This window comes from Sphingomonas flavida, from assembly GCF_036663655.1.
Classification (GTDB): Bacteria; Pseudomonadota; Alphaproteobacteria; order Sphingomonadales; family Sphingomonadaceae; genus Sphingomonas.
Genome location: NZ_JAXOJH010000021.1, coordinates 1 through 52,775, shown reverse-complemented (window position 1 = coordinate 52,775; position 52,775 = coordinate 1). Strand labels below are relative to the sequence as shown.

General features: G+C 67.2%; 50 protein-coding genes and 1 tRNA gene. 31 read left to right on the top strand and 20 right to left on the bottom strand.

Going from position 1 to position 52,775, the window contains the following annotated elements:
- Nucleotides 1–151: 151 nt before the first annotated feature.
- The 3 genes from U1703_RS17050 to U1703_RS17040 all read right to left on the bottom strand — a co-directional run bounded on the left by U1703_RS17050 (nucleotide 152) and on the right by U1703_RS17040 (nucleotide 3,458).
- A complete protein-coding gene (locus tag U1703_RS17050) occupies nucleotides 152–520 on the bottom strand; it encodes a reverse transcriptase-like protein (protein WP_332786665.1) in 369 nt (122 codons plus the stop codon).
- The gene (locus tag U1703_RS17045; RefSeq protein ID WP_332786664.1) at nucleotides 517–2,133 is read right to left on the bottom strand and encodes an NAD(P)/FAD-dependent oxidoreductase; all 1,617 of its coding nucleotides are present in this window, start codon (nucleotides 2,131–2,133) and stop codon (nucleotides 517–519) included. Before U1703_RS17045 ends, U1703_RS17050 begins: the two co-directional genes overlap by 4 nt.
- Nucleotides 2,134–2,195: 62 nt before the next feature.
- A complete protein-coding gene (locus U1703_RS17040; RefSeq protein ID WP_332786663.1) occupies nucleotides 2,196–3,458 on the bottom strand; it encodes a cyclic di-GMP phosphodiesterase in 1,263 nt (420 codons plus the stop codon).
- 275 nt (nucleotides 3,459–3,733) lie between these two features.
- Here U1703_RS17040 and U1703_RS17035 point away from each other — a divergent pair, with 275 nt between their 5' ends.
- Genes U1703_RS17035 through U1703_RS17010 form a run of 6 tightly spaced genes read left to right on the top strand, consistent with a single transcriptional unit; the run spans nucleotide 3,734 to nucleotide 9,799 of the window.
- A complete protein-coding gene (locus U1703_RS17035) occupies nucleotides 3,734–6,121 on the top strand; it encodes a TonB-dependent receptor (RefSeq protein ID WP_332786662.1) in 2,388 nt (795 codons plus the stop codon).
- 18 nt (nucleotides 6,122–6,139) lie between these two features.
- Entirely contained in the window at nucleotides 6,140–6,823 is a 684-nt protein-coding gene (locus U1703_RS17030; protein ID WP_332786661.1) for a Fe2+-dependent dioxygenase, read from the top strand.
- Nucleotides 6,820–7,458 (top strand): PepSY-associated TM helix domain-containing protein, encoded by a 639-nt coding sequence (locus U1703_RS17025; protein WP_332786660.1) that lies wholly within the window; start codon nucleotides 6,820–6,822, stop codon nucleotides 7,456–7,458. The genes U1703_RS17030 and U1703_RS17025 overlap by 4 nt, the downstream gene beginning before the upstream one ends.
- 14 nt (nucleotides 7,459–7,472) lie before the next feature.
- On the top strand, nucleotides 7,473–7,955 hold the full coding sequence (locus tag U1703_RS17020) for a DUF2271 domain-containing protein (protein WP_332786659.1): 483 nt from the start codon (nucleotides 7,473–7,475) through the stop codon (nucleotides 7,953–7,955).
- 18 nt (nucleotides 7,956–7,973) lie between these two features.
- The gene (locus U1703_RS17015; protein ID WP_332786658.1) at nucleotides 7,974–8,819 is read left to right on the top strand and encodes a DUF4198 domain-containing protein; all 846 of its coding nucleotides are present in this window, start codon (nucleotides 7,974–7,976) and stop codon (nucleotides 8,817–8,819) included.
- A 17-nt stretch (nucleotides 8,820–8,836) separates the two neighbouring features.
- Nucleotides 8,837–9,799: an FAD:protein FMN transferase gene (locus U1703_RS17010; protein WP_332786657.1), complete on the top strand. Its 963-nt coding sequence runs from the start codon at nucleotides 8,837–8,839 to the stop codon at nucleotides 9,797–9,799.
- A gap of 41 nt (nucleotides 9,800–9,840) precedes the next feature.
- On the opposite strand, the gene U1703_RS17005 is transcribed toward U1703_RS17010, so the two are convergent.
- Nucleotides 9,841–11,940: a TonB-dependent siderophore receptor gene (locus tag U1703_RS17005; protein WP_332786656.1), complete on the bottom strand. Its 2,100-nt coding sequence runs from the start codon at nucleotides 11,938–11,940 to the stop codon at nucleotides 9,841–9,843.
- A 152-nt stretch (nucleotides 11,941–12,092) separates the two neighbouring features.
- Between U1703_RS17005 and U1703_RS17000 the strand changes: the two genes are divergently transcribed.
- The 7 genes from U1703_RS17000 (at nucleotide 12,093) to rarD (ending at nucleotide 20,394) form a co-directional block, all read left to right on the top strand.
- The gene (locus tag U1703_RS17000; protein ID WP_332786655.1) at nucleotides 12,093–12,947 is read left to right on the top strand and encodes an endonuclease/exonuclease/phosphatase family protein; all 855 of its coding nucleotides are present in this window, start codon (nucleotides 12,093–12,095) and stop codon (nucleotides 12,945–12,947) included.
- Nucleotides 12,948–13,070: 123 nt separating this feature from the next.
- On the top strand, nucleotides 13,071–15,044 hold the full coding sequence (locus tag U1703_RS16995; RefSeq protein WP_332786654.1) for a sialate O-acetylesterase: 1,974 nt from the start codon (nucleotides 13,071–13,073) through the stop codon (nucleotides 15,042–15,044).
- A gap of 241 nt (nucleotides 15,045–15,285) precedes the next feature.
- A complete protein-coding gene (locus tag U1703_RS16990; RefSeq protein ID WP_332786653.1) occupies nucleotides 15,286–16,581 on the top strand; it encodes a 3-methyl-2-oxobutanoate dehydrogenase (2-methylpropanoyl-transferring) subunit alpha in 1,296 nt (431 codons plus the stop codon).
- 178 nt (nucleotides 16,582–16,759) lie between these two features.
- Complete coding sequence (locus U1703_RS16985; protein WP_332786667.1) at nucleotides 16,760–17,767, top strand: alpha-ketoacid dehydrogenase subunit beta; 1,008 nt, start codon at nucleotides 16,760–16,762, stop codon at nucleotides 17,765–17,767.
- Between the two features lies 1 nt (nucleotide 17,768).
- Complete coding sequence (locus tag U1703_RS16980; RefSeq protein ID WP_332786652.1) at nucleotides 17,769–19,070, top strand: dihydrolipoamide acetyltransferase family protein; 1,302 nt, start codon at nucleotides 17,769–17,771, stop codon at nucleotides 19,068–19,070.
- A gap of 144 nt (nucleotides 19,071–19,214) precedes the next feature.
- On the top strand, nucleotides 19,215–19,445 hold the full coding sequence (locus U1703_RS16975; protein ID WP_332786651.1) for a hypothetical protein: 231 nt from the start codon (nucleotides 19,215–19,217) through the stop codon (nucleotides 19,443–19,445).
- 43 nt (nucleotides 19,446–19,488) lie between these two features.
- Nucleotides 19,489–20,394 carry an EamA family transporter RarD gene (rarD, locus tag U1703_RS16970; RefSeq protein WP_332786650.1) on the top strand — a complete coding sequence of 302 codons (906 nt, stop codon included), beginning with the start codon at nucleotides 19,489–19,491 and terminating at the stop codon, nucleotides 20,392–20,394.
- Here the strand turns inward: rarD and U1703_RS16965 are convergent.
- Both U1703_RS16965 and U1703_RS16960 read right to left on the bottom strand, forming a co-directional pair.
- Nucleotides 20,391–21,170 (bottom strand): SDR family NAD(P)-dependent oxidoreductase, encoded by a 780-nt coding sequence (locus U1703_RS16965; protein WP_332786649.1) that lies wholly within the window; start codon nucleotides 21,168–21,170, stop codon nucleotides 20,391–20,393. The genes rarD and U1703_RS16965 overlap by 4 nt on opposite strands.
- Before the next feature lie 26 nt (nucleotides 21,171–21,196).
- Complete coding sequence (locus U1703_RS16960; RefSeq protein WP_332786648.1) at nucleotides 21,197–22,627, bottom strand: glucoamylase family protein; 1,431 nt, start codon at nucleotides 22,625–22,627, stop codon at nucleotides 21,197–21,199.
- A gap of 557 nt (nucleotides 22,628–23,184) precedes the next feature.
- Between U1703_RS16960 and U1703_RS16955 the strand changes: the two genes are divergently transcribed.
- Nucleotides 23,185–23,952 carry an enoyl-CoA hydratase/isomerase family protein gene (locus U1703_RS16955; protein ID WP_332786647.1) on the top strand — a complete coding sequence of 256 codons (768 nt, stop codon included), beginning with the start codon at nucleotides 23,185–23,187 and terminating at the stop codon, nucleotides 23,950–23,952.
- Nucleotides 23,953–24,257: 305 nt separating this feature from the next.
- Here the strand turns inward: U1703_RS16955 and U1703_RS16950 are convergent, their stop codons facing one another.
- From U1703_RS16950 to U1703_RS16940, 3 genes are all read right to left on the bottom strand, one after another.
- Nucleotides 24,258–24,479 (bottom strand): DUF1289 domain-containing protein, encoded by a 222-nt coding sequence (locus U1703_RS16950; protein ID WP_332786646.1) that lies wholly within the window; start codon nucleotides 24,477–24,479, stop codon nucleotides 24,258–24,260.
- 8 nt (nucleotides 24,480–24,487) lie between these two features.
- The gene (locus tag U1703_RS16945; RefSeq protein ID WP_332786645.1) at nucleotides 24,488–25,978 is read right to left on the bottom strand and encodes a DEAD/DEAH box helicase; all 1,491 of its coding nucleotides are present in this window, start codon (nucleotides 25,976–25,978) and stop codon (nucleotides 24,488–24,490) included.
- 291 nt (nucleotides 25,979–26,269) lie between these two features.
- A complete protein-coding gene (locus U1703_RS16940) occupies nucleotides 26,270–26,713 on the bottom strand; it encodes a hypothetical protein (RefSeq protein WP_332786644.1) in 444 nt (147 codons plus the stop codon).
- A gap of 67 nt (nucleotides 26,714–26,780) precedes the next feature.
- Here U1703_RS16940 and U1703_RS16935 point away from each other — a divergent pair, with 67 nt between their 5' ends.
- From U1703_RS16935 to U1703_RS16925, 3 genes are all read left to right on the top strand, one after another.
- Nucleotides 26,781–28,205: an FAD-binding oxidoreductase gene (locus U1703_RS16935; RefSeq protein WP_332786643.1), complete on the top strand. Its 1,425-nt coding sequence runs from the start codon at nucleotides 26,781–26,783 to the stop codon at nucleotides 28,203–28,205.
- Between the two features lie 76 nt (nucleotides 28,206–28,281).
- Complete coding sequence (locus U1703_RS16930; RefSeq protein WP_320453874.1) at nucleotides 28,282–29,055, top strand: SapC family protein; 774 nt, start codon at nucleotides 28,282–28,284, stop codon at nucleotides 29,053–29,055.
- Nucleotides 29,056–29,059: 4 nt separating this feature from the next.
- Nucleotides 29,060–29,599 (top strand): cytochrome b, encoded by a 540-nt coding sequence (locus tag U1703_RS16925; protein ID WP_332786642.1) that lies wholly within the window; start codon nucleotides 29,060–29,062, stop codon nucleotides 29,597–29,599.
- Between the two features lie 655 nt (nucleotides 29,600–30,254).
- Here the strand turns inward: U1703_RS16925 and U1703_RS16920 are convergent.
- Nucleotides 30,255–31,103, bottom strand: coding sequence for an N-formylglutamate amidohydrolase (locus tag U1703_RS16920; RefSeq protein ID WP_332786641.1), 849 nt, complete (start codon nucleotides 31,101–31,103; stop codon nucleotides 30,255–30,257).
- 109 nt (nucleotides 31,104–31,212) lie between these two features.
- Here U1703_RS16920 and cpdR point away from each other — a divergent pair, with 109 nt between their 5' ends.
- Nucleotides 31,213–31,590, top strand: a complete 378-nt coding sequence (gene cpdR, locus U1703_RS16915; protein WP_332786640.1) for a cell cycle two-component system response regulator CpdR — start codon at nucleotides 31,213–31,215, stop codon at nucleotides 31,588–31,590.
- Between the two features lie 44 nt (nucleotides 31,591–31,634).
- Nucleotides 31,635–31,709, top strand: a tRNA-Val gene (locus tag U1703_RS16910).
- A 193-nt stretch (nucleotides 31,710–31,902) separates the two neighbouring features.
- On the opposite strand, the gene U1703_RS16905 is transcribed toward U1703_RS16910, so the two are convergent.
- From U1703_RS16905 to U1703_RS16880, 6 genes are all read right to left on the bottom strand, one after another.
- Nucleotides 31,903–32,388: a site-specific integrase gene (locus tag U1703_RS16905; protein WP_332786639.1), complete on the bottom strand. Its 486-nt coding sequence runs from the start codon at nucleotides 32,386–32,388 to the stop codon at nucleotides 31,903–31,905.
- A gap of 110 nt (nucleotides 32,389–32,498) precedes the next feature.
- Nucleotides 32,499–32,963 carry a hypothetical protein gene (locus tag U1703_RS16900; RefSeq protein ID WP_332786638.1) on the bottom strand — a complete coding sequence of 155 codons (465 nt, stop codon included), beginning with the start codon at nucleotides 32,961–32,963 and terminating at the stop codon, nucleotides 32,499–32,501.
- An 83-nt stretch (nucleotides 32,964–33,046) separates the two neighbouring features.
- Nucleotides 33,047–33,460 carry a hypothetical protein gene (locus U1703_RS16895; protein WP_332786637.1) on the bottom strand — a complete coding sequence of 138 codons (414 nt, stop codon included), beginning with the start codon at nucleotides 33,458–33,460 and terminating at the stop codon, nucleotides 33,047–33,049.
- Between the two features lie 48 nt (nucleotides 33,461–33,508).
- Entirely contained in the window at nucleotides 33,509–34,753 is a 1,245-nt protein-coding gene (locus U1703_RS16890; protein ID WP_332786636.1) for a type II toxin-antitoxin system HipA family toxin, read from the bottom strand.
- Nucleotides 34,750–35,073, bottom strand: coding sequence for a helix-turn-helix domain-containing protein (locus tag U1703_RS16885; RefSeq protein WP_332786635.1), 324 nt, complete (start codon nucleotides 35,071–35,073; stop codon nucleotides 34,750–34,752). Before U1703_RS16885 ends, U1703_RS16890 begins: the two co-directional genes overlap by 4 nt.
- A 60-nt stretch (nucleotides 35,074–35,133) precedes the next feature.
- Complete coding sequence (locus U1703_RS16880) at nucleotides 35,134–35,541, bottom strand: DUF6508 domain-containing protein (protein ID WP_332786634.1); 408 nt, start codon at nucleotides 35,539–35,541, stop codon at nucleotides 35,134–35,136.
- Between the two features lie 58 nt (nucleotides 35,542–35,599).
- On the opposite strand from U1703_RS16880, the gene U1703_RS16875 reads away from it, so the two are divergent.
- From U1703_RS16875 to U1703_RS16855, 5 genes are read left to right on the top strand one after another with little or no spacing between them, the layout of a single operon-like run.
- The gene (locus tag U1703_RS16875) at nucleotides 35,600–35,896 is read left to right on the top strand and encodes a hypothetical protein (protein ID WP_320453883.1); all 297 of its coding nucleotides are present in this window, start codon (nucleotides 35,600–35,602) and stop codon (nucleotides 35,894–35,896) included.
- Between the two features lie 5 nt (nucleotides 35,897–35,901).
- On the top strand, nucleotides 35,902–36,336 hold the full coding sequence (locus U1703_RS16870; protein WP_332786633.1) for a periplasmic heavy metal sensor: 435 nt from the start codon (nucleotides 35,902–35,904) through the stop codon (nucleotides 36,334–36,336).
- A gap of 8 nt (nucleotides 36,337–36,344) precedes the next feature.
- Entirely contained in the window at nucleotides 36,345–36,908 is a 564-nt protein-coding gene (locus U1703_RS16865) for an RNA polymerase sigma factor (protein WP_332786632.1), read from the top strand.
- A 32-nt stretch (nucleotides 36,909–36,940) separates the two neighbouring features.
- Entirely contained in the window at nucleotides 36,941–38,737 is a 1,797-nt protein-coding gene (locus U1703_RS16860; protein ID WP_443025830.1) for a copper resistance system multicopper oxidase, read from the top strand.
- Entirely contained in the window at nucleotides 38,734–40,077 is a 1,344-nt protein-coding gene (locus tag U1703_RS16855) for a copper resistance protein B (protein ID WP_332786631.1), read from the top strand. The genes U1703_RS16860 and U1703_RS16855 overlap by 4 nt, the downstream gene beginning before the upstream one ends.
- A gap of 126 nt (nucleotides 40,078–40,203) precedes the next feature.
- On the opposite strand, the gene U1703_RS16850 is transcribed toward U1703_RS16855, so the two are convergent.
- Nucleotides 40,204–40,818 (bottom strand): DUF1826 domain-containing protein, encoded by a 615-nt coding sequence (locus U1703_RS16850; RefSeq protein ID WP_332786630.1) that lies wholly within the window; start codon nucleotides 40,816–40,818, stop codon nucleotides 40,204–40,206.
- A 142-nt stretch (nucleotides 40,819–40,960) separates the two neighbouring features.
- The gene (locus U1703_RS16845) at nucleotides 40,961–42,271 is read right to left on the bottom strand and encodes a sugar MFS transporter (protein ID WP_332786629.1); all 1,311 of its coding nucleotides are present in this window, start codon (nucleotides 42,269–42,271) and stop codon (nucleotides 40,961–40,963) included.
- A 184-nt stretch (nucleotides 42,272–42,455) separates the two neighbouring features.
- On the opposite strand from U1703_RS16845, the gene U1703_RS16840 reads away from it, so the two are divergent.
- Together U1703_RS16840 and U1703_RS16835 are read left to right on the top strand one after the other, a co-directional pair.
- Complete coding sequence (locus U1703_RS16840; protein WP_332786628.1) at nucleotides 42,456–43,550, top strand: aldose epimerase family protein; 1,095 nt, start codon at nucleotides 42,456–42,458, stop codon at nucleotides 43,548–43,550.
- Nucleotides 43,551–43,563: 13 nt separating this feature from the next.
- Nucleotides 43,564–45,369, top strand: coding sequence for an IlvD/Edd family dehydratase (locus U1703_RS16835; protein ID WP_332786627.1), 1,806 nt, complete (start codon nucleotides 43,564–43,566; stop codon nucleotides 45,367–45,369).
- Nucleotides 45,370–45,433: 64 nt separating this feature from the next.
- On the opposite strand, the gene U1703_RS16830 is transcribed toward U1703_RS16835, so the two are convergent.
- The gene (locus U1703_RS16830) at nucleotides 45,434–45,811 is read right to left on the bottom strand and encodes a hypothetical protein (RefSeq protein ID WP_332786626.1); all 378 of its coding nucleotides are present in this window, start codon (nucleotides 45,809–45,811) and stop codon (nucleotides 45,434–45,436) included.
- 200 nt (nucleotides 45,812–46,011) lie between these two features.
- Between U1703_RS16830 and U1703_RS16825 the strand changes: the two genes are divergently transcribed.
- From U1703_RS16825 to U1703_RS16815, 3 genes are read left to right on the top strand one after another with little or no spacing between them, the layout of a single operon-like run.
- On the top strand, nucleotides 46,012–47,157 hold the full coding sequence (locus U1703_RS16825; RefSeq protein WP_332786625.1) for a fumarylacetoacetate hydrolase family protein: 1,146 nt from the start codon (nucleotides 46,012–46,014) through the stop codon (nucleotides 47,155–47,157).
- Nucleotides 47,158–47,171: 14 nt separating this feature from the next.
- A complete protein-coding gene (xylB, locus tag U1703_RS16820; RefSeq protein WP_332786624.1) occupies nucleotides 47,172–47,957 on the top strand; it encodes a D-xylose 1-dehydrogenase in 786 nt (261 codons plus the stop codon).
- Nucleotides 47,958–47,986: 29 nt separating this feature from the next.
- Nucleotides 47,987–48,850, top strand: coding sequence for an SMP-30/gluconolactonase/LRE family protein (locus tag U1703_RS16815; RefSeq protein ID WP_332786623.1), 864 nt, complete (start codon nucleotides 47,987–47,989; stop codon nucleotides 48,848–48,850).
- A gap of 108 nt (nucleotides 48,851–48,958) precedes the next feature.
- On the opposite strand, the gene U1703_RS16810 is transcribed toward U1703_RS16815, so the two are convergent.
- Nucleotides 48,959–49,729 carry a FadR/GntR family transcriptional regulator gene (locus U1703_RS16810; protein ID WP_332786622.1) on the bottom strand — a complete coding sequence of 257 codons (771 nt, stop codon included), beginning with the start codon at nucleotides 49,727–49,729 and terminating at the stop codon, nucleotides 48,959–48,961.
- A 110-nt stretch (nucleotides 49,730–49,839) separates the two neighbouring features.
- Here U1703_RS16810 and U1703_RS16805 point away from each other — a divergent pair, with 110 nt between their 5' ends.
- Both U1703_RS16805 and araD1 read left to right on the top strand, forming a co-directional pair.
- The gene (locus U1703_RS16805) at nucleotides 49,840–51,363 is read left to right on the top strand and encodes an aldehyde dehydrogenase (NADP(+)) (RefSeq protein ID WP_332786621.1); all 1,524 of its coding nucleotides are present in this window, start codon (nucleotides 49,840–49,842) and stop codon (nucleotides 51,361–51,363) included.
- Nucleotides 51,364–51,431: 68 nt separating this feature from the next.
- Entirely contained in the window at nucleotides 51,432–52,424 is a 993-nt protein-coding gene (araD1, locus tag U1703_RS16800) for an AraD1 family protein (protein WP_332786620.1), read from the top strand.
- Nucleotides 52,425–52,775: the final 351 nt, after the last annotated feature.

Here is a 52,775-nt window from a genome sequence, read left to right as displayed (position 1 = left end):
ACCAAAGATGGGCTTCGAGCCGATACCGAGCGATGTGATCGTTCTACCCGCTGGAGACCTTGTCGGCGCGGTGAGCGAGCTCAAAGCGCTGCTCGACGGTAACGGCAGGTAACCACCATAATCAGACATGCTGCGATCAGGGCACGGCCTATCAATTCCCTATTGTTTGTCGCAATCGCTCCAACGCGATCCCCGCTAGGTTCTGCGTCCGTTTGACATAACGCAGACGCAACCGCGCGGGACGGGGCAGGGCGGACCAGTGTTCGAAATAGGGGCGGCAGAGCGGTGGCACGCGCACCTTGCCGTTCGCTTGGGAAATGACGGCCAAGGCATCGCCTAGCAGGATCGCATCGCTGACGCCGCACTCGACCGCCAGGCGGGTCGCAGCAATCAGGGCCAGCCATTCGGCCTCCATCGCTGATCCCGGCCCCAGGTCGCGTTCGACATGCGCCTGTCCGCCAACCACCACCGCATATTCCATCCCGCCGGGGCGACAGCCGCCGTCGAAGAAGACCTTCACACCGCCCCGATGCTGCGCGCGACCGCCTCGGCGGTCTTGATGCCGTCGACCGCCGCCGACAGGATGCCGCCCGCATAGCCCGCGCCTTCGCCCGCCGGGTACAGGCCGTAGGTGTTCAGGCTGTGCCCGTCCTCGCCGCGCGTGAAGCGGACCGGGGACGAGGTGCGCGTCTCGACGCCGGTCATCACCACGTCGGGGTGGTCATATCCGGCGATCTGGCGACCGAAGACCGGGATCGCCTCGCGCATCGCCTCGATCGCGAAGTCGGGCAGGCATTCGGACAGGTCGGTCGGCGTCACGCCGGGGCGATAGGACGGCGTGACCGAGCCCAGGCTGGTCGAGGGCCGCTTGGCCAGGAAGTCGCCGACCCGCTGCGCCGGTGCCTTGTAGTTGGAGCCGCCCGCGACATAGGCGCGCTCCTCCCAATGGCGTTGCAGCGCCAGGCCCGCCAGCGGATCGCCGGGAAAGTCGCGCTCCGGGTCGATCGCCACCACGAAGCCCGAATTGGCGTTGCGTTCGTTGCGCGAATATTGGCTCATGCCGTTGGTCGCGACACGACCCTCTTCCGAGGTGGCGGCGACCACCGTGCCGCCCGGGCACATGCAGAAGCTGTAGACCGTCCGCCCATTCTGGCAGTGGTGCGAGATGTGATATTCGGCCGCGCCCAGGATCGGATGGCCCGCCTGATGCCCAAAGCGCGCCCGGTCGATCCAGCCCTGCGGATGCTCGATACGCACGCCGATCGAAAAGGGTTTGGCCTCGACATACACGCCCGCCGCCTGCAGCATCGCGAAGCTGTCGCGTGCGCTATGGCCGATGGCGAGGACGACATGGTCGGCCTCCAGATAGCCGCCGCCGTTCAGGTGCAGTCCGCGCACCCGGCGCTGGCCCGATCCGTCGGTTTCGACGTCCAGCCCGTCGACGCGGGTGGAGAAGCGGTACTCGCCGCCCAGTTCCTCGATGGTCGCGCGCATGCTCTCGACCATGGTGACCAGGCGGAAGGTGCCGATATGCGGATGCGCCTCGGTCAGGATCTCGGGCGGGGCCCCGGCCTTGACGAACTCGGTCAGCACCTTGCGGTTCAGGTGGCGCGGGTCCTTGATCCGGCTATAGAGCTTGCCGTCCGAAAAGGTGCCCGCCCCGCCTTCGCCATATTGGACGTTGGATTCGGGGTTGAGCACGCTGCGCCGCCACAGGCCCCAGGTGTCCTGCGTGCGCTCGCGCACCACCTTGCCGCGCTCCAGGACGATCGGGCGGTATCCCGCCTGCGCCAGCACCAAGGCGGCGAACAGGCCGCAAGGGCCCGCACCGATGACGACGGGGCGCTTGGCTCCGGCGGGTGGTGCGCTGGGCAGGTGATAGCGGGTGTCTGGCGTCTTCTGGATGTCGCGGTCGCGGCGGAACCGCTCCAGCACGGCGGCCTCGTTCTTCAGGTTCACATCGACCGAATAGACGAGTTGGATGTTGTTCTTGTCGCGCGCGTCATGCCCACGCCGGGCGACGACGAAGCGCACCAGTTCGCGCGGCGTCACCCGCAACCGGCGACAGATGGCGGCGGGCAGGGCCTCGTCCGCATGATGGAGAGGCAGTTTCAATTCACTGAGGCGGATCATCCCGTGCGCCATATAGAATTGCGCGCGCCCCCGCCATCACCCGCTTGGTCCACTTCGAAGCGTTACATCCCCATGGCGCGGGGCAACGGCGGCGCCGGCATTGCGGCCTCCGCCATGATTTCGGTCTGGAGCGTCGGCCAGCGGTCGGCGAACCAGTATTCGCCGCGTTCGGAGCGCAGGATCGGGTCGTCGCGGGTGGCGACATCCTGGGGCGGAATAAGCTGCTGGTCGGGCACGCTGAAAAAGGTGCGCACGATCGGCGTCGTCGGGCAATCGCCTTCGCGGACCACAAGGCCCAGCCGGTTGGAGTGGAGCCGGACCAGCGCACCGAAGGGCTGGATTTCCAGGCTGGCGATGAAGGCGCGCAGGATCTCGGGCGCGAAATGCCCTTCCCATCGCAGCATCTGGGCCAGTGCCTCGTGCGGCGACCAGGCGGGCTTGTACGAGCGGATCGAGGTGACCGCGTCATAGACGTCGCAGACCGCCGAGATGCGGACGAACAGGCTGAGCTCCTCGTCCTTCAGCCCATCGGGATAACCCGCACCGTCCATCCTTTCATGATGGTGGCGGCAGACGTCCAGGATGCGGGGGTCGAGATCGTCATTGTCGAGCAGGATGCCGTGGCCCAGGCCGGGGTGCATGCGAATGCGGACAAGCTCGTCGGAGGTCAGGCGGCCCGGCTTGTCGAGGATGGCCGGCTCGATCTGCATCTTGCCGATGTCGTGGAGCAGCCCCGCCATGCCCGCCACGCGAATATCGGCCTCGCTCATCCCGAGATGGCGCGCCAACCCCATCATCAGCGCACCGACCGCGACCGAGTGGATATAGGTATAGTGGTCCTGGTCCTTCATCCGGGTGACCGCCAGCATCGCGGCGGGGCCGGGGGTGATCGCCAGCGCGATCTCATCGACTGTCGGGGCCAGGTCGTCGAGACGGATCGCGCGACCCAACCGGGCCTGGCCGAACAGGGCCGAGATCGCCTCGGCTGCGCGGCTGGCGGTGTCGGCGGCCCGCTCGGTCTCGGTCTGGGGCTTGCGGCACCGGGGACGGATCATGGTGGCGACAGGCGCAGCCGGAACGGGTGCTTCGTCGGGGAGATCGCGGCTGGCGACCAGCGTCAGGCCACGCCCCTTCGTCAAGTCGATGGTGACATGCGGGACGGTCGCACGGATCTTGTCGCGATCGACGTCACGCACCAGCAGGAAGGATTTTCTCCAAAATGGGTTCTGCAGCCACCCGCAATGCAGCGTGTGGATGTACATGCCCCGCTCCACCTGGGTTCCGGCAATACGGAGAAACCGACCTGGATTAGACCTCTCTATCATAGACTTGGGATAGGACAGGACCCGTAAAATATTGATTGCACGGCGGAAGCCCACCACGGCCCGGCGGCTGCCATAACGCGCTGTAAAACGGCGTTATTGGCCATTTCGGACATAATGGGCGGCGTATTTTATTTTTTGCGGCCGAGCCGTGGCCCGCATTCGTGTCGCGGAACAGCGACCCATCCTTCTTTGACGCCAAGCTGTGAGAGTCATTATCACTTGCATTGACAATGCGATTGTCTCGCAATAGCGGCCGTGGGCGAAGGGGAAGCTTTATGTCACATTCGTTTATCGCCCTGTCGTGCGTCGGGTTCCTGGCCACGGCCCCCGGCACCGCGCTGGCCGAGACCGCGCCGCGCGCCGACAGCACCGCCGCGCGCGGACAGGACGCCACCGGCCAGCGCGACACCGTCGTCGTGACCGGGCAGCGCGCCACCGCCGCGACTCTGGAAAGCCCCAAGGCCACCGCGCCTTTGCTCGACACGCCGCAGACGATCACCGTGGTCAGCGAACAGACCATCCGGAAACAGAATCTCCAGACGCTGCGCGACGTGCTCCAGACGATACCGGGCATCACCTTCGGGGCGGGCGAAGGCGGCGGCGGTTACGGCGATTCGATCAACCTGCGCGGCTATTCGGCGAACAACGACGTCACCATCGACGGCATCCGCGACAGCGCGCAATACAGCCGCACCGACCCGTTCAACCTGCAACAGGTCGAGGTCTATAACGGCGCGAACAGCGTCTTCAACGGATCGGGATCGGTCGGCGGCACGATCAACCTGGTCTCCAAGGTGCCGACGCCCGAGACGCTGACCATCGTGCAGGGCTCGGTGGGCACCGACAATTATTATCGGGGCGCGATCGACAGCAATGTCCGCGTATCGGACCTGGTCGCGGTGCGCCTGAACGGCGCGTACCACCATAACGACGTGCCCGGCCGCGATGTCGAGAAGATGGAGCGCTGGGGCATCGCGCCCTCGGTCACGATCGGCATCGACGGGCCGACCAGCCTGACGCTGGCCTATGTCCATCAGGAAGACCGCAACACACCGGTCTATGGCATTCCGTGGTTCGACAATGGCGTGGTCGACGGCTTCGTACCGGGGGCGAAGCGCGACGCCTATTTCGGCATCGCCAATCTCGACCGGCAGGACAGCACGGTGGATCGCCTGACCGCGACCTTCCGCCATCAGATCGACGAGCATTGGAGCGTGCGCAACCTGACCCGCTGGCAGCAGGTGACGCAGTACAGTGTGACGAGCGCGCCGCAGGGCACTTTCTGCCTCGGCTCGACCGGGTTGCAGCCGATCACCGCGACGCCGGGCGCCAGCGTAGGCGCGGCGTGCCCGGCCAATGTGCCCGCCGGTTTCTACCTTCCCTCGGGGCCGCGCGGGCTGGTGCGCGATCAGCAGAACCAGATGCTGACCAACCAGATCGACCTGCGCCACGAAGCGGGCGCGAAGGGCGGGCTGCACAATGTGCTGAATGTCGGCATGTCGGGGATGATCGAGAATTACCGGCTGACCCAGGGTTCGCTGCTGCGCAACGCCAATGGCAGCGCGGTGTCGCCTTTGCCGCTGATCGCCATCGCCAGCCCGAACACCAACTATACCGGCCCGATCAACAGCACGATCACCGCCCAGTCGCGCAGCGAGACGCACAATCTGGCCGTCTATGCCTTCGACACGCTCGAACTGAACCGCTTCTTCGAGCTGAACGGCGGTGTCCGCTGGGAGTATCAGGAGGCGAATTTCCGCGCCCTGCCGCTCAACATCGTGCCGCCCGGCTCGACCCAGCTGACCGCGCTCCAGACCACGCCGCAGGTCAGCCGCGAAAAGCTGTTCTCGTGGCGCGCGGGCGGTGTCTTCCACCCGGTCGAGGCGGTCAGCCTCTATGCCAGCTATGGCAATGCCAAGACGCCGTCGTCCTCGACCGTTCGGCTTGGCTGTGGCGTGCCGTCGACCGCGACCGCCGCGAACCCGTGCGCCGTGGCCCCGGAAACCGCGAAGAATTACGAGGCGGGGGTCAAGGCCGGGCTGCTCGGTCGCAGGCTGGAGCTGACGGCGGCGGTCTTCCGCAACGAGCGGACCAATTACCGCGTCCCCTCCAACGACCCCGCACTGCCCGCCGGGCTCCAGGTGCTGGACGGACGCAGCCGGGTGGACGGCGTCGCGCTGGGCCTGTCGGGGGCGATCACCCCGGCCTGGACGATCTTCGCCAACTACACCTATCTCGACGGCAAGGTGCTGCAGAGCATCTCCAACCGCGACAAGGCGGCGGGCGTGGTCGATCCGCAGGCGGGCAGCCAGCTGATCCAGACGCCGAAGCATTCGGGCAGCCTGTTCACCACCTACAAGCTGCCCTTCGGCCTGGAGGTCGGATACGGCCTGACCTATCAGGGATCGTTCGCGACCAATGCGCCGGTGTTGCTCAACCGCACCCAGTACCGGGTCGACGATTACCTGATCCACCGGGCGTATCTGGCCTATACCATCGCGCAGCGTTGGACGTTGCAGCTGAACGTCCAGAACTTCACCGACGAGAAATACGCGACGGGCGTGCGCAACAACGTCAATGCGACGACGGGCGTAGTCACCGGCGGCTGGGCGATCCCGGGCGACCGGCGGCAGGCCACGCTGAGCCTGTTCACCAATTTCTGATCGGGTTAGCCTTCGTCGATGCTGATCGTCCTTCCCGATATCCTCGATCCCGCCGGGGTCGCCCAGGTCCGCCGCGTCATCGACGGCGCGCCCTGGGCCGACGGCAATGCCACATCCGGCCCGCAGGCGGCGCTCGCCAAGCGCAACGAGCAAATTCCCGAGGATTCGGGCGCGGCGGTCGAGGCGGGGCGGATGGTGCTGGATGCGCTGGGCCGGTCGCCGCTGTTCGTGGCCGCCGCCCTGCCGCTGAAGGTCTATCCGCCGCTGTTCAACCGCTATGCGGGCGGGCAGGCGTTCGACGTCCATGTCGACAATGCCGTACGGCTGAAGCGGGGCAGCGACTTCCGGATGCGCTCCGACCTGTCGCTGACCCTCTTCCTGGAGGACCCGGACGCCTATGACGGCGGCGAGCTGGTGGTCGAGGATTTGTACGGCGAACAGCGTGTGAAGCTGTCCGCCGGAAGCGCGGTCCTCTATCCCGCCTCCAGCCTGCACCGGGTCGAGCCCGTCACGCGGGGCACCCGAGTCGCCTCCTTCCTGTGGATCCAGTCGATGGTGCGCGACGATGGCGAGCGGCGCATCCTGTTCGACCTGGACCGCGCGGTGCAGCGGGTGGGCGCGGACAAGGGGCAGGGGGATCGCTCGGTGGTCGAGCTGACCGGCGTGTATCATAACCTGCTGCGCCGCTGGGCCGACGCATGACCGTCACGATCATGGCGAAACCGAAGAAGCGCAAATGGCGCAGCTGGTGGTTGAAGCAGTTCCACACCTGGCACTGGATCAGCGCGGCGGTGTCGCTGGTCGGCATGATGCTGTTCGCGATCACCGGGCTGACGCTGAACCATGCCGCCAGCATTTCCGCGAACCCCAGGACGGTGCAGAAGAGCGGCCTGCTCGCGCCCGGCCTGCGTCCCTTGCTGGCCAATCCCAAGGCGAATGATGCGCCCCTGCCGACGCGAGTCGCCGAGGCGGTGGAACGTGCCGTCGATCTCGACCCCGCCGGGCGTCCCGGCGAATGGTCGGACGGCGAGGTCTATGTCGCCATGCCGCGTCCCGGCGGCGATGCCTGGGTCAGCATCGACCGGACGAGCGGCGCGATCACGGCGGAGCGGACCGATCGCGGCTGGGTCTCGTACCTCAACGACCTGCACAAGGGGCGCAATGCGGGTGCCGCCTGGTTCTGGTTCATCGACGCCTTTGCGGTGGCGTGCATCATCTTCACCCTGACCGGGCTGCTGCTGCTTCAGATGCATGCGCGGCACCGTCCCTCGACCTGGCCGCTGGTGGCGGCGGGGTTGCTGATTCCGGCGGCGATCGCCGTCTTCTTCCTGCACTGATGGAGAATATCACGATGCGATCGACCGCTGTTTTCGCGCTGGGCGTGGTGGCGTTGCCGGGGGTGGCGAGCGCCGCGACGGTCAATGTCACCATCCCGAGGCTGAATGTCGCCGAGTATCACAAGCCTTATGTCGCGGTCTGGCTGGAGCCCGCGACCGGCGGTCCGGCGCGCACGCTGGCGGTGTGGTACGACGTCAAGAAGACGGGCGGCGAGCCGGGCACCAAATGGCTGGCCGACCTGCGCGCCTGGTGGCGGAAAGGTGGGCGGAGCATGGCGATGCCCGCCAACGGCGTCAGCGGCGCGACCCGTGCGCCCGGCACCCACGCCATTCCGCTGCCCGCCGACCTGAAGCCCGGCCAGTACGTCCTGAACGTCGAGGCCGCGCGCGAGACAGGCGGTCGCGAGCTGGTGCAGGTGCCGCTGACCGTGCCGAACCCGAACGGGCGCGGGGTGGGCAGCCATGAACTCGGCGCCGTGACCGTTTCGGCACGCTGACAAAAGGGGAGGACCGACATGAAGACCCATCGCCTCAAACTGCTGGCCGCCGCCGCGCTGCTGGCCATTCCCGGCCTCGCCTCGGCGCATCGCATGTGGCTGCTTCCCTCAGGCACGATCTTTTCGGGCACCGATAGCTGGGTGACGGTCGACAGCGCCGTGTCCAACGACCTGTTCTATGCCGACCACCAGCCCGGCCGGATCGAGATGGTGAAGGTCTGGCAGCCCGACGGCACGCCAGGCCGTATCCAGAACGGCGCGACGGGCCGCTATCGCTCGGTGTTCGACGTGCAGCTCGACAAGCCCGGCACCTGGAAGATCGGCAGCGAGATGTCGGGCATCATGGGCAGCTTCAAGGTCGACGGCGTCGAGAAGCGCGTCGGCGGACGCGGCGGCCCGCCGGGCCCCAACGGCGTGCGCCAGCCGCCGCTGACCGTCGCCGATATTCCCGCCAACGCCACCGACGTGACGCTGACCGAGACGAGCGCGCGCAACGAGATCTTCGTGACGGCGGGCGAGCCGACCCGCACCGTCCTGAAACCCACGGGCAAGGGGCTGGAGATCGATCCCGTCACCCACCCGGACGAGCTGGTCGCGGGCGAGGCCGCAAAGTTCCGCTTCCTGGTCGATGGCAAGCCCGCAGCCAATCTGAAGGTCACCATCGTCCCCGGCGGCAAGCGCTACCGCGATGCCGAGGGCGCGAAGGAGGTGACGACCGACGCACAAGGCGTGCTGAGCTATGCCTGGCCGACAGCGGGCATGTACTGGCTGAACGCGACCGCGACGGACGACAAGGCCACCGCGCCGCGCGCGACGCAGCGGCGGATGAGCTACACCACCACGCTGGAAGTGATGACGCCCTGAGCGCGACAGGAGTGCCCATGCGGATCATCCTGCCGCCCCGAATCGACCCAGATGCCGTGGCGTGCGGCGACCCGGCGGCGGTCGTCACGCTGGGTGGCGAGACGATGGGGACCATGTGGCGGGTGCTCTATGCCACCCGCGATGTACCTGCGGCGCAAGGCGTGGGTGCGGCTATTCAGGCGCGGCTGGACGATCTGGTCGCGCAGATGAGCCATTGGGCCCCCTTGTCCGTGCTGTCGCGCTTCAACCGCGCGGCACCGGATAGCTGGACCGCCCTGCCGCCCGATTTCGCGGCGGTGATCGACGCGGGCCTGCGTATCGCGGCGCTGAGCGACGGGGCATTCGACCCGGCGATCGGACAGCTGGTCGACCTGTGGGGACATGGCCCGAAGGGGCCGCAGCCGGTGCCCGACGCGGCGGCGGTCGACCGGGCCCGTCTGGCGAGCGGCTGGCGACGGCTGCGCTGGGATGCGGGGGCGGCGCGGCTGTGGCAGGCGGGGGGCGTCGCGCTCGACCTGTCGGGCATCGCCAAGGGCCATGCCGCCGATGCGGTCGCCGACCAGTTGGCGGCGCTGGGCCATCGCCATTGCCTGGTCGAGGTCGGCGGTGAGCTGGTCGGGCGGGGCATGCGGCCCGATGGCGATCCCTGGTGGGTCGATCTCGAAACCCCGCCGGGTGCCGACCTGGCCCCGATGCGCGTGGCGCTGCACCAGATGGCGGTGGCGGGCAGCGGCACCTATCGCAAGGGTGAGCATGGCCTCGACCCCCGCACCGGCTATCCGCCGACGAACGGGGTGATCGGCGTGCACGTCATCGCGTCGACCGCGATGCTCGCCGATGCGCTGGCGACGGCGGTGGCGGTTTCGTATCCCGACCTGTCGCCGCTGGCGCCGATGCAGGTCGCGGCGCGTATCCTGGTGCGCCGGGGCGATATGGTGGAAGAGGTAATGACGGAGCCGCTCAAGGCGATGCTCGGCTAAAAGACCATTCCTCCCCTGTAGGGGGGAGGAATGGAATCAGATCAGAACCGTCCGCGCAGCGTCACGCGGACATTGCGCGGCGCGCCGGGCATCGTCCACACATCGGCATAGCTGCTGGCGATGTAATAGGTGTCGAACAGGTTATCGAGGTCGAGCCGCACGTCGAAGCGCGGATTGACCGCCCAGGTCGCATCCACCCGCGCCACCGTATAGCCGGGCAGGCGATAGCCGCTGGCGAAGGGATCGCCGTTGCGTGCGCCCACATGCGTCACCCCGCCGCCGATCGTCACCGTGCTCAGCCGCTGATGCAGGTCGAGCGCCGCCAGATGCTTGGGCACGTTGGACAGCATCGTACCGATCAGCGCGGCGTTCTTGTCGTTGCGCACCGTCGCGTCGGTGAAGGTATAGGTGGCGGTGCCGGTCAGGCCGCTGGTCAGGCGCAGGTCGGCCACCGTCTCGACGCCCCGCGAGCGCTGGCGTCCGATCTGCGTCTTTACGAAGACGTCCGTGGCATTGGGGTTCAGCACGTTGCGCTTCGTCATGGTGAACAGCGCCGTCTGACCGGTCAGCGCGCCGCCGAACAGGCTGTACTTCGCACCCAGTTCGGTCGAGCTGCTGCGCTCGGCATCGAAGCTGCTGGTCCCGTCCGAGGGGTTGAGGCGCAGCGACTGGCCCCAGCTGGTGAAGAGCGAAAATTGCGGGCTGGCCGCCCAGGTCAGCGCGGCGCGCGGCGTGATGCCGCGATCGACCGTCTCCAGCACTAGATTGCCGCGCAGATAGTTGGTCATCGTCTCGCGGAAGCTGTTCCAGCGCGCGCCGATCAGCGCGGTGAAGTCGCCGAAGCGGATCAGGTCCTGCGCATAGATGCTCTCGCTGCGGAACGAGTGATGGCGGTCCTGGAACGGCGTCGGCAACGGCAGCGGCTGGCCATAGACGGGATCGAAGGCGTCGATGGTCAGGATCGGTGCGCCCGGCCGCCCGCGCGCCTGGTCCATGCGGAAGTCCATGCCGTGGCGCACCCGGTCTACCCCGACGCGGATGTCGTGCGACAGGCCCAGCCAGTCCGCCTTGGCGGTCAGCTCGACACGCGCGGTCAGGTCCTGCCAGCGGAAATCGTGGAAGCGCCGCGACCGGCCGATCGTCCGGCCATCGGCCTGAACGCCGCGCGCCCCGAAATCGACCTGGGTGGCATAGCCGGTGAGGAAGCCGTCACGGCTCGACAAACCGGCCTCCAACGAGATGCGGTCGTTCAGCGCGGCAAAGACGCTGCCCTGCTGCCACAACATGCGCTGGGTCATGCGGCCATCGGCGGGCTCGCCCAGGAACGTGTCGCGGTCCATCGCGCGCGCATCGCCCTTGATCGCCGCCACGCCGCGATCGAGCGGCGCGCGGTTGCGCATGAACTCGCCCTGATACAGGAAGCGCAGGTCCTGGGTCGGCGTGAACGACAGCGAAGGCGCGATCAGCAGCCGGTCGGTGTGGACATAATCGCGAAAGCTGTCGCCCTCCTCCGCCACGCCGATCAGTCGCGCCGACAGCGTGCTCGTCACCGGGCCGCTGATATCGCCGGTCGCGCGCACCCGGTTCCAGCTGCCATAGCTGAGCGAGGCCTCGCCCTGGCGGGTCGCGGTGGGGGCCTTGGTGACGATGTTGAGCGACCCGCCCGGCTCGCCCAGTCCCGACAGCGCGGCGGCGGCGCCCTTCAGGAATTCGAACCGCTCGACCGTCGCGACATCGACCGGTGCGTTGAAGCCCAGATTGCTGGTGAAGCGGTTGATGAGGATGTCCGGGCCGCTATTCTCGTTTCCGGCAAAGCCGCGGATCGCATATTTGTCCCACAGCCCGCCAAAGTCGTTCTGCCGCGACACGCCGCCCGCCAGGTCGATCGTGTCGTCCAGCCGAGTCGCGCCCACCCGGTCGATCAGCGCGCGGTCGATGACGCGCAGGGACTGCGGATAGCGGGTCGGGGGCGTGTCGGTGCCGGTGATGCTGGCATTGGCATCGCGCAGGCCCGTGACGACGACATCCGCCTGGGTCTGTTCGTCCGGTTGCTCCGCCGGCGCCGCCAGCGTCTGCGCGCCCGCCGTCTGGCCCATCGCCACCCCGGCCAGCAGCATCGCACGCCAGATCATCTTCGCCATTCAGAGCCCCCAATCGATTTCGGCGTGGCCAATATCGATAATGATAATAACTCTCAATCATAAACTGGCATGCTATTGGTGCGGGTGGTGTCACGGCCCTGCCATGTGGTGGCGTCATGGGGGTGGGCTGGAATGCGGGAAGGGTGATCGGAATGACGGTGCTGGGGCGGACGATCGGAGCGGTGGCGGTGCTGGCGGCGGGTCTGCTCGCCGCGCCGGGAGCGATGGCCGAGCCGTTGAAGGTCATGACCTTCAATGTTCGCTATGCCTCGGACGAGGGGGCGGAGCGCTGGGCGGTGCGGCGGCCGGTGATGGTCGAACTGATCCGCCGGGCTGCACCCGATGTGATCGGGACGCAGGAACTGCTCCAGCGCCAGGGTGACGACCTGACCCGCGCGCTGCCCGGCTATCGCTGGTTCGGGCGCGACCGGCGGGGCGGCCACGACAATGAGCATATGGGGATTTTCTATCGTCCCGATCGCCTGACCCTGATCGACCATGGCGACTTCTGGCTGTCCGACACGCCCGAGATCGTCGGCAGCCAGAGCTGGGGCACGGACCTGCCGCGCATGGCGAACTGGGCGGTGTTCGAGACGAAGGAAGCCAAGCCGCACCGCTTCCTGTTCCTCGACACGCATCTGGCGCACCGCGACGAGGATGCCGAAGCGCGCGACAAGGCGGCGGCGCTGATCCTCGCGCGACTGCCTGCGCTGGCGAAGGACCTGCCGGTGGTGGTCGCGGGCGACATGAACGCGCGGCCTGACACGGCGGCCTATCGCCGCCTTGCAGGCGCGCTGACCGATGCCTGGCCCGCCGCCGCGCGGCGCGAAGGGCCGGAGATGACCTTCCACGACTTTACCGGCACGCCCGACCGGCGGATCGACTATCTGTTCCTGCGGGGATTCAAGGCGGAAGCGATCGCGACCGATACCTATCATCGGGGCAAGACCTATCCGTCCGACCATTTCCCGATCCAGGCGGTGGTGTCGTTCAAGGACGAGCGCTGAAATCCCTCCCGTGCCGGAGAGGATCGTTTCCCGATAGCGTTATCATTTGGCCCCTCCTATGATCGCGACATGACCCTTGGCAGCGCGGAATCGTGCGCGTGCCGGGGATAGGAGAGGGATGACATGCGGATGGGGCATTCATGGTCCGGCGCCGGGCGGCGCCTGGGTTTGGCACTGTTGCTGGGCACCGCGGCGGCCTGGCCCGCGATGGCGGAGGCGCGGCCGCGCATCCTGACCCCGATGAGTACCCATGCCGTCCTTCAACGGGACCGCCCGATCGTTGTCGAGGGCACGGGGGATGCGGGCGAGGGCGTCACCGTGACGCTGGGCACCACCAGCGCCACCGCGACCGCCGATGCCAAGGGCCGCTGGCGCGCGACCCTGCCCGCCATGGCGGCGACCGCCGCCCCGCTGACCCTGACCGCCACGGGCAAGGACGGCACGGCCGACACGATGGACGACCTGCTGGTCGGCGATGTCTGGCTATGTTCGGGGCAGTCGAACATGGAATATCCGACCAAGCAGGCGCTGAACGGCGAAGGGCTGGTCGGCGGCGCGGCCAATGACCGCATCCGCCTGCTCGACGTGGCGCATCATGTCGGCCTGTCCGCCGACGAGCCGCTGGAGAAACGCCCCGTCTGGGCCGCCGCCTCACCCGCCAGCGTCGCCAATTTCTCGGCCGCCTGTTACCTGATGGTCAAGGACCTCGCCGCCAAGTCGGGCGTGCCGATGGGCGCGATTGATTCGAGCTGGGGCGGGACCAAGATCCTGCCCTGGATCGCCGCGACCGACGCGCGCAAGCTGCCCGGACTGTCCGCCGATGCCGACCTGCTGGCGCTCTATGCGCGCGACCATGCGGCGGGCCTGCGTGCGTTCGGCGATCGCTGGGGCGACTGGTGGCGCAAGGCCAGCGGCACGAAGCGCGGGCAGGAGCCGTGGAACGCGCCCGATCGCCTGAGCTGGACCCCGGTGCCCAAGTTCGGCCCGTGGGAGGAATGGGGCGTCCCGGCGCTCGCCGATTATAACGGCCTCATCTGGTTCCGGCAGGGTTTCGACCTGTCCACCGCGCCGACCGGCGACGGGGTGATCGAGCTGGCCGGGATCGACGAGCTCGATACGGTCTGGGTCAATGGCGTGGCGGTCGGTGCGACCTTCGGCTGGGGTGACTGGCGGCGCTACACGGTGCCGCGTTCGGCGCTGAGGAAGGGCCGCAACGAGATCGTCGTGGCCTTGGGCGACACCTATGGTCCGGGCGGGATGTTCGGTCCGGCCGATCACATCCAGTTCACCCCTGCGGGCGGCGCGCCGATTCCGCTCGGCACCGGCTGGCGCTACTCGGTCTACAAGGCGGGCGACCAGAGCTATCCGCGCAGCCCGTGGGAGAGCCATGCCGGGCTGGGCACGCTGTACAATGGCATGATCGCGCCGCTGGGGCCGATCGGGCTGAAGGGCGTGGCGTGGTATCAGGGCGAGTCGGATGTGGGGCGCGCCGATTATGGCGACCGTCTCGCATCGCTGATGACCGGATGGCGGCGCCAGTTCGACGACCCGAACCTGCCTTTCCTGATCGTCCAGCTCGCCAATTTCGGCGCGCCGCCGATCAAGATCGACGATAGCGGCTGGGCGGCCTTGCGCGAGACGCAGCGGCTGGCGGTGCTGCGCGATCCTCATGCCGCGCTGGCGACGACGATCGATATCGGCGTGCGCAACGACATCCACCCGGCCGACAAGAACGAACTGGCCAAGCGGCTGGTCTTTGCCGAACAGCATCTGATGGCGGGTGACCGTGCCAATGCCTCCGGGCCGATGATCGCCTCGGCGACGCGGGGCCAAGGTGAGGTGGTGCTGCGCTTCAACGGCGTGCAGGGCGCGCTTCACGCCTGGAGCGCCGCCGCGCCGATCGGGTTCGAGCTGTGCGATGCCATCATCTGCCGTTATGCCAATGCGACGGTGAATGGGGCCGAAGTGCGGCTGGCCGATGCGCGCCCCGGCGATGTGCGTGTCCGCTATGCCTGGGCCGATGCGCCAGTGGTCAATTTCTATGACGAAGCACCGCATCCGGTGGTGCCGTTCGAGATGGTGATTGCGGGGGACTGATCTCTACACCCTCACCCTTCCGGCGCTTCGCGCCTCCCTCCCTCTCCCAATGGGAGAGGGAAGGGGCCCGCCCGCAATAGCGGGTGGGAAGGGTGAGGGTCTTTCAACCAAGCCGGAAAAACTCCACCACCCGACCCGTTCCCTCGATTAGCGCCCTCAAAAGGCGCTTGAAATAAAATGTCATCCGGTTGAAAGATAGCAACGACCCGAGCGGAATCGGGCGAAGCGTTGAGGAGAGAGCATGGCCGTGCCGCCAGAAGGCATTTCGCGCGCCAACCTGGCCCCGTTGCAGTTGCACGTGCCCGAGCCGAAATTCCGGCCTGGCGACGCGGTCGACTTTGCCGGTGTCGAGGTTCCGCCCGCCGGTGCGCAACGCCGCCCGGACACCGCCGCGCCCGCCGACAGCTTCCACGAACTCAGCTATACGCTGATCCGCGTGCTGGATGACGAGGGTCGCGCCGTCGGCCCCTGGGACCCCAAGCTCTCGCCCGATGGCCTGCGCCGGATGCTCCGCCACATGGTGCTGCTCCGCGCCTTCGACGAGCGCATGTTCCGCGCGCAGCGCCAGGGCAAGACCAGCTTCTACATGAAGGCGCTGGGCGAGGAGGCGGTCGCCGTCGCCGCCGCCCATGCGCTGGATTACGAGGATATGTGCTTCCCTTCCTATCGCCAGCAGGGGCTGCTCATCGCGCGCGACTGGTCGCTGGTCGACATGATGAACCAGATCTATTCCAACAGCGCGGATCGGCTGGGCGGCAAGCAGCTGCCCATCATGTACTCGGCGAAGGAAGCGGGGTTCTTCTCGATCTCGGGCAACCTCACGACGCAATATCCGCAAGCCGTCGGCTGGGCGATGGCCTCGGCCGCCAAGGGCGACACCCGCATTGCGGCGGTGTGGTGCGGGGAAGGCTCGACGGCGGAGGGTGACTTCCACTCGGCCTGCACCTTCGCCGCCGTCTACCGCGCGCCGGTGGTGATGAACGTCGTCAACAACCAGTGGGCGATCTCCAGCTTCTCCGGCTTCGCGGGCGCGGAGGCGACGACCTTTGCCGCGCGTGCGATCGGCTATGGCATTGCGGGGCTTCGGGTCGACGGCAATGACGCGCTGGCCGTCTATGCCGCCACGCAGTGGGCGGCCGAGCGGGCGCGCACCAACCAGGGCGCGACGCTGATCGAGCATTTCACCTATCGCACCGAAGGCCACTCGACCTCCGACGATCCGACGCAATATCGCTCGGCAGGAGAGCCGACGGCCTGGCCGCTGGGCGATCCGATCCGGCGGTTGAAGGACCATCTGATCACACTGGGCGAATGGGACGAGGATGCCCATGCCACGCAGGACCGGGAAGTCGCCGAACAGGTCCGCGCCGCGCAGAAGGAGGCCGAGGCGAACGGTATCCTGGGCCACGGCCTGCACCAGCCGCTCGACAGCATGTTCGACGGCGTCTTCGAGGAAATGCCATGGCATCTGCGCGAGCAGCGTCAGCAGATGCTCGACGAGGAACAGGCGAGCGGACGGCCATGGGCACGGAAATGATGGGGGTTTTGCACCACCCCGGCGAAGGCCGGGGTCCAGTCGCCACGTCCTTGCGGTCGCAGGCTGTCGGGCGCCTCCCATCGTCTCGTAACTGGACCCCGGCCTTCGCCGGGGTGGAAGATAATCGATGAGCGATCTTAACACCGAAACCGCGCCCGAAGCGGGCGAAACCACCCGCATGAACATGATCCAGGCGATCAACTCCGCCATGGACGTGGTCATGGCGCGCGACCCGGATGTGGTCGTGATGGGCGAGGATGTCGGCTATTTCGGCGGCGTCTTCCGCGCGACCGCTGGCCTGCAGAAGAAATACGGCAAGACGCGCGTGTTCGACACGCCGATCACCGAATGCGGCATCATCGGCGTCGCGGTCGGCATGGGTGCGTATGGCCTGCGCCCCGTCCCCGAGATTCAGTTCGCAGACTATATCTATCCCGCGCTCGATCAGCTCGTGTCGGAGGCGGCGCGGCTGCGCTACCGTTCGGCGGGAGAGTTCACCGCGCCAATCACGGTGCGCTCGCCGTTCGGCGGCGGCATCTTCGGCGGCCAGACGCACAGCCAGTCGCCGGAGGGCATCTTCACCCATGTCTCCGGCATCAAGACGGTTATCCCGGCGACCCCGTACGACGCCAAGGGCCTGTTGATCGCCGCCATCGAGGACAACGACCCCGTCCTCTTTTTCGAACCCAAGCGTATCTATAACGGCCCGTTCAACGGCCATTGGGATCGCCCGGCCGAGAACTGGTCGAAGCATCCCGGCGGCGAGGTGCCGACCGGATATTACAAGATTCCGCTGGGCAAGGCGGCGACGGTCCGTGCGGGCGAGGCGGTGACGATCCTGTGCTACGGCACGATGGTCCATGTCGTGGCCGCCGTCGTCGCCGATATGGGCGTCGATGCCGAGATCATCGACCTGCGCACGCTGATCCCCCTCGATATCGAGGCGATCGAGGAATCGGTCAGGAAGACCGGTCGCTGCATGATCGTGCACGAGGCGACCCGGACGGCGGGCTTCGGCGCGGAGCTGTCCGCGCTGGTCCAGGAACGCTGTTTCTATCACCTCGAAGCGCCGATCGCGCGCGTGACCGGCTTCGACACGCCCTATCCCCACAGCCTGGAATGGGCCTATTTCCCTGGGCCGGTCCGTATCGGCCAGGCACTCAAGACCTTGTTGAAGGACGCCTGACATGGCTCGTTTCACCTTCCGCCTGCCCGATATCGCCGAAGGCATCTCCGAGGCCGAGATCGTCGCGTGGCACGTCAAGCTCGGCGACCGGGTCGAGGAGGACCAGTCGGTTGCCGACATGATGACCGACAAGGCGACGGTCGAGATGGAGTCGCCGGTGTCGGGCACGATCGTCGAGCTGGCGGGCGAGGTCGGCGACCAGGTGCCGATCGGCGCAGCGCTGATGGTGATCGAGACGGATGCGGTGGAAGAGGCCGTGTCACCCGCCGCGCAGGAAGCGGTACTCGAAGCCGAGAATCCCGGCGTTGAAGAAGCGCAAACTCCCTCTCCCCCTGTGGGAGAGGGGCGGGGTGAGGGGGAGCCGCAAGCGACGTCCCCCGTGGTCACCCCTCACCCCGACCCTCTCCCACAAGGGGAGAGGGAGCAGGAGAAGAAGGTTCTGGCCTCGCCCGCCGTCCGTGCGCGGGCGCAGGATCTGGGTGTCGATCTCGCCAGCGTGAAGCCTGCCGAGGGCGACCGCGTCCGTCACTCGGACCTCGACGCGTTCCTGCGTTATGGCTCGAGCCAGGGCTATACGCCTGCCCGTTCCCCCCGAGCCGACGAGCAGGTCCGCGTCATCGGCATGCGCCGCCGCATCGCCGAGAACATGGCCGCCTCCAAGCGGGCCATCCCGCACTTCACCTATGTCGAGGAAATCGACGTCACCGCGCTGGAGGAAACGCGCGCGCAACTGAATGCGGGGCGAGGCCATCGGCCCAAGCTGACGCTGCTGCCGCTGATGATCGTCGCCATCTGCAAGACGCTGCCCGACTTCCCGATGCTCAACGCACGCTATGACGACGAAGCGGGCGTGGTGAACCGTTCGGGCGCGGTGCATATGGGCATGGCAACGCAGACCCCGGCGGGGCTGATGGTGCCGGTGATCCGCAACGCCGAAAGCCGCAATGTCTGGCAGCTCGCCACCGAGATCGGCCGCCTGGCCGAAGCCGCCCGCGCGGGCAGCATCGCCGGCGGTGACATGGGCGGCGGCACGATCACCATCACCTCGCTCGGGCCGCTCGGTGGGATCGCGACCACGCCGGTGATCAACCGGCCCGAGGTCGCGATCATCGGGCCCAACCGTATCGTCGAGCGGCCGGTGTTCCGTTCGGACGGGCGCGGCGGCGAGACGATCGCACGGGCCAAGCTGATGAACCTGTCGATCAGCTGCGATCACCGGGTCGTCGATGGCTATGATGCGGCAAGCTATGTCCAGGCGTTGAAGCACTTGCTCGAGACGCCGGTGATGCTGTTCGCGGATTGAGGGATTCCCTTGGCCTTCGACTTCGCTCAGGCTGAACGGAGCGGGGCCCAAGATCCCGACAGCCGCTCACGCTGAGCGACGTCGAAGCGCACGCGTGAACCTATCCCTCACCCGCGCGTCCTGAACTCGAAGCAGGAGGATGCCATGCGCGGGATGTTGGCCGGATCGCTGGAAATGACGTCGGACGGGACGGTGCGTGGCATGGTCGGCGGCGACGTCATCGTCGCCTCTGGTGTCCATGCGACGATCAAGGGCATGGTCGCGGGCGACGTCATCGTCGAGCGCGGCGCGTCGGTGCGGATCACCGGCATGGTGTCGGGCCGGGTCGTCAATCTGGGCGGTGTGGTCGAGGTGAAGGGCATGGTCGCAGGCTGACGCGCGGCTTGCCATCGGCGCCCGGAGCGTCGACAGGGGCGGCATGACGACCGCTCGACCTGACGCCCGACATGCGCGCACCGGCCTGTTGCTGGGCATCGGCGCCTATGTCAGCTGGGGCGTATTGCCGCTCTATCTGAAGCTGTTGACGGGCGTGCCCGCGCTCCAGGTGCTGGCGCATCGCATCCTGTGGTCGCTCCTGCTGCTCGCGGTCGTCGTGCTGGTCATGCGACGCGGCAGGGCCATCGCGGTGGCGGCGCGTGGGCGAACCCTGTTGCTGCTATGCGCCAGTGCGGCGCTGATCGCGGTCAACTGGCTGATCTATATCTGGTCGGTCCAGAACAACCATGTGCTGGAAGCCAGCCTGGGCTATTTCATCAATCCGCTGGTCAACGTGATCCTGGGCGTCACGCTGCTGGGCGAGCGGATCCGGCGGGGGCAGGCGATCGCGGTCGGTATCGCGGGCGTCGGCGTGGCGGTGCTGGCGGTCAGCGGCGGCGGGGCGATCGGCATTTCGCTCGCGCTGGCGCTGTCGTTCGGCTTCTACGGTTTCGTGCGCAAGATCGCCGCGATCGACGCGCTGGGCGGGCTGACGGTCGAGACGCTGCTGCTCGCGGGGCCTGCGCTGTTCGTGCTGTTCCAGGCGAGCGGTAACGGCACGGCGGCGTTCGGGGTGGATCGGCATCTCGACATGCTGCTGATCCTGGCGGGCGCGGTGACGGCGGCGCCGCTGCTGATGTTCGCGGCGGCGGCCCGGCGGATGCGCTATGCGACGCTGGGCCTGCTGCAATATATCGCGCCGACCCTGCAATTCGCGCAGGCCGTGCTGCTGTTCGGCGAACCGTTGAAGCCGGTTCACATCGTCACCTTCGCGCTGATCTGGGTCGGGTGTGCGCTCTATGCCTTCGACAGCATAAGAGGAAGCCGGGCACAGGTCGCGACCGACTAACGCCGCGCGCTTTGCAGTTTCGCGACCGCGCGGCGCAGGACCCCGCGCGGCGCGATCCGCGTGCTGACGGCGGTCAGCCGGTTGAGCAGCCCCGATACCATCACCGCCTGTCCCCGCTCCAGCGCGGCCAGGCCATCGCGCACCACCTGTTCGGAGGTCCCGGCGAATCGCTCGAACAACGGCGTCTCGGCCATGCCCGCGACATCGGCGAACTCGGTTCTGGTCGGTCCGGGACACAGGGCGGTCACGGTCACGCCGCGCGCCTTCACCTCCTCGTGCAGCGCCTCCGAAAAGTGGAGCACGAACGCCTTGCTGGCATAATAGACCGCCATATACGGCCCCGGTTGAAAGGCGGCGGTCGATGCGACGTTCAGGACATGCCCTCGTCCGCGTGCCAGCATTGGCGGCAGCAGCGCATGGGTCAGCGTCACCAGCGCGCGGACGTTCAGGTCGATCATCCCCGTCTGCGTCGCCAGATCGCTCTCGGCAAAATCGCCCAGCGCGCCAAATCCGGCATTGTTGATCAGCGTGTCGACCGCAAACCCCTGGTCGCGCACTCCGTCGATCAGCGTCTTCACCCCCTCGGGCTGGCCCAGATCGGCGGGAACGACATGCACCTCGACGCCCGGCCGTTGCTCCAGCTCGCGGGCGAGTGCGGCCAGGCGGTCGGTCCGCCGCGCGGTCAGGATCAGCGTCACCGGTTTCTTGGCGAGCGCCCGGGCGAAATCGGCGCCCAGCCCGGCCGATGCGCCGGTGATCAATATGGTGTCGGGCATGGCCGCCTCCTGTCCGCGACGGGCCGCTATCCGTTCAGCCAGCCGCCGGTGAATCCTGCCCGTTGCAATCCCCGCCGCAGATGCGGGTTCCGTCGCATCGTCTTCCAGATCAGCCCGGTGCGGTGATTCTCGATCATCGCGACGATCGGTCCCTGGTCGATGCCCAGATAATCCTTGTCGACCCAGCCGATCCCGGCGACGATCTCGCCATGCTTCAACGGCTCGGCGGCGTTGGTCAGCGTCGGATTGAACGCATCGAGAAAGCCGTATTTGCCATAGATGCCCGCGCCGTAGCGATCGTGCATCGCCTTGACCGCGGGCATGACGATATCGGGGGCAAAGGCGATCGAGGCGGCGGCGGCGGTGGGGGCAAGCGTCCCGTCATCGCGTTCGCCCGGCCCGCGCGCCGAATAGCTGAAGAACTCACGCGGCACGCCGTCGATTTGCTGCGTGAAATCGCCGGGTCCGTCACAGGCGGTCAGTCCCCACACCTCCGCGCCATATCCCGCCCAGCGACCCGGATTGGCCATCGCATAGCGTTGCTGCGCATAGGTGGCGCGACGGCTGTTCTCGAAATAATCGATGCCCTTGGTCGCCATGTAATCGTCGCGAATGCCTTTGAAGTCGACCCAGACATGGCTGTACTGGTGGCCGAACAGCGGCGCGAATTGCAGATGCGGCTCGCCCCAGCGATCGCCCCAGCTCGGCTCGAACCGCCGGGTCCAGGATTGCCATGTGCCCTGGGGCAGCGGATGGGTGGGGGAGCCCAGCGCCAGCAGATAGAGCAGCATCCCCTCGTTATAGCTGTCCCAGTCGGACTTGATGAACCCGCTTTCGGGATGCCACCCCATCGACACGAACGGCGCGCGCGGGGTGATCCAGGTCCAGTCGACCGCGCCATAGACCTGGTCGACCAGCGCACGGATACGAACCTCGTCCGGGTGATCGCCGTCGAACCAGCTCTGCGCGAACAGCATGCCGCCCAGCAACAGCGCGGTGTCGATGGTCGACAGTTCGCACCGGGCGAAACGCTGCCCCTTGGTCACGCCCAGGAAGTGATAGAAGAAGCCCTTATAGCCGCTGAAGCCCGTCTCCCCCGGCCCCTGCGGCGCATCGGCGAAGAATGTCAGCGTGGTCAGCGTCCGCGCGCGCGCTTCCTCACGGGTGATCCAGCCATTGACGACACCGACCGGATAGGCGGTCAGCGCGAAACCGACCGCCGCGATCGAGGCGAAGGACGGGGTCGGCCAGCGATCGGGGGCCAGCCCGGTATCGGCGTCGGTCGTCTCCCAGAAAAAGCGGAAACTCCGCTCCTGAAGGTCGCGGATCAGATCGGGTTGAACCTGGGGTATGATGCGGGGGGCCGCGATCCGGCCGTGCGGCGGCCCGGCACATCCCGTCATCAGTGCGGCCAGGCTGAGCCCGCCCAGATTCAGGACCCGACGACGGTCGTACATCTTCTCTCCTTGCGTCCTTGCGCACCGGGCGGGCTTTCGATCCCGTCCCTGGTTTGGTCGCCAAGGGTAGCCGCAACGCCCCCCAGTGGGGAAGAGCAGGGCGGTAGGGGACTATTGCGACTGAGAAGTCGGAAAAGCGCAGCGATAACAGATGGATATCGGCGAAAAGCCGCCCCGCTGCGGCTCGGCGATTCTGGGGCCCGGGACAAATATATGTAACCGGTTACACGATCCGCCGCGATATGACGCGAATCACCACGCTTGGCACGGTGCCGATTCGGCGGTGGCGTTGATGGAAGGCGCGGATGGGAGGAATGGGGCGGCCCGCCTCCGGGCCGCCCGGCATCCTCTCCCGACACGGAACGATAGCCCGTACCCGATGTCATGCCCCGTCCTGTGTCCGGTCGGTGATTATGACATGGCAGCCGCTTACAGTGTCGCACGGGGGAGACTCAAGCATCCGTTCCTAGGGCCGCACGCTTGTTGGCGGCCTGTGTCTTTCGAGCAACGGGTATGGCGGCTGGTCAGCCGCCGCATAGCCGGTCTAAGAAGGCGGCATGACAGTGGAAATACATCACGACGGTCCGGTTGCGATCATGACGCTACGGAATCCCCCGAATAATCATCTGGGTACGGGAACCATTTCGATTCTGGCGGATGCGTTCGACGATGCCGATGCCGATCCTGCGGTACGTGCGATCCTGCTTCGGTCCGAAGGTCGGGTGTTCTGCGCAGGGGCCGATCTGGTCCATGCCAATCCGGTCGCCGATCCGTTGCCGCCGGGCGCCCGCAGTCCCTTCTACATGGCGGCGGCACGTCTATTCGGCGTGCAGACCCCGGTGGTCGTGGCGGTACAGGGTGCGGCGGTGGGGGCTGGCCTGGGGCTGGCGCTCGTTGCCGACTTTCGCATCGCGACGCCCGAGGCGCGCTTCGTGGCAAACTTCGTGCAGCTCGGGCTGCATCCCGGTTTCGGCATTTCGGCCGTGCTGGAGCGGGTGATCGGGCGTCAGCGCGCCGCGTTGATGCTGCTGACCGGACGGCGCATCCGGGGCGAAGAGGCGGAGCGCTGGGGGCTGGTCGACCAGCTGGTGTCGGCCGACGCGCTGGAGGCGACCGCGCTGTCCCTGGCGCAGGAAATCGCAGGCGCCGCGCCGCTGGCCGTGGCCGCCACCCGCCGGACGTTGCGCGGCGACCTGCGTGCGCTGGTCGAGGCGGCGACCGATCACGAACTGGCCGAACAGGCGGTGTTGATGCGGACCGAGGATTTCGCCGAAGGAGTCCGCGCGGTGACCGAACGGCGGCCCGGCCGGTTCGTGGGGCGGTAGGGGACGGCCGGAACGCTCGCTGGATGTGAGTGAAGCCTGCATCGGTGGGGTAAGGCGGCGCTATCCTCGGGGTGACGTTGACCCTTGGCCTTCGACTTCGCTCAGGCCGAACGGAGGGTGGGAAAGGGTGCTTAACCTGCGCGCCTTGCGCTGAATTCCCCGATCCGTCGGACGCTATCGACACTGGCGCCTAACTCCGTTCGGCCTGAGCGAAGTCGAAGGCCACGCCTCACCCGTGCGGCTAGGGGCCGCCTTCCTCAGCGGCGACACTCTGCCGCCAGCTCAGGCCCGCGCAGAATTCGCCCTCATTTCTCGCGGGCGGCCAACTCGGCCTGCCGCGCCGGGAGTGCCGCCAGGATCGCGCGGCGTTCTTCGGCGGGCTTGCTGCTCCAGTTCGAAATCTCGCGGATCGTGCGGGCGCAGCCCAGGCACCAGCCGGTGGCCTTGTCCATCGTGCAGACAAGGACGCACGGGCTGGCGAGGCTGGCCGGTTGCGGTTCGACGAAGCTGATGATGTCGAGCGACATGACGGGCGTCAGATGCCGAACGAGACTTTCAGGAAGTCCGGGATCGGGCCGTTCCAGCCGCCGTCATCGGGCAGTTCGTCGGACTGGCCACGACGACGATCGCGACCGCGGTCCCGATTCTGGTCACGGCCGTGTTCGCGACGCGGTTCGTCGGCTCGCGGCGGGCGCGGCTCCGCGAAGCGGGACGGCTCGCGGCGAGCCTCCTCGCGACGGGGTTCTTCGCTCCGGGTTTCTTCGCGACGCGCACGGGGTGCGCGGGTGCGGGGTGCTTCCTCGACCTCTTCGACCGGGGTCGGCGTCGTCTCGACCTCGGCTTCGGCCGCGCGTGGAGTGCGGTCGCGGCGCGTGCGGCGGGCGGGGCGTTCCTCTTCGGCCGGGGCGGGCAATTCGAGGCGGTCGATCTTCTGGCCGGTCAGCTTCTCGATATTCTCGAGATTCTCGGCATCATCGGGGGTGACGAAGGTATAGGCGATGCCCGTCGCGCCGCCACGGCCGGTACGGCCGATGCGGTGGACATAATCGTCCGGGTGCCAGGGCGCGTCGAAGTTGAACACATGGCTGACGCCCTTGATGTCCAGCCCGCGTGCCGCGACGTCCGAGGCGACCAGGATGTTGATGTCGCCGCGCTTGAACAGCTCCAGCTCGGCCAGGCGCTGCGGCTGTTCCATGTCGCCATGGATCTCGCCCGAGCGGAAGCCGTGTTGCTTGAGCGACTTGTTGAGCTCGCGCACCGTCGTCTTGCGGTTGCAGAAGATGATCGCGTTGCGAACCTCCTCCAGCGCCAACAACTGGCGCAGCCGCTTGCGCTTCTCGAACGACTGGGGCGCCACCGGCACCACGAACTGGGCGATGTTGATGTTGGTCGAGGCGGGACGCGCGACCTCGATCGTCTTGGGGTTCTGCAGGAACTTGTCGGCCAGCTTCTTGATCGGCGGCGGCATGGTCGCGGAAAACAGCAGGGTCTGGCGCTGCGTCGGCAGCTTGGTGCAAATTTCCTCGATATCGGGGATGAACCCCATGTCGAGCATCCGGTCCGCCTCGTCGATGACGAGCAGCGAGCAGCCGGTCAGCAGGATGTTGCCGCGCTGGAACAGGTCCATCAACCGGCCCGGCGTGGCGATCAGCACGTCTACGCCCTTTTCCAGTGCCTTGATCTGGTCGCCCATCGAGACGCCACCGATCAGCAGCGCCATGGAGAGCTTTTGACCCGCGCCGTACTTCTCGAAATTCTCGGCGACCTGCGCGGCCAGTTCGCGCGTCGGCTCCAGGATCAGGCTGCGTGGCATCCGTGCGCGGCTGCGGCCATGCGCCAGGACGTCGATCATCGGCAGCACGAAGGCAGCGGTCTTGCCCGTGCCCGTCTGGGCGATACCGATGATGTCGCGCATCATCAGCACGGAAGGAATGGCGGAGGCCTGAATCGGCGTCGGCTCGGTATAGCCGGCGTCGTTGACCGCCTTGAGAAGTTCGTCGGAGAGGCCGAGATCGGCAAAGCTCATGCAATTTTCCGGAATTTGGTGCGGAATGGGAATCGCCCCGCACGCGCCCAGCAACCTATGCCGCTTGCGGATTTGGCGGCGAATGTCAAGTTTTCCACATATGGAAGAGGTAGCGGGCAGGGCCGTTTCAGGCCGTGTCACCTGTTTGCGCCCCTCCCGCAGGCGGGAGGGGCGGGGGGGAGTCTCACCGAGGGCATCGCTCGTGGCTTTTCCCTCCCCCATCCCCTCCTGCTTGCGGGAGGGTCGTGCTTGCGAACAGGTCGAGATGCTCTTGAAACATCGGCTGCACTGTCAGCGGGCGGGGACCAGCGACCGGAACCGTTCGATCTCACAGGTGCGGCCCGCGCGCGTGCGGATCGGGTCACGTTGGGCGCAGATCTGTCCGTCCGGGCCGGGGCGGATATAGAAGCTGGAATAATAGTCGATCTGCCGACACGCCCGGGCCAGCCGGGCGCGGACCCGCTTGCCGCCGGCCAGCACGATATCGACCGCGCCCTCCTCGGCGGGCAGCGCGCCCGCCAGTTGCTGCGCCGGGATGCAGCGCGGCCCTTTGCGTTCGCGCCAGCGCGTCGGCGCGGGCAGCGGCACGGAGCGGGGAACGCGGATCACGACATGCTCGCGCACGATGACCTGGGTATGGCGAACCATCGGAATCGGATCCGCCGCGCCCAGCAGGGCGGGCGACGTCAGCGTCATCAGGGCGATGGCGGCAAGGTTTCGATGGCGGCGCAGCATGTCAGCGGGTTCCCATCATAGGGGCGATGATTGAACGCTTTATGAACCTGGCCTAGTCGACCCGGTCATGAACCCCGCACAGACCGCCTTGCTGGACGCGCTTCGGCCCATTCTGGGTGACAAGGGCATCGTCACCGACCCTGCGCTGATCGCACCATGGGAAATCGACTGGCGACGGCGCTTTTCAGGCCATGCGCCCGCGATCCTGGCGCCCGCCGACACGGGTCAGGTGCAGGCGGTGTTGCGCGCAGCGGCGGAGTACCGGGTGCCGCTGGTGCCGCAGGGAGGCAACAGCTCGATGGTCGGGGGAGCGACGCCGCCCGGGGATGGCTCGGCGCTGATCCTGTCGACGCGGCGCATGAACCGCATCCGGCGAATCGAATCGGATGCGGCAATGGTCGTGGCCGAGGCGGGCGTGATTCTCGCCGATCTTCAGGATGCCGCCGAGGGGGAGGGGGCACGCTTTCCGCTAACCCTGGGGGCAAAGGGCAATGCGACGGTCGGCGGGCTCGTCTCGACCAATGCGGGCGGCACGCAGGTGCTGCGCTTCGGCACGATGCGCGGGCTGACCCTGGGGGTCGAAGCGGTGCTGCCCGACGGCACGCTCCATGACGGGCTGTCGGCGTTGAAGAAGGACAATCGCGGCTATGATCTGGGCCAGTTGCTGATCGGCGCGGAGGGGACGCTGGGCATCGTCACCGCCGCCGCGCTGCGGCTGGCGCCGGGCATCGCGCGGTCGGCCACCGCCTGGGTCGGGCTGTCCGATCCGGCGGCGGGGCTAACGCTGCTGCGCCGGTTGCAGGCGGCAAGCGACATGATCGAGAGTTTCGAGATCATGCCCGCCGAAAGCCTGGCCGCCGCCGTCGCGCACCTGCCCGGCGCGCGTCGCCCGCTGGATGGCACGCATCCCTGGCACATCCTGATCGAGGCGGTGACCGGCGATCCGCAGGCGGACCCGGCCGCGATGCTGGAGGCGCAACTGGCCCGCGCGATCGAGGACGGGGTCGTCGCCGATGCGGTGATCGCCGCGTCGCAGGCGCAGAGCGAGGCGTTCTGGCTGCTTCGCCATTCGCTGTCAGATGCCGAGCGCGCACTGGGCCCGGCGGTGCAGCATGATATCGCGGTGCCGGTCGATGCGATGCCGCGCTTCATGGTCGAGGCGGCGGCAACCTGCGACGCGCGCTTCCCCGGCACCCATGCCTCCGGCTTCGGGCATCTGGGCGACGGCAATATCCATTTCCACGTCCGCGCCGCCCCCGGCACCGACCGCGACCGTTTCTATGCCGAGGAGGCGGGCGTCATCACGCGCTTCGTCCACGACCTGGTCATGGCGGCGGGCGGCACCATTTCGGCCGAGCACGGCATCGGCCAGATGAAGCGCGACGAACTCGCCCGCCTGTCCCCGGAGCGGGTCGCGGCGATCCGCGCCATCAAGACGGCGCTCGATCCGCACGGTCTGTTCAATCCGGGAAAGCTCGTCGCTTGCGCATGACGCGCTAGGCCCATAGACACGTGGCCAGAACATGCGGCCGGGGGGCTCGCATGGTTCCGGTTTTTTGGAGAACATCATGGCGAGCGCGCCGTCCCTTCCGCTTTTCTACAACGGCCTGGAGCCGCTTTCGAGCGAGGCTCATGCCAATTACAAGGTCCGTCCGCAGGAGACGGCACCGTTCCTGGTCGGGCAGCACGCGATCCCCGTGACCGTCGATGAATTCCCGCTGGTCCAGCGTTTCATGCCGATCGTCTTCTCGGTCGGCGACCAGCCGATCCCGCTGGCGCTGATGGGCCTGAACGAGGGTGTGAACGTCTTCGTCGACGACGAGGGCCGCCTTAGCGAGACGAACTTCTACGTCCCCGCCTATATCCGCCGCTATCCGTACATGCTGGCCAAGCTTCGCCCCGAGGCCGAAGAGCTGTCGCTGTGCTTCGACCCGACCTCGCCGACGATCGGCGCGTTCGACGATGGCGAGGCGCTGTTCGACGGCAACCAGCCGAGCGAGCTGACCAAGAACATCCTGCAGTTCAACGAATCGTTCGAACAGGCCGGTGCCCGCACCCAGAACTTCATGACCGAGCTGGCCGAGATGGGCCTGCTGATGGACGGCGAAGTCTCGATCCAGCCGGAAGGTGCGGACCAGCCCTTCATCTATCGCGGTTTCCAGATGATCAACGAGGAAAAGCTCGTCGACCTGCGTGGCGACCAGCTGCGCAAGATGAGCCAGTCGGGCATGCTCCCGCTGCTCTATGCGCATCTCTTCTCGCTCTCGCTGATGCGCGACATCTTCGCGCGCCAGGCGCAGCAGGGCAAGATGCCGCAGCCCCAGCTCCAGCCGCTGGGCTGATGTGATGCGCGGGCAGGCTACCTCCGGTCCGCGCTACAGCCGGGTCGCGATCGTCTTTCACTGGACGATCGCGGCCCTGGTCGTCGCCAATCTGGCCATCGGGCTGCTCCATGAGAGCCTGTTGCCCGGCACCATCCCGCTGCACAAGTCGATCGGCCTGACCGTGCTGGCGCTGACCGCCGCGCGGATCGTCTGGCGTCTGGGGCACCGCCCGCCGCCGCTTCCCGCCGAAGTCCCTGCCTGGGCCCGTGGCAGCGCCCATGCGCTGCACGCCACCCTCTACCTCCTGATGATCGCCATGCCGATGACCGGCTGGGCGATGGGATCGGGCCGCGACGTGCCAAGCCCCGTCAGCTGGTTCGGCCTGTTCGACGTGCCGCCCCTGCCGATCGGCAAGGCCGCCGGCCGGTTCGGGCACGAAGCGCATGAGATCCTTGGCTGGGTCATGCTGGCGCTGGTCGTGATCCACGTCGCGGCGGCGTTGCGCCATCATTTCCTGCTACGCGATGGCCTGCTCGCGCGGATGGGTTTTCGCGCACGCTGAGCGCGTTCGCAGGACTCCCTTACGAACTCCCGATTGCCCCGGTGATGGACTGGCGCTGCGGAATCGGCGCGGACGGCCGGAATGGGTGGAGAGCAGCGATTCGTGCGCTTGGGACTTGACTGCCCAAGGTCGGTCTACCTTCATTTCATTCCTCCCCTGTAAGGGGAGGTGGCAGGCCGAAGGCCTGACGGAGGGGTGTCCCGGCCTGAACGTCGGTCAATCCTAGCTATGACGCTCTGCGATGATCCATCCGGCAGCCACGGTCGGAAGTATCAGCAGGAACGACCAGTCGTCCGCATCAGGAACGTCCAGAAGGTGCAGGAGCCACTGGCCTACAGACATCGCGGCGTTGCAGAGTAAGATGAGCGCGAAGATCGCCAGTATTCCAACCGGGCCATCGCAATCGCTCATCATGTGGAGCGAACCAGCCCATCGCCATAGGCCCTGCCGAAGGGCGCCCAGCCGTCCCGCCACCACCCGTTACGAAAAAATGACGAATTGTGGGGCGGAGGGTTGAACCAAATAGGCCCTTTCCTATTTATACCAGTACGACATCGTGTCCCCCCCTTTCGCGGTGTCGTGCGACACGCTTTCAGCGTGTCTCCTCCCTGAACCTTGGCCACCTCGCGCTCTCCCCCTTGCGCGAGGTGGTTTTTTATTCGGCGGCGAGCGCGTGGGCCTGGCCCAGCGCTTCGGCAGCGAGTGCCGACAGGATGCGACGGACGAGCAGCACGGTCGCGTCGAAGCCGGGCCCCGGCGCCTCCAGCGCGGCATCGAGATAGAGCGAACGATCGAGTTCCAGTTGGACCGCGTGGATACCGCGCCGGGGATCGCCCTGCCGCTCGACGATATGACCCCCGGCATAGGGCGTGTTGCGCGTGACCGCGAAACCGCTGGCGCGTACTTCCGTCTCGATGCGGCGGATGAAGCGGGTCGCGGCGGTGGTGCCGTGGCGGTCGCCGATCACCAGCCGGGGCACGATCCCCGGTGCGCCCAGCGGCGGCATGGAATGCAGGTCCAGCAACACTGCTAGGCCGTATCGCGCGCGCGCCTCGGCCAGCCGTTCCGCCAGCGCCTGATGATAGGGGCGGTGGTCGGCCGCGATCCGGGCGAGCATCTCGGCATCGCTGAACCGCCGGTTCCAGATATCGCCATGCCCCGCCACCCGGCGCGGGACAAGGCCCAACCCGCTGCGCAGCTTGGCGGAGGAGCGTGGCGCCATCCGGGCCCCTTCGTCGATCAGGGCGTCACGCTCGCGCTCGTCGCGGTTCAGGTCGATCCACGCGCGCGGCACGGTCTGCACCAGCATCGGCTGGGCGGTGCGCGCGCCCTCCGCGACCAGATCGACCAGCCGGTCCTCCAGCGTCATGACCGCCGACAGCGGCACGCGCAGATCGGCCGTCATGCCAGCGGGATAGGCACGCCCGCCATGCGGGACCGAGATCACGACCGGCCCGTCGCCATCGAGGCTGTAGAAGGACGCGCCGGGGTTCGGGTGAGCCATGCGACCGACCCTAATCCGACCGAAAGGGCGAGGGAAGTCGCGCTTCTGGTCTGGAATTCTTAACGGCCCCGCCGGTACACCGGACCGAACGATGAATCGGGATCAAACAATGTTTCATATCCTGCTGGCCGAAGACGACGAGGTCATGCGCGAATATCTCTCACGGGCGCTGACGCGGTCGGGTTACCGGGTGTCGGCGGTCGACCGGGGCACGGCGGCGATCCCGCTCCTGGAGAGCGAACGCTTCGACCTGTTGCTCACCGATATCGTCATGCCCGAGATGGACGGCATCGAACTCGCCCAGCGCGCCGCCGCGATGGTGCCCGACCTGCGCGTGATGTTCATCACCGGCTTCGCCGCCGTCACGCTGAAGGCAGGACAGGCGGTGCCCAACGCGCGCGTGCTGTCCAAGCCCTTCCACCTGCGCGACCTGGTGATGGAGGTGGATCGACTTTTTTTGCCGGATTCGGTCGATGGCGCGATTTAGGGCTTGCCAGACCCGTCCAAACTGCTAATTGCCCGGCCTCCGGCGGGCGTGTAGCTCAGTGGTAGAGCACTGTGTTGACATCGCAGGGGTCGCAAGTTCAATCCTTGCCACGCCCACCATCGAAAACCCCGCTAGGCCAACGGCTTAGCGGGGTTTTTGGTTTTCTGGCCCCCGAGTTGCGCGTCACGGTTTTGCGTGCCTTTTGCGTGTCATGCCGAGTGGAACATCCGGGTTTACGGGGGCCTCGAGGGCACTAGGGCGGCTGCGCCAGCGGATTGGGAACGGCAGCGATGGCGTGAAAACGACTGGCCATCATACCTGCCGCCGCCGTCCATCGGGATCGACTTGCGTGGGTTTTGCGTGAAGCGGCGTCGCCATCTTCCGCGCCAGCTCGGAGGCAATGTCCTCCAGCGCCTGCTTGGTCTGGATGAGATAGGCCGGGCTGAAGATCACGTAGCGCCGCGTCGATGGCGGCAGCACCACGTGACCGAGCGCCAGCGGGATTTCCTGCTGCGAGACGCCACGCTGTGCGATCAAGGTCGCCATGCTGTGGCGCATCAGCTTGGGGCCGAAGCCAACTGGCACCCCGAACCGCCTTGCCATGACGCTCCACGCCTTTTTGACGTCTGCCACGGGCCGCTGAACGACCCAACGGTCCTCATCCTCCTCTGCCACGCTCTCGTGACAGACCAGCCGGTCGTCCGTCGCCTCCAGCCAGTTCGCCAGGAGCGATGTGACGGGGAGCGCTGGTCGATTTTTGCGCGTCTGGATCCGCCCCGCGGGGTTGAGGTCGAACACGCCGGCGTTGCGGTGCCATTGCTATCGGTCGGGCCGCACCGAGATGTCGTAGAGCGCATCCGGCCGCGCCAGCGTGCAGATCGCACCGATCAGGTAGCGGCGCAGTGGCATCAGTCGTGCCGGATGCGCCTGAGCTCCGGGTCTCCTTCCGCCGTATAGTCGAGCATCTCGGCGATCTGGTCGAGCGAGAGGCGGAAGTTGCGCTCCGGCGTCACGGCGGCGCGGGGCAGGTGCTTCAGTTCGGGCACCGCCTCCATACGCTTCACATTGAACCGCAAGGCTGCCTTCAGCTGAATGATGCTCTCCTCGACCGTGGACTTCGCCCGTTCGCGCCTCGACACGGTCCATTCCCCGGTTTCCCGGTCACGCCGCCGCTGGGTCACCCGATCGATCTCGCTCCCCCATTCTCGAAATCGCGTCAGCCAATCGTTGTGCAGCACCTTTGGCAGCACGGGTTCACGTAGAACTCCAGTCTCGATCTCATGGCCGATAAACCGTCTTACGAGCTTCAGCCGGGCCCGCATCGCATCGGCGCTGGACCGTTTGGACCCGTGCAGTATCCAATAGTCGATCATCGCTTGATGGATCGTGTAGGACGCCTTGTCGTCGTCGGCTGGCTGGTGACACGCCAGATAGTGACGGTCTAGCGCCTGGATCGCTAGCCGAACATCATCTGCGCGCGTGCTGCGTCGCTGCATTCGGCCGGAGACCGGGTCGTACCAACAGATGTAGAGGTTCGGGCTGACGACCTCGCCGCCCTTGCCCCGGAGGTGATCGAGGTGGAATTCACCCCGGCGGTAGAAAACTTTCGGTGCCGGCACTGCGCTTTTTCCTTCAGGATTTCGCTTCGCGCCTTTCCAAGCAGGTTCACTGCACCCACCAGGGTGAGGAGGTCGAGATCCTCCGACTTGAGGTTGATGCCCCGGTCCGTCTGGATCGCACGGGCGATCTTGCGGTCGAGCCGCAGGATGGCGTCGGCGGTTGCCGCGTCGATCATGTCCTGGGGGAGGACCGGGCCGGTCCCCGGCGTCATCGCGACGGTGCCGCCGGCGTCCGCGTCGATGCTCATCATGTCTTTTCCTTCCTGACGTGGGTAACCCCCACGTGCAGGGTCTTCTTCTCAACCGAAGTGGTCGTCGGTGACCTCCAGGCGATCCGCGATCTCGCGTCGCGAGACAGTGACGCCGACATCGGCGGCGATGACCGGCCATTCGGCCAGCGCGCCGCGCGTCCGGTCGATGATCCGGGCGATGTCGCGATCCGACAGGCCATGGCGTCGGCCCAGCGCAAGGACGTGGGCGCGGGTCGGGGTGCGGCCTTCGCCTTCGACCGCCAGATAGTGTTCGCCGCCTGGACCAACCGAGAAGGTCAAGTCATAGGCCGGGGCTAGCCGCCACTCGCCGCTCGGTCCCATCAGATAGCTGTGCTGCCGGGTGTGATCGTCGCGGTTGTGCGCCAGGACGTTGAAGACCATGCGGCGGAACGCTTGTTCGACGTCGCCGGCATGGCGGGTGATCGCCATAGTCGCACGCAGGAATCCGTCATAGTCGAGGCTCGGCATCTCGGACGGGGCTTCGGCTGCCCCGGCGAGGGATACCATGTGCAGCCGGCGCCCGGGGGCCGGTCGATCGAAGCGGCGCGTCGCGAAATAGCCCGGTCCATCGCGCTCGGGCAGAACGCAGGATTCCGCGATCGTCAGTCCGGCGGTCCGGGCCATGCGCGCATAGGCTTCCTCGACCGGGCCGATATCGACGGGATCGCCGGTCGCGCGGAACTTGACGATCCAGGCGTCATGGCCGTCCGCGGCCTCGCCGACGCTGATCGCACCGTCGGGGGCGAAGCCGACATGGACCTTGGGACGAGCGCCGCCCGACGCGCCCCCCAGCGCCGCCAGCGTGTCGACCAGTGCGCCCTCGTTCCCGGCGAGGAGCAACCGCGATTCCTCGGCCAGGGCATCTAGGTCGATCGTCCCGATCGCTTCGTCGGGTGTAGTGGCTGGCTGATAGACCAGCGCGCCACGGCCACCGACGCCGATGATCGCCAGCTGATCGACCGGGTTCAGCGTGTCGAACTGGACGTCGATCCTGGCGAGGCGACGTCGCAGCAACAGCCGTCCCCAGGCGTCGGGCAGGCTGTCCGCCAGGAAGCCGTGCAGTCTGCCGAACGAGCGGCTCCGCGCTGCATGCAAACCTGGTTCCGGCGGATAGAGCAGCGAAGCGACTGACAAGCCACTGCGGATCACGTCGGGCGACCATTCGAGCTGAGCGACGCCACTGGCCATCACGATCCTGCCAGCTGGCGCAGCGGGCGCGGCATCGTCGAACGCCAGTGCGAGCCCCAGCGGAGCCCCCGGCCTCAGCTTCACGATGTGGCCCTCGACGCGGCCCGGCGGCGGCGCTTCGGTGCAGTGCGTTCTGTCATCCGGTTTTGCTCCAGCAGCGCATCCATCGAACTGGCCACCGGCTCCGGGAAGAGGGCGAACAGATCCTGCTCGCACCGTAGCGCCACGGCCGCGCGGACGAGGTCGTCGATCGACGCCTTGCCCTCGGTCTCCAGGCGCCGCCAAGTGCGATAGGAGACCCCGGCGCGGGCTGCCGCATCGACCTGTGTCAGGTTCATCGTCAGTCGGCGGCGCTGGACCTTCTGGCCGATTTCTGCGGAAATCTCGCTCGGCGCGTACATCATCGTCCGTATATGGACCGTAATTACCATTTTAGCAATTTTAGAGGCCATATACGGACGGTTCTATTGTGTCAGCACGGCAGCACGCCGGGCGATCGCGAGCATCAGGCCGGTGTCGAAGGCGTGGCCCAGCGATCCCTCGACGAAACGGTCGGCGCGCAGCAGATAGGTCAGGACCCAGCCGATCTGGTCGGCCGTCGCATCGGTGATCGCGGAGGGATCCTGGGTCAGGCGCAGCAATGTCGCGCGCGCCGCGTCCGTTACCGGGCGGTGATAAGGAGCCGCGACATCCTCGGTCGCGATTACCGCGACGAAGGCGGAGGCGGAGGCGGGATCGGAGAGCCGGAGCCAGGCCATGGTGATGACTCCCTCGGCCGAGCGTTCCGGCTTGGTCCATTCGCCGGCCACGAAAGCGGGATCGGCCAGGACGGGGGCGAAGGCGGTGATGTTGCGAAGCGTGGCGATGTCCATATGCTGATCCTAACCGCGCCATGAGGGGCGGGCATCGTTTTTGCGTAATGGCTATATCATGACCGACCCGCTCGACCGCGACCTTGCCCGACTGGCCCACCATGCGACCCCGGCGGCGCTGGACGATGTGGAGCGACGTATCGCCGCCGCGATCGCGGCTCCGGACCGCGCCGACACGGGATTTTCCGGCGGCCTGGTGCTGGCGGGCGGGGCGGCGCTGCTGCTGGGGGTGGCCGGAGGGGGCGTGATGGCGGGCCGGATCGAAGCGCGCGAGCGTCCGCCGGTTATGGTCGCGGCGCTGGATAGCGGGCTGGAAACCGGCCTTGCGCCCTCCACCCTGCTGCTCGGCCGGTGAGCGCGGTGTTGCGCCGCCATCTGCTGACCATGGTCATCGCCTTTATCGCGGCGCTGGCGGGGGTCTGGGTCGGATGTCGGTTGATGATGCCCGCCGCGCCGCCGCCTAGCGATCTGCACGCGCTGGTCCACCGCGAGATCGCGCTCGACGCGCGGCAGAAGGGTGCGCTCGACCAGCTTGAGGCGCAATTCGCGGTCACGCGCGCGGGGCTTCAGGCGCGGCTGCGGGCGGACAATGTCCGGCTGGCCGCCGCGATCGAGGCCGAGCATCGTGACGGCCCGCGCGTCGCCCAGGCGATCGACGCGGTGCATCGGTCGATGGGCGACCTGCAAAAGGCGACGCTGGCGCATGTCTTTGCGATGCGCGCCCAGCTTCACCCCGATCAGGCGGCGACCTTCGACCGGCTGGTGGTGGCCAAGCTGACCGATACGGCGGGTTAAGCGGGCGCGTGGGCGACCGCGACCTGGCGGGACTGGCCGATGGCGATCTGGTCGCGTTGGCGCTGGGCGAGCGGCCGGGCGCCTATGCCGCGCTCGTCACCCGGCACAAGGCGGCGCTGTACCGCCTGATCCTGGCGCATGTCCGCGATGCCGACGAAGCGTTGGACCTGGTTCAGGAGAGCTTCGTCGCGGCGCATGGTGCGCTGGCGCGGTTCGATGCGGCGCGCTCCTTTCGCGCCTGGCTCAGCCGTATCGCGCTCAACAAGTGCCGGGACTGGGCGCGGCGGCGGCGGGTACGTGCGATGCTGTCGCGCGTCCTGCCGGTCGAGGCGGTCGAGGCGGTGGCCGATGACCGGATCGGTGCGGAGGCGGCGGCGATCGAGCGCGATTCGCTGGTCCGGACGCTGGCCGCGCTCGACGCGCTGCCCGACGCCTTGCGCGCGCCGCTGCTACTGTGTGCGGTCGAGGGGTTGAGCCAGGCCGAGGCGGGCGAGGCGCTGGGGTTGAGCGCCAAGGCGGTCGAACTGCGCATTCGCCGGGCCCGCGCCGTGCTGCGCGAACGAACGGGGTGAGGGGAGGCGCTTCGGCATGCGTATAGCGGGGCATGACCGATTCCACGACGTTGATGCGCCGCCGTGACCTGCTGGCCGGTGGCGTGGGCCTGGGCACGCTGGCCGCCATGCCCGCTTGGGCGCAGCACCATTCGCCCGGGCTGTCGCCGCGCGCCGAACTGAGCGGGCCCGACATCACCCTGACCGTCGCGCGCCAGCACATGATGATCGACGGCAAGCCCTATCACGCGATCGGCATCAACGGGTCGACGCCCGCCCCGCTGATCCGCCTGCGCGAGGGGCAGCGGGCGCGGATCACCGTGGTCAACGCCCTGGACGAGGAGACGTCGATCCACTGGCACGGGCTGCTCCTGCCTTTTCAGATGGACGGGGTGCCGGGGATCAGCTTTCCAGGCATCCCGGCGGGCGGGCGCTTCACCTATGAGTTTCCGGTCGTCCAGTCCGGGACCTACTGGTATCACAGCCATTCGGGTTTGCAGGAGCAGGAAGGGCATTACGGTCCGATCGTCATCGACCCCGCCGGGCCCGATCCGATCATGTCCGACCGCGAGCATGTGGTCGTGCTGTCCGATCACAGCCCGCTTCACCCCCATGCGATCTTTCGGCGACTGAAGATGCAGGGCGGCTATTTCAACTATCAGAAGCAGACTTTGGCGGGGTTGCTGGCGGGCCGGGACCAGCCCCTGGCCGAGCGGATGGACTGGGGCCGGATGCGGATGGACCCCAGCGACGTGTCCGACGTGACGGGATCGACCTATCGTTACCTCGTCAACGGGCATGGTCCGGCGGACAACTGGACCGGCCTGTTCTCGCCGGGCGAGCGGGTGCGGCTGCGCATCATAAACGCCTCGGCGATGACCAACTTCAACATCCGCATTCCCGGCCTGACGCTCAGCGTCGTGCAGGCGGACGGGCTGGCGGTGCAGCCGGTGACGGTCGACGAACTGCAGATCGCCGTGGCCGAGACCTATGACGTGATCGTCACCCCGACCGACGACCGGGCCTATACGCTGGTCGCCGAGACCTGGGATCGATCGGGCATGGCGCGCGGTACGCTGGCCCCGCGCATGGGGATGGTCGCGCCGGTGCCCGCGCTGCGCCCCCGGCCGCTGGCGACGATGAAGGATATGGGGATGGGTGGCATGGACCATGGCGGCGGCGGTGGTTCGGCGGGCTGTATGCCCGAACACGCCGCGATGGGCCATTGTAACTCCGACGGCATGACGGGGATGGCGCACGGCCAGATGGACCATGGCGGCATGGGCCATTCCATGCGGGACTTCGCCAATGCGCCGGGCCTGCCGCGCACGCCCGTGGTGCAGACGGTCGCGCCGATGCCCGTCGACCGCACCGGCGAGCCGCCCCAGGGGCTCGGCGAAGTCGGCCACCGGGTGCTGACCTATCGCGACCTGAAGAGCATCGCCGTCAATCCCGATGTCCGGGTGCCGTCGCGCGCGCTGACCATCCACCTGACCGGGAATATGGAACGCTACATGTGGGCGTTCGACGGGGTGAAGCTGAACGCCGTGACCGCGCCGATCCCGTTCCGGCTGGGCGAGCGGGTGCGCGTCACCCTGGTCAACGATACGATGATGGCGCATCCCATCCATCTGCACGGCCATTTCTTCGAGCTGGTGACCGGGCACGGCGATCACGCGCCGCGCAAGCACACGGTCAATGTCGCGCCGGGCGGTACCGTGACCTTCGACCTGACCGCCGATGCGGAGGGCGACTGGGCCTTTCACTGCCACATGCTCTATCACATGCATGCGGGTATGATGCAGGTCGTGACGGTCCGGCGCGATGCGAAGGCGGAGGTCGCGGCATGATCCTGATCGCGCTCCTGCTCGCCGAACCCCAGCATCAGCATGACATGATGCCGGGCATGGCGATGCCCGGCATGACGATGCCCAAGGCCAAGCCCCCGGCGCGCAAGCAACCCGCGCCGCGCGCCAAGGCCGTCGTGAAGAAGGCAAAGCCGCGCAGCGCTCCCCGTCGCGTATCGGGCTGTACGCCCGAACATGCTGCGATGGGGCATTGCGGTACGGGGAAGGCTGTCCGAACACAGGGCGCCGCCGCCAAGGAGCATGGCGGGATGCCGGGCATGGCGATGGACCATGGGGCGATGCCCGGCATGGTCGCCAAGTCCGGCGCATCCGCCTGTACGACCGAGCATGAGGCGATGGGGCACTGCCGCATGGCAGAGTCGCCCCAGGGACGGCAGGGCAAGGCTCCCGTGATGGACCATGGTGGGATGCCGGGCATGGCGATGGATCATGGAACGATGCCGGGCATGGCCTCCAAGCCCGGCGCACCCGTCTGTACGCCCGAGCATGAAGCGATGGGGCATTGTCGTTCGGCGGTGTCGACCCAGGGACAGGATGGTGCGGCAACCATGCCGGGGATGGTGATGGACCACGGTGCCATGCCGGGCATGGTGGCGGGGCAGGGGATGGTGGGCCATGCTCCGCCCCCGGCGGCCCCGACCGACAGGGCGGCGGACCGGTTCTACGACCCCGCCGTCATGGCCGCCGCGAACGCGCAGATGCGGGCCGAGCATGGCGGCATGCCCTTCTCGCAGATCTTGTTCAACCTCGCCGAAATCCAGGTTCGCGACGGCCGCGACGGCTATCGCTGGGACGGGGAGGGATGGTTCGGCGGCGACATTCACCGGCTGGTCGTGAAGACCGAGGGCGAGGGCACGCTGGGCGGGACCATCGGCGCGGCCGAGGTGCAGGCACTTTATGCCCGCGCGATCGACCCTTATTGGAATCTCCAGGCGGGCCTGCGTCAGGATGTCGGGTCGGGCGCGCGGCGTACCTATGCGGTGATCGGCATCGAGGGTTTGGCCCCCTATTGGTTCGATATCGAGGGCGCGCTGTTCCTGTCCGACAAGGGCGAGGTCCTGGCTCGTGCCGAGGCCTGGGTCGACCAGCGCCTGACCCAGCGGGCGATCCTGCAACCGCGGCTGGAGGTGAATCTGGCCGCGCAGGACGTACCCGAACAGCGGATCGCGGCGGGCGTGTCCAATATCGAACTGGGCCTGCGCCTGCGGTACGAGATCGCCCGCGAGTTCGCCCCCTATGTCGGGGTGAACTGGGAACGGCGCTATGGCCCGGCGGCGGGCAGCGGCGCGGCGTTGGCGCTGGGCATCCGCACCTGGTTCTGAATGGCTGTTCAAAAATGCGCTGGAAGCGCATTTGGCGGCACCGGCCCGCTCCCCCACCCGGCCTCCCACAGAATATTCTGGATGGGAGGCCGGGTGGGGGAGCGGGCCGGTGCCGCCTGGAAGCAGTCAGTCGCGCTCCAGCCATTCGGCGTCGATCACCAGCAGCAACCGGTCTTCGGCCGTCCCGGCGATCGGCGGCGAGCGGTGGATGATCGCCCGGTCGCCCGCCAGCGCGCGCCCCTTGAACAGGCCGACATCGCCGGTCGCCAGCGCGCGCGGCGGCGTGTCGGCATCAGCACCGAGCGGCAGCCACTGCGTCGCCTGGCCCGCATAGGTGCAGATCAGCCGCATCGCGACATAGTCGGCATGGAATTTCCAGCACCCGTTGCCCGTCACCCGCTCCAGCCGCACCTCGACCCGCTCTTCGCCCGACAGGGACGCGAACCGGGTGGCAAGCCGCCCGATGTCCCGCGCCAGAGGTCCGTGCCAGTGCTGCGCCGCGCCATCGGTGGCCAGCATCTGGGTCAGCCTTGCCTCGACCTCCGGCGCGGCCGCCGCGAAGCGGATCGGCGTCAGCATGGACAGGTCCGGCAGGTCGAGCGGCGAGGGCCGCTCCCACACCGCCAGCGTCACCGCCGGATCATGGATCGCGTCGAGCACGGCGGCTTCATCGGCCATCGCCACATGATCGGGCACCGCTTCGGCCTGCGGTGCAATAGGGAAGGCGAGATCGGAAAACACGGACGCGCTGACTCCAGGCATGATTACCAATGTTATGATACAACATAATGTAAAGTCAGCAAGTCAGTGGGGGAGGTGTACGAAAAAAGGGACGGTGCCTCGCGGCACCGCCCCTTCCTCAGGTCCGGTCGGACGTCGCGGTTCAGGCGGCGTCGTTATCCGGGAAGATCTTGGCGGGCTTCGATCCCCACAGCGCATAGGCGAGCACGACGACTTCGCACGCCATGGTCAGGAAGAACGAGTTCTGCAGGCCGTAACGATCGGCCAGCCAGCCCTGCACGACCACGAGCGCGCCACCGGCGATCGCCATGATCATCAGGCCCGAGCCTTCCTCGGTCAGCGGGCCCAGGCCACGAATGGCGAGGGTGAAGATGGTCGGGAACATGATCGAGTGGAACAGGCCCACCGCGATCAGCGACCACATCGCCACCGGGCCGGTGGTGAAGGTGGCGATGGCGACGACGATCAGCGCACCGAAGGCGAAGACGGTCAGCACGCGTTCCGGCGCGACCTTCTGCATCACGAAGCTGCCGACGAAGCGGCCGATCATCATGCCGCCCCACAGCAGCGACAGATAGCGCGAGGCCTGGTCATGCGTGACGGCGGCGATGTTGGGCTGCGACACGAAGTTGATGAACAGGTTGGCGACGCCGATTTCCGCCAGCAGATAGGCGATCATCGTCGGGATGCCGAGCGTCAGGTTGCGATGCTTCCACAGCGAATGCTGCTTGCGCTCGGCCTTGGCCGCACGCTGCGTCGAGGAACCCAGCGCGGGGAGCGGGAAGCGGGCGATGACGACGGCCAGCACGACCAGCACGATCGCGACCAGCACATAGGGCAGGATGACCGACTGGGCGTCGGCATAACGCTGCGCCTGGGTCAGGGTGACGCCTGCTTCCGCCGTGCCGCTGCGGCTGCGGCCCAGGATCAGGTAACCGGCGAATAGCGGGGCGAGCGTGGTGCCCAGCGAGTTGAACGCCTGCACCAGGTTCAGGCGCGACGAGCCGGTCTCCGGCGGGCCGATGACCGTGACATAGGGGTTGGCCGCGACCTGGAGCAGCGTGATGCCGCTGGCGATCACGAACAGCATGACCAGCGTGACGCCGTAGGAGGGCAGGCTGGCGGCGAGCGTCATGCCCATGGCGCCGGCGGCCATGATCAGCAGGCCGATGACGATCGACTTCTGATAGCCGACCCGCTCGATCAGCTTGGCCGAGGGGATGGAGGCGAAGAAATAGGCGATGAACCAGACCGACTCGATCAGCGTGGTCTGGGTATAGTCGAGTTCGAACACCGACCGCAGATGCGGCAGCAGGACGCCGTTGATGACGGTGATGAAGCCCCACATGAAGAACAGGCTGGCCAGCAGGGTCAGCGCCGACCGGTAGTTGGCGGCCCTTCCCCCGACAGGCGTAGCGCCGTTGGCGCGGGACGTGACGGGTGGTGCGGCCATGGCATTCCTCTCCTTCGCGCCGGGAAACATCGTCAAAAGATGTTCGTTGACCGGCTTGCTCCTAATATTTTGTCTGACTATAGTGACGCAAAAGGCGCGTCAATGGCGTCTGGCGACGAAAGGGTGAGGCATGTCGGTGGCGTCAATCAAGAGCCTTCTTACATTGGTAGCGGTAACCTCCGCAATGACATCCACAGCCGCTCTGGCGAGCGAGGCAAAGCGTGCCCCCGCCGGCCAGTCGTCGGACGGTGCGGCGATCGAGGCGGTGACCCTGACCAACAAGGCCGGGCTGTCGGCGCGCGTCCTGACCTATGGCGCGACGCTCCAGGCAGTGATGGCGCCCGACCGCAACGGCCAGCTCGCCGACGTCCTGCTGGGCTATGACAAGTCCGAAGACTATGTGAACCACCCCAATTTCTTCGGCGTGACCGTGGGCCGCTTCGCCAACCGCATCGGCGGGGGGCGCTTCACGCTCGACGGCAAGCCCTATCAGCTGACGCTGAACGACAAGGTCAACTCGCTGCACGGCGGGACCAAGGGCTTCGACAAGCATCTTTGGCGGATCGTGTCGATGAAGGACGGCCCCACCGCCAGCGTGGTGATGGCGCTGACCAGCCCGGACGGCGATCAGGGCTATCCGGGCAAGGTCGATGCGACCGTCACCTATTCGCTGGACGAGGCGGGGTCGCTGACCATCGCGTTCGAGGCGAAGACCGACAAGCCGACCATCGTCAACATGACAAACCACGCGATCTTCAACCTGAACGGCGAGGGTTCGCCGCTCGGCGCGACCTATCACAAGCTGACCATCCCGGCCGCCGCCTATACGCCGGTCGACGCCAAGCTGATCCCGACCGGCGAGCGCAAGCCGGTGCAGGGCACCGTGTTCGACTTCCGCCAGCCCCGCGTGGTCGCCGACGGCATTCGCGACGGCAACGACCAGCAGATCCGCTACGGCCAGGGCTATGATCACAATTTTGCGCTCGACAAGGGGCTGACCGCGACGCCGCAACTGGCGGCACGGCTGGAGGACCCCGCCTCGGGCCGCGTGCTCGAAGTGTTGTCGACCGAACCGGGCGTGCAATTCTATACCGGCAACTTCCTCGACGGCACCTATGTCGGCAAGAAGGGGCATCTGTACCGCATGGGCGACGGCATCGCGCTGGAGCCGCAGAAATTCCCGGACTCGCCCAACAAGCCCGACTTCGTCTCGCCGCGCGTCGATCCGGACAAGCCGTATCGCCACACGATGATCTATCGCTTCTCCACCGCTCGCTGACCGAAAGCCTGAAATGACCGACACGCCCAACCCCACGGCACAGCGCCTGCGCAGCCGCGCCTGGTTCGACAATCCCGAAAACATCGACATGACCGCGCTCTATCTGGAGCGGTATCTGAACTTCGGCCTCAGCCTGGAAGAGCTTCAGTCGGGCAAGCCGATCATCGGCATCGCACAGACCGGCTCGGACCTCAGCCCCTGCAACCGCCACCATCTGGTGCTGGCCGAGCGTGTGCGCGAGGGCGTGCGCGAAATGGGCGGCATCGTCCTGGAATTCCCGGTCCATCCGATCCAGGAAACCGGCAAGCGCCCGACCGCGGGCCTGGACCGCAACCTGGCCTATCTGGGCCTGGTCGAGGTGCTGTACGGCTATCCGCTTGACGCCGTCGTCCTGACCATCGGTTGCGACAAGACGACCCCGGCCGCGCTGATGGCCGCCGCCACGGTCAACATCCCCGCGATCGCGCTGTCGGTCGGGCCGATGCTCAACGGCTGGCACAAGGGCGAGCGCACCGGCTCGGGCACCATCGTGTGGAAGGCGCGCCAGATGCTGGCGGCGGGTGAGATCGACGATGCCGAGTTCATCCGCCTGGTCGCCTCGTCGGCGCCGTCGACCGGCTATTGCAACACGATGGGCACCGCGACGACGATGAACTCGCTGGCCGAAGCGCTGGGCATGTCGCTGCCCGGTTCGGCCGCGATCCCCGCGCCGTATCGCGATCGCCAGGAAGTCGCGTATCTGACCGGCAAGCGTATCGTCGAGATGGTCCATGAAGACCTGAAACCCTCCGACATCCTGACCAGGGAAGCGTTCCACAACGCGATCAAGGTCAACTCGGCGATCGGCGGCTCCACCAACGCGCCGATCCATCTGTGCGCCATCGCGCGCCACATCGGCGTCGACCTGCCGGTCGAGGACTGGGAGACCGAGGGGCACAAGGTGCCGCTGCTCGTGAACCTGCAGCCGGCGGGCGAATATCTGGGCGAGGATTATTACCGCGCCGGCGGCGTCCCCGCCGTGGTCAACCAGCTGATCGAGCAGGGCCTGATCCACGAGGACGTGATGACCGTCAACGGCAAGACCATGGGCGAGAATTGCCGCGGCAAGGCGATCGAGGACGAAAAGGTCATCCGCCCCTTCGCCCAGCCGCTGGTCGAGGAAGCGGGCTTCATCGTCCTGTCGGGCAATCTGTTCGACGCGGCCGTCATGAAGACCAGCGTGATCTCGCCCGAGTTCCGCGAACGCTATCTGTCCAACCCGGACGATCCCGACGCGTTCGAGGGGCCTGCGGTCGTGTTCGACGGACCGGAGGATTATCACCACCGGATCGACGATCCCGCGACCGGCATCACGCCCGAGACGTTGCTGTTCATGCGCGGCGCGGGGCCGATCGGCTATCCGGGCGCGGCCGAAGTCGTCAACATGCGTCCGCCCGCCTATCTGATCACCGAGGGCGTGCACGCGCTGCCCTGCATCGGTGACGGCCGCCAGTCGGGCACGAGCGGTTCGCCCTCGATCCTGAACGCCAGCCCGGAAGCGGCGGCGATGGGCGGCCTGGCGCTGATCGAAACCGGCGACCGGGTGCGCATCGACCTGAACAAGGGCACGGCCAACATCCTGATCTCCGACGAGGAACTGGCCGAGCGTCGCAAGGTGCTGGCGGCGGCGGGTGGGTATAAATACCCGGCCTCGCAGACCCCGTGGCAGGAAATCCAGCGTTCGGTCGTCGGCCAGATGTCGACGGGTGCGATCCTGGAGGGTGCGGAGAAGTATCAGCGCATCGCCCAGACCCAGGGCCTGCCGCGCGACAACCACTAAAGGTGAGACGGGCCGGGCGGATCATCTTCGCCCGGCCCGCCATTCGCCGTCCACCGGGGGCGGGTCAGTGATGGATCAGCCAGGCCAGCGCGGCTTCATACGACAGGAAGGCCTCGAAATTTTCCAGCGCGTAGTTCCGGCGCGCCTGCAATTTCAACGGGCTGGAATCCAGGACCAGTGCAAGCCGGTCGCTCGCCTGGTAATTTTCGGCAATGCCGTCGCGCATCCGGTGGATCATTTCGGGTGTCATCACGGGCGCGCCGCGTCGATCGATCAGTGCCTTGGCCCAACCGCCCAACCGGGCCCGCGACTCGATCAGCAACGGTTGGAACGCCGCCCAGTAACGCTCGGCGGTTTCTTGGGTCCAGAGGTTGCTGGTGCGGACCTGCACGATATGGTGATCGTCCATCCAGATGATGAAGTCAGGGTCGTCCACTCTCATACGGCGAAACGCGTTTCTTCGTCAGATGATGTCATCCTGACCATGAATAGAGGCAAAATCGCCGCGGGCCAATCGAGCTTCGGCGCATGCCTGTCTCGCCCGGACACGCCGCGGGGGCCTCGCCGGCGCCGCGCGAGCGAGGCCTTGACCTGTGAACAGCGGCAATCGATACCGCTAACAAGAATGGCGGAGAGGATGTTATGCCAAGCAATACCATCGACCTGATCGGCGCGTTGCCGGATGACTGGCGCGAGGGGCGTTTTGTCGGCCGGATCGACCGGGGCGAGGGGCCTTGCCCCATCCTGGTGGTCGAGGGACAGGTTTATGACATGAGCCGCGTCGCCCCGACCGTCGCCAATCTGCTGGCGGGTGGCGCGATCGATCCGGTGCAGGGCGAGCCGCTGGGCGAGCTGGTCGAGCTGGACCTGTCGCCGGACGCGGGCGCGGCCAACCGGCTGTTGTCGCCGATCGACCTGCAATGCGTGAAGGCGGCGGGCGTGACCTTTGCCGTGTCCGCGCTGGAGCGGGTGATCGAGGAGCGGGCGCGCGGCGACCATGCCAAGGCGGCGGGCCTTCGCGGTACGCTGGAGGCGGCGCTGGGCGGCAATATCCGCTCGGTCGTACCCGGTTCGCCCGAAGCCGCGCAGTTGAAGGACGCGCTGATCGCCGAGGGACTGTGGTCGCAATATCTGGAGGTCGCGATCGGCCCGGATGCCGAGATCTTCACCAAGTCGCCGGTGCTGTCGACGGTGGGCTGGGGGATGCCGGTCGGCGTCCGCTCCGACTCGACCTGGAACAATCCGGAGCCCGAGGTGGTGCTGGTCGCCGATGCGCATGGCAAGGCGGTCGGCGCGACGCTGGGCAACGACGTGAACCTGCGCGATTTCGAGGGGCGCTCGGCGCTGCTGCTCGGCAAGGCGAAGGACAATAACGCGTCCTGCTCGCTGGGTCCGCTGGTCCGCCTGTTCGACGACGGCTTCACCATGGACGATGTCCGGTCGAGCGAGGTCAAGCTGACCATCACCGGCACCGACGGCTATGTGCTGGAGGGTGCAAGCTCGATGGATCAGATCAGCCGCGATCCGGAGGACCTGCTCGGTCAGGCGCTGAGCGAGCATCACTATCCGGACGGGCTGGTCCTGTTCCTGGGCACGCTGTTCGCGCCGACCCAGGACCGCGACGAGCCGGGCCGCGGCTTCACCCACAAGGTCGGCGACACGGTCGTCATCACCAACCCGCGTCTGGGCACGCTGGTCAATCCGGTGATGACCTCGGCCGACGCCCCCGCCTGGACCTTCGGTCTGGGCGACCTGATGCGCAATCTGGCCAAGCGCGGCCTGTTGTGACGGAGACGATTTCGATGTTGCAGAAGACCAGCGCGGCCGACACGGTCGCGCGCTATCCCAGCCTGATCGACAAGCGCGTCATCATCACCGGCGGCGGCTCCGGGATCGGTGAGGGGCTGGTCGAGGCGTTCGTGGCGCAGGGCGCCCGCGTCGCGTTCGTCGACATTGCGGAGGATGCCAGCCAGGCGTTGGTCGACCGTCTGTCGGGTGATGCCCGCCATGCGCCGATCCATCGTCGCTGCGACCTGACCAACCTGGACAGCCTGAAGGCGATCTTCGCCGATCTGGAAGCCGCGCTGGGCGGCGTCAACATCCTGGTCAACAATGCGGGCAATGACGATCGCCACAGCATCGCGGACGTGACGCCTGCCTATTGGGACGAGCGGCTGAACGTCAATCTGCGCCACCAGTTCTTCGCCGCGCAGGCGGTGATCCCCGCGATGAAGCGGGCCGGGGGCGGCGCGATCCTGAACTTCGGGTCGATCAGCTGGCATCTGGGTCTGAACGACCTGGTCCTCTACCAGACGTGCAAGGCCGCGATCGAAGGCCTGACCCGCAGCCTGGCGCGCGACCTGGGTCGCGAGAATATCCGCGTGAACACCATCGTGCCGGGCAACGTCCAGACGCCCCGCCAGGAAAAATGGTACACGCCCGAGGGCGAGGCGGAGATCGTCGCGGCGCAATGCCTGGACGGGCGCATCCAGCCGTCGGACGTGGCGGCTTTGGTGCTGTTCCTGGCGTCGGACGATGCGAAGATGTGCACCGGCCACGACTATTTCATCGACGCCGGTTGGCGATAAGACACGGCGCGAGAGCATAGGAGAGAGTGATGCAGCAGGCCGAACATTGCCTGACGGTGGGCGCGACGCTGGGCGAGGGGCCCATCTGGGTCGATGACGCTTTGTGGTTCGTCGATATCAAGCAGCAGCGCGTCTATGCCCATGATCCGGTCGCGGGCACGCTCGATCACTGGGCCTCGCCCGAAATGGTCGGCTGGATCGTGCCGGCGCAGCGCGGCGGCTTCGTGGCCGGGCTGAAATCCGGGCCGCATCACTTCGATCCCGCGACCGGCGCGTTCGAGCGCATGGCCGAGGTCGATACGCATCTGCCCGCCAATCGCCTGAACGACGCATGCGTCGACGGGCAGGGGCGAATCTGGTTCGGCACGATGGACAATGACGAGACGGCCAAGTCGGGGCGTCTGTTCAGCTGGGTCGCCGGGCTGGTTTCGCCGTCCAGCGCGGCGGCGGTGTGCATTACCAACGGCCCCGCCATCTCGCCCGATGATTCGACGCTTTATCATGTCGATACGCTGGGCAAGGTGATCCTGGCGCATTCGATCCTGGCCGACGGCACGCTGGGCCCCGCGACCGAGTTCGCACGCTTCGGCGATGCGGACGGCCATCCCGACGGCGCGATCTGCGATGCCGAAGGCGGCGTGTGGGTGGGCTTCTATGGCGGCTGGGCCGCGCGTCGCTATGGCCCGGACGGGGTGCTGACCGACGAGGTTCGTTTCCCCGTGTCGAACATCACCAAGATCGCGCTGGGCGGCCCCGATGGCCGCACCGCCTATGCCACGACGGCGCGGCAGGGGCTGTCCGACGAGCAACTGGCCGAGCAGGTCCAGGCGGGGGACATCTTCACCTTCCGCGTGACCGTCCCCGCCAAGCCGCTCAACCGCGCGGCGTTCTGAGGCAGTTCCTGATTCCTCCCCTGCAAGAGGAGGAACAGGGTGAAGGACGATTCCTTTCCCGAACCCGGCGTCTCGGGTGGCCCGCTCCCTCCACGGGGGCGGGCCTTCTTATCCCTCCATCGCGCTGCGGGTATCTTCCAGCGCCAGGTCGACGAGCAACCGCATCGCCTCTCCCGCCGCCTCGACATCGCCCGCGGCGATCGCGTCATAGACCTTCACATGGTCGGGCACCGGATTGCGGGGCAGCGCGCGCGCCCGCTGCTTGAACTGGGTGGTCCAGGCGACCGCCGCGCCGATGCTGGCGCTCAGCACGACCAGCGCGTCGTTGCGCGTCGCAGCCAGCACCGCATTGTGGAAATCCCGGTCGGCCGTCCGCCCCGCCTCGGTCGCCAGCGTATGGCGGCGCATTGCGGCGAGGGCCTCGCGCATGTCCTTCAGGTCCGCCTTGTCTCGCCGCTCGGCCGCCAGCCGCGCGGCGGCAGGCTCGACGATCGCGCGCAGCTCGAACAGGCTGCGAACGAAATGAATGTCCGGCTCGCCCGAAAAGGCCCAGGCAAGGACATCGGGGTCGAGCAGGTTCCAGCGGTGGCGCGGCAGGACGCGGGTGCCCGTCTTGGGGCGGCTTTCAACCAGTCCCTTGGCGCTCAGCACCTGTACCGCCTCCCGATAGGCGCTGCGCGACACGTCGAGCGCTTCGGAAAAGGCGACCTCGCCCGACAGCGTATCGCCGGGGCGATATTCGCCCGAGACGATCGCCGCGCCCAGCTTGTGTGCGATCGCACCGTGCAGGCGGCGGCCGGTGCCGCGCCTGGCCTTGGGTGCTGCCTCCTCGGGTGGCGTGTCGGCCACGGGCTCGGGCGATCGGTCGCCCTTCGTCATGCTGTCATCCATCGCGTCTACCTCTCCGCCCCCATCTTCGCGCACAACCTTTAACATTGCCATCGCTCCGTCAAACTAATATGTCGGAGTAATATAAAGGAGCTTCCCCTATGACCGATTTCCGTTCGATCGACGCCGCCACCGGCCAGCCGGTGGGCGACGCCTTTGCGGTGCACGGACCGGCCGATGTCGACGCGGCCTGCGCAGCCGCCGAGGAGGCGTTCGACGTCTATCGCGCCACGACCCGCGAAGAGCGTGCCGTGTTCCTCGACAAGATCGGTGCCGAGATCATGGCCATCGGTGATGGTCTGATCGAAGCCGCGATGCGCGAGAGCGGCCTGCCGCGCGCGCGCCTGGAGGGCGAGCGTGGCCGTACCGTCGGCCAGCTGGGCCTGTTCGCCAAGGTGCTGCGCGCCGGGGCCTATCTGCAGGTCCGCGTCGACCCCGCCATGCCCGACCGCCAGCCGCTGCCGCGCCCCGATCTGCGCCTGCGCATGGTGCCGCTCGGCCCGGTCGCGGTGTTCGGTGCTTCGAACTTCCCGCTCGCCTTCTCGACCGCCGGTGGTGATACGGCGTCGGCGCTGGCCGCCGGTTGCCCGGTCGTGGTGAAGGGCCATCCCGCCCATCCGCAGACCGGCGCGCTCGTCGCCGCGGCGATCGAGCGGGCGGTCGAAGCGTGCGGCCTGCCCAAGGGCGTGTTCAGCCACCTGACCGGCCCCAGCAACGATCTGGGCGCCGCGCTGGTCCGTGATCCGCGTATCGCGGCGGTCGGCTTCACCGGCTCGCGCGCCGGTGGCCTGGCGCTGGTCAAGATCGCCCAGGAACGGCCCGTGCCGATTCCCGTCTATGCCGAAATGTCGAGCATCAACCCGGTCGTGCTGATGCCGGAAGCGCTGAAGGCGCGCGGGCAAGCGCTCGGCACCGCCTTTGTCGGCTCGCTGACCATGGGCGCTGGCCAGTTCTGCACCAATCCGGGCCTGCTGCTCGCCATCGAGGGCGAAGGGCTGGACGCATTTGTCGAGGCGGCCCGCACCGCGCTGACCGACGCTGCGGCGCAGACCATGCTGACGCCGGGCATCCATGCCGCCTATACCAAGGCATCGGAGACGCTCGCCGGTCACGACAAGGTCGAGACGGTGGCGCAAGGGAAAGTGGGCGAGGGCATCACCGCCGGTCGCGCGGCCTTCTTCCAGACCACCGCTCAGGCGTTCCTGGCGGACGAGGCGCTGGGTCATGAAGTGTTCGGCGCATCGTCGATCCTGGTCCGCTGCCGCGACGAGGCGGAACTGACCGCCGTGCTCAAGGCCGCCGAGGGTCAGCTGACCGCGACCATCCAGATGGACGAGGGCGATACCGACATGGCTGCACGGCTGGTGCCGGTGCTCGAGCGCAAGGCGGGTCGTATCCTCGCCAATGGCTGGCCGACGGGCGTCGAGGTGGCGCACGCCATGGTCCATGGCGGGCCGTTCCCCTCGACGTCGGACGCACGCACGACCTCGGTCGGCAGCATGGCGATCGACCGCTATCTGCGCCCGGTCTCCTATCAGAACCTCAGTGCGGCGCTGCTGCCTCAGGATCTCAAGGACGAAGCGGCGGGCACGCTGCCCCGCCTGGTCGACGGCCAGCCGGGCTAAGGAATGACGGGGCGCGGGCCGACTGGGTCCGCGCCCCTTTTTGTTGATAGAATATAGGGGAGGATTTGATGGCTGATCGTCTGTTGCAACACCGTGCGCCCGATGGAACCCGTTCGGTCATTCTGGCGCGGGGCGACCAGGCCGCGTTCGTGCCGGGCGTCGAGAGCGTCGTCGCACTGGCCCAGCGCGCGATCGCCGAGGGCAAGACGCTGCTCGAAACCGCGCTGGCCTGTGGTGAAGGCAAGAGTGCCGATCTCGCGGCCGAGCTGGCGGCGGGTCATCTGATCGCGCCGGTCGACCATGAAGACCCCGCACACTGCGTGATGACCGGCACCGGCCTGACCCATCTCGGCTCGGCCGAGGGGCGCGACAAGATGCACCGCGATGCGGCGGCCGCTGCGCACCAGACGGACTCCATGCGTATGTTCCTGGAAGGCGTCGAGGGCGGCAAGCCCGGCGAAGGCCAGGTCGGCCAGCAGCCGGAATGGTTCTACAAGGGCGACGGCACCCAGCTGGTCGGTCCCGGCGCGGCGCTGGAAATGCCTGCCTTCGCGCAGGATGGCGGCGAAGAGCCCGAACTGGCGGGCATCTATCTGATCGGACCCGACGGCACCCCGCATCGCCTGGGCCTGTGCCTCGCCAACGAGTTCTCCGACCATGTGACCGAGCGGCACAATTATCTGTGGCTGGCCCATTCCAAGCTGCGTCCGGCCGCGCTCGGTGCCGAGCTGCTGCTCGGCGAAGTGCCCGAGCATATCGAGGGGACCAGCAAGATCGCCCGCGACGGCCAGACCATCTGGGAAAAGCCGTTCCTGTCGGGCGAGGCGAACATGTCGCACAGCCTGGCGAACCTCGAGCATCACCATTTCAAATATGCGCTGTTCCGTCGTCCGGGCGATGTCCATGTGCACTTCTTCGGCACCGCGACGCTCTCCTTCTCGGACGGCATCCGCACCGAGGAGGGCGATGTGTTCGAGATTTCGGCGGCGCCCTTCACCCTACCGCTCGCCAATCCGCTGAAGCGCAGCGATGACACGCCGGTGACGGTCGGACTCCTCTGAGCTGCGTTTTCTGACCCGCTGAAATCAGAAGGGGCGCTCTTTCCTGCGGGAAAGGGTGCCCCTTTTGCATCCGGACCGTGATCCTCGCCTTGATTCGACCGGTTTGGACGCCGTGATTCGGATTTGCACGCCCGATCGGGGATAAGGTTCCGAAGCAGGAGCGTTCGGCAGCACCTGCTAAGTCTTTAATCGGTAACGGTTTCGCCAGTTTTTTGCAGAAAAATGAAAATCCGTTGTTGACCGGTCCGGGACCTCGGCCTAGAGGGGTTTCACCGCAGCGGTGGTCGCAACGACTGACCGGTGCAGCTACGACAGACTGGCGCGCTGGAAGCCCTGGGAACGGGGTGGTAA

Excerpts from the sequence above, each read along its gene's own strand:
- U1703_RS17045 (WP_332786664.1), bottom strand. The coding sequence starts at position 2,133 with ATGATCCGCCTCAGTGAATTGAAACTGCCTCTCCATCATGCGGACGAG.
- U1703_RS17040 (WP_332786663.1), bottom strand. The coding sequence starts at position 3,458 with ATGATAGAGAGGTCTAATCCAGGTCGGTTTCTCCGTATTGCCGGAACC.
- U1703_RS17035 (WP_332786662.1), top strand. The coding sequence starts at position 3,734 with ATGTCACATTCGTTTATCGCCCTGTCGTGCGTCGGGTTCCTGGCCACG.
- U1703_RS17030 (WP_332786661.1), top strand. The coding sequence starts at position 6,140 with ATGCTGATCGTCCTTCCCGATATCCTCGATCCCGCCGGGGTCGCCCAG.
- U1703_RS17025 (WP_332786660.1), top strand. The coding sequence starts at position 6,820 with ATGACCGTCACGATCATGGCGAAACCGAAGAAGCGCAAATGGCGCAGC.
- U1703_RS17020 (WP_332786659.1), top strand. The coding sequence starts at position 7,473 with ATGCGATCGACCGCTGTTTTCGCGCTGGGCGTGGTGGCGTTGCCGGGG.
- U1703_RS17015 (WP_332786658.1), top strand. The coding sequence starts at position 7,974 with ATGAAGACCCATCGCCTCAAACTGCTGGCCGCCGCCGCGCTGCTGGCC.
- U1703_RS17010 (WP_332786657.1), top strand. The coding sequence starts at position 8,837 with ATGCGGATCATCCTGCCGCCCCGAATCGACCCAGATGCCGTGGCGTGC.
- U1703_RS17005 (WP_332786656.1), bottom strand. The coding sequence starts at position 11,940 with ATGGCGAAGATGATCTGGCGTGCGATGCTGCTGGCCGGGGTGGCGATG.
- U1703_RS17000 (WP_332786655.1), top strand. The coding sequence starts at position 12,093 with ATGACGGTGCTGGGGCGGACGATCGGAGCGGTGGCGGTGCTGGCGGCG.
- U1703_RS16995 (WP_332786654.1), top strand. The coding sequence starts at position 13,071 with ATGCGGATGGGGCATTCATGGTCCGGCGCCGGGCGGCGCCTGGGTTTG.
- U1703_RS16990 (WP_332786653.1), top strand. The coding sequence starts at position 15,286 with ATGGCCGTGCCGCCAGAAGGCATTTCGCGCGCCAACCTGGCCCCGTTG.
- U1703_RS16985 (WP_332786667.1), top strand. The coding sequence starts at position 16,760 with ATGAACATGATCCAGGCGATCAACTCCGCCATGGACGTGGTCATGGCG.
- U1703_RS16980 (WP_332786652.1), top strand. The coding sequence starts at position 17,769 with ATGGCTCGTTTCACCTTCCGCCTGCCCGATATCGCCGAAGGCATCTCC.
- U1703_RS16975 (WP_332786651.1), top strand. The coding sequence starts at position 19,215 with ATGCGCGGGATGTTGGCCGGATCGCTGGAAATGACGTCGGACGGGACG.
- rarD (WP_332786650.1), top strand. The coding sequence starts at position 19,489 with ATGACGACCGCTCGACCTGACGCCCGACATGCGCGCACCGGCCTGTTG.
- U1703_RS16965 (WP_332786649.1), bottom strand. The coding sequence starts at position 21,170 with ATGCCCGACACCATATTGATCACCGGCGCATCGGCCGGGCTGGGCGCC.
- U1703_RS16960 (WP_332786648.1), bottom strand. The coding sequence starts at position 22,627 with ATGTACGACCGTCGTCGGGTCCTGAATCTGGGCGGGCTCAGCCTGGCC.
- U1703_RS16955 (WP_332786647.1), top strand. The coding sequence starts at position 23,185 with ATGACAGTGGAAATACATCACGACGGTCCGGTTGCGATCATGACGCTA.
- U1703_RS16950 (WP_332786646.1), bottom strand. The coding sequence starts at position 24,479 with ATGTCGCTCGACATCATCAGCTTCGTCGAACCGCAACCGGCCAGCCTC.
- U1703_RS16945 (WP_332786645.1), bottom strand. The coding sequence starts at position 25,978 with ATGAGCTTTGCCGATCTCGGCCTCTCCGACGAACTTCTCAAGGCGGTC.
- U1703_RS16940 (WP_332786644.1), bottom strand. The coding sequence starts at position 26,713 with ATGCTGCGCCGCCATCGAAACCTTGCCGCCATCGCCCTGATGACGCTG.
- U1703_RS16935 (WP_332786643.1), top strand. The coding sequence starts at position 26,781 with ATGAACCCCGCACAGACCGCCTTGCTGGACGCGCTTCGGCCCATTCTG.
- U1703_RS16930 (WP_320453874.1), top strand. The coding sequence starts at position 28,282 with ATGGCGAGCGCGCCGTCCCTTCCGCTTTTCTACAACGGCCTGGAGCCG.
- U1703_RS16925 (WP_332786642.1), top strand. The coding sequence starts at position 29,060 with ATGCGCGGGCAGGCTACCTCCGGTCCGCGCTACAGCCGGGTCGCGATC.
- U1703_RS16920 (WP_332786641.1), bottom strand. The coding sequence starts at position 31,103 with ATGGCTCACCCGAACCCCGGCGCGTCCTTCTACAGCCTCGATGGCGAC.
- cpdR (WP_332786640.1), top strand. The coding sequence starts at position 31,213 with ATGTTTCATATCCTGCTGGCCGAAGACGACGAGGTCATGCGCGAATAT.
- U1703_RS16900 (WP_332786638.1), bottom strand. The coding sequence starts at position 32,963 with ATGATCGACTATTGGATACTGCACGGGTCCAAACGGTCCAGCGCCGAT.
- U1703_RS16895 (WP_332786637.1), bottom strand. The coding sequence starts at position 33,460 with ATGATGAGCATCGACGCGGACGCCGGCGGCACCGTCGCGATGACGCCG.
- U1703_RS16885 (WP_332786635.1), bottom strand. The coding sequence starts at position 35,073 with ATGATGTACGCGCCGAGCGAGATTTCCGCAGAAATCGGCCAGAAGGTC.
- U1703_RS16880 (WP_332786634.1), bottom strand. The coding sequence starts at position 35,541 with ATGGACATCGCCACGCTTCGCAACATCACCGCCTTCGCCCCCGTCCTG.
- U1703_RS16875 (WP_320453883.1), top strand. The coding sequence starts at position 35,600 with ATGACCGACCCGCTCGACCGCGACCTTGCCCGACTGGCCCACCATGCG.
- U1703_RS16860 (WP_443025830.1), top strand. The coding sequence starts at position 36,941 with ATGACCGATTCCACGACGTTGATGCGCCGCCGTGACCTGCTGGCCGGT.
- U1703_RS16855 (WP_332786631.1), top strand. The coding sequence starts at position 38,734 with ATGATCCTGATCGCGCTCCTGCTCGCCGAACCCCAGCATCAGCATGAC.
- U1703_RS16845 (WP_332786629.1), bottom strand. The coding sequence starts at position 42,271 with ATGGCCGCACCACCCGTCACGTCCCGCGCCAACGGCGCTACGCCTGTC.
- U1703_RS16840 (WP_332786628.1), top strand. The coding sequence starts at position 42,456 with ATGACATCCACAGCCGCTCTGGCGAGCGAGGCAAAGCGTGCCCCCGCC.
- U1703_RS16835 (WP_332786627.1), top strand. The coding sequence starts at position 43,564 with ATGACCGACACGCCCAACCCCACGGCACAGCGCCTGCGCAGCCGCGCC.
- U1703_RS16830 (WP_332786626.1), bottom strand. The coding sequence starts at position 45,811 with ATGAGAGTGGACGACCCTGACTTCATCATCTGGATGGACGATCACCAT.
- U1703_RS16825 (WP_332786625.1), top strand. The coding sequence starts at position 46,012 with ATGCCAAGCAATACCATCGACCTGATCGGCGCGTTGCCGGATGACTGG.
- xylB (WP_332786624.1), top strand. The coding sequence starts at position 47,172 with ATGTTGCAGAAGACCAGCGCGGCCGACACGGTCGCGCGCTATCCCAGC.
- U1703_RS16815 (WP_332786623.1), top strand. The coding sequence starts at position 47,987 with ATGCAGCAGGCCGAACATTGCCTGACGGTGGGCGCGACGCTGGGCGAG.
- U1703_RS16810 (WP_332786622.1), bottom strand. The coding sequence starts at position 49,729 with ATGACGAAGGGCGACCGATCGCCCGAGCCCGTGGCCGACACGCCACCC.
- U1703_RS16805 (WP_332786621.1), top strand. The coding sequence starts at position 49,840 with ATGACCGATTTCCGTTCGATCGACGCCGCCACCGGCCAGCCGGTGGGC.
- araD1 (WP_332786620.1), top strand. The coding sequence starts at position 51,432 with ATGGCTGATCGTCTGTTGCAACACCGTGCGCCCGATGGAACCCGTTCG.